The sequence below is a fragment of the Paracoccus sp. L-17 genome (assembly GCF_056857655.1).
Map to the genome: position 1 here is coordinate 1 of NZ_JBSXNM010000031.1, position 57,428 is coordinate 57,428.

46 protein-coding genes, 3 tRNA genes, 2 pseudogenes and 1 riboswitch (1 of these 52 running past the window's edge) are annotated in these 57,428 nt (G+C 65.7%); of the genes and pseudogenes, 16 read left to right on the plus strand and 35 right to left on the minus strand.

The window, feature by feature from the left end; translation table 11 throughout:
- On the plus strand, nt 1–195 hold a 195-nt coding region (locus AC13CR_RS05535), incomplete at its 5' end, for a transposase (RefSeq protein WP_446236472.1).
- 86 nt (nt 196–281) lie between these two features.
- Here AC13CR_RS05535 and AC13CR_RS05540 read toward each other — a convergent pair.
- From AC13CR_RS05540 to AC13CR_RS05580, 9 genes are all read right to left on the minus strand, one after another.
- Complete coding sequence (locus AC13CR_RS05540; RefSeq protein ID WP_293767197.1) at nt 282–1,688, minus strand: NADH-quinone oxidoreductase subunit N; 1,407 nt, start codon at nt 1,686–1,688, stop codon at nt 282–284.
- Nucleotides 1,689–1,692: 4 nt separating this feature from the next.
- Nucleotides 1,693–3,180, minus strand: a complete 1,488-nt coding sequence (locus AC13CR_RS05545; RefSeq protein ID WP_292950922.1) for a complex I subunit 4 family protein — start codon at nt 3,178–3,180, stop codon at nt 1,693–1,695.
- Between the two features lies 1 nt (nt 3,181).
- Nucleotides 3,182–5,005, minus strand: coding sequence for an NADH-quinone oxidoreductase subunit 5 family protein (locus AC13CR_RS05550; protein WP_293767194.1), 1,824 nt, complete (start codon nt 5,003–5,005; stop codon nt 3,182–3,184).
- Nucleotides 5,002–5,307 (minus strand): NADH-quinone oxidoreductase subunit NuoK, encoded by a 306-nt coding sequence (gene nuoK / locus AC13CR_RS05555; RefSeq protein ID WP_292950918.1) that lies wholly within the window; start codon nt 5,305–5,307, stop codon nt 5,002–5,004. The genes AC13CR_RS05550 and nuoK overlap by 4 nt, the downstream gene beginning before the upstream one ends.
- The gene (locus AC13CR_RS05560) at nt 5,304–6,008 is read right to left on the minus strand and encodes an NADH-quinone oxidoreductase subunit J family protein (RefSeq protein ID WP_293013723.1); all 705 of its coding nucleotides are present in this window, start codon (nt 6,006–6,008) and stop codon (nt 5,304–5,306) included. The genes nuoK and AC13CR_RS05560 overlap by 4 nt, the downstream gene beginning before the upstream one ends.
- A gap of 5 nt (nt 6,009–6,013) precedes the next feature.
- A complete protein-coding gene (locus tag AC13CR_RS05565) occupies nt 6,014–6,928 on the minus strand; it encodes an NADH-quinone oxidoreductase subunit H (RefSeq protein ID WP_292950914.1) in 915 nt (304 codons plus the stop codon).
- Nucleotides 6,925–7,983: a hypothetical protein gene (locus AC13CR_RS05570; RefSeq protein ID WP_298856648.1), complete on the minus strand. Its 1,059-nt coding sequence runs from the start codon at nt 7,981–7,983 to the stop codon at nt 6,925–6,927. Before AC13CR_RS05570 ends, AC13CR_RS05565 begins: the two co-directional genes overlap by 4 nt.
- Nucleotides 7,974–8,327: an NADH-quinone oxidoreductase subunit A gene (locus tag AC13CR_RS05575; protein ID WP_293013727.1), complete on the minus strand. Its 354-nt coding sequence runs from the start codon at nt 8,325–8,327 to the stop codon at nt 7,974–7,976. The genes AC13CR_RS05570 and AC13CR_RS05575 overlap by 10 nt, the downstream gene beginning before the upstream one ends.
- A gap of 157 nt (nt 8,328–8,484) precedes the next feature.
- On the minus strand, nt 8,485–9,603 hold the full coding sequence (locus AC13CR_RS05580; RefSeq protein WP_446236471.1) for an ornithine cyclodeaminase: 1,119 nt from the start codon (nt 9,601–9,603) through the stop codon (nt 8,485–8,487).
- Between the two features lie 127 nt (nt 9,604–9,730).
- Between AC13CR_RS05580 and AC13CR_RS05585 the strand changes: the two genes are divergently transcribed.
- Nucleotides 9,731–10,177, plus strand: a complete 447-nt coding sequence (locus tag AC13CR_RS05585) for an Lrp/AsnC family transcriptional regulator (RefSeq protein ID WP_292950906.1) — start codon at nt 9,731–9,733, stop codon at nt 10,175–10,177.
- Nucleotides 10,178–10,206: 29 nt separating this feature from the next.
- On the opposite strand, the gene AC13CR_RS05590 is transcribed toward AC13CR_RS05585, so the two are convergent.
- From AC13CR_RS05590 to AC13CR_RS05635, 10 genes and pseudogenes are all read right to left on the minus strand, one after another.
- The gene (locus tag AC13CR_RS05590; RefSeq protein WP_292950904.1) at nt 10,207–11,289 is read right to left on the minus strand and encodes an FAD-binding oxidoreductase; all 1,083 of its coding nucleotides are present in this window, start codon (nt 11,287–11,289) and stop codon (nt 10,207–10,209) included.
- Nucleotides 11,286–12,518, minus strand: a complete 1,233-nt coding sequence (locus tag AC13CR_RS05595; protein ID WP_292979075.1) for an aromatic ring-hydroxylating oxygenase subunit alpha — start codon at nt 12,516–12,518, stop codon at nt 11,286–11,288. Before AC13CR_RS05595 ends, AC13CR_RS05590 begins: the two co-directional genes overlap by 4 nt.
- Before the next feature lie 115 nt (nt 12,519–12,633).
- Nucleotides 12,634–12,840, minus strand: a riboswitch (cobalamin riboswitch).
- Between the two features lie 256 nt (nt 12,841–13,096).
- Nucleotides 13,097–13,192, minus strand: a tRNA-Sec gene (locus AC13CR_RS05600).
- Between the two features lie 60 nt (nt 13,193–13,252).
- Nucleotides 13,253–15,109: pseudogene (gene selB / locus AC13CR_RS05605) on the minus strand (selenocysteine-specific translation elongation factor); the annotation flags it as partial.
- The gene (selA, locus tag AC13CR_RS05610; RefSeq protein ID WP_292950900.1) at nt 15,106–16,482 is read right to left on the minus strand and encodes an L-seryl-tRNA(Sec) selenium transferase; all 1,377 of its coding nucleotides are present in this window, start codon (nt 16,480–16,482) and stop codon (nt 15,106–15,108) included. The gene selA and the pseudogene selB, both read right to left, overlap by 4 nt.
- The gene (fdhE, locus tag AC13CR_RS05615) at nt 16,482–17,396 is read right to left on the minus strand and encodes a formate dehydrogenase accessory protein FdhE (RefSeq protein WP_292950898.1); all 915 of its coding nucleotides are present in this window, start codon (nt 17,394–17,396) and stop codon (nt 16,482–16,484) included. The genes selA and fdhE overlap by 1 nt, the downstream gene beginning before the upstream one ends.
- A gap of 41 nt (nt 17,397–17,437) precedes the next feature.
- On the minus strand, nt 17,438–18,124 hold the full coding sequence (locus AC13CR_RS05620; RefSeq protein ID WP_292950896.1) for a formate dehydrogenase subunit gamma: 687 nt from the start codon (nt 18,122–18,124) through the stop codon (nt 17,438–17,440).
- Nucleotides 18,124–19,089, minus strand: coding sequence for a formate dehydrogenase subunit beta (gene fdxH, locus AC13CR_RS05625; protein ID WP_292950894.1), 966 nt, complete (start codon nt 19,087–19,089; stop codon nt 18,124–18,126). The genes AC13CR_RS05620 and fdxH overlap by 1 nt, the downstream gene beginning before the upstream one ends.
- Nucleotides 19,086–21,557 (minus strand): annotated as a pseudogene (fdnG, locus tag AC13CR_RS05630) (formate dehydrogenase-N subunit alpha); the annotation flags it as partial. The pseudogene fdnG and the gene fdxH, both read right to left, overlap by 4 nt.
- Nucleotides 21,558–21,569: 12 nt before the next feature.
- Entirely contained in the window at nt 21,570–22,169 is a 600-nt protein-coding gene (locus AC13CR_RS05635) for a twin-arginine translocation signal domain-containing protein (RefSeq protein WP_482900473.1), read from the minus strand.
- A gap of 283 nt (nt 22,170–22,452) precedes the next feature.
- Between AC13CR_RS05635 and AC13CR_RS05640 the strand changes: the two genes are divergently transcribed.
- From AC13CR_RS05640 to AC13CR_RS05650, 3 genes are read left to right on the plus strand one after another with little or no spacing between them, the layout of a single operon-like run.
- Nucleotides 22,453–23,319, plus strand: a complete 867-nt coding sequence (locus tag AC13CR_RS05640; RefSeq protein ID WP_446232144.1) for a putative selenate ABC transporter substrate-binding protein — start codon at nt 22,453–22,455, stop codon at nt 23,317–23,319.
- Nucleotides 23,320–23,322: 3 nt separating this feature from the next.
- Entirely contained in the window at nt 23,323–23,982 is a 660-nt protein-coding gene (locus AC13CR_RS05645; RefSeq protein ID WP_292950888.1) for an ATP-binding cassette domain-containing protein, read from the plus strand.
- Nucleotides 23,972–25,492: a PhnE/PtxC family ABC transporter permease gene (locus AC13CR_RS05650; RefSeq protein ID WP_446236208.1), complete on the plus strand. Its 1,521-nt coding sequence runs from the start codon at nt 23,972–23,974 to the stop codon at nt 25,490–25,492. Before AC13CR_RS05645 ends, AC13CR_RS05650 begins: the two co-directional genes overlap by 11 nt.
- A 4-nt stretch (nt 25,493–25,496) precedes the next feature.
- Here AC13CR_RS05650 and AC13CR_RS05655 read toward each other — a convergent pair.
- From AC13CR_RS05655 to AC13CR_RS05710, 12 genes are all read right to left on the minus strand, one after another.
- A tRNA-Leu gene (locus AC13CR_RS05655) sits at nt 25,497–25,581 on the minus strand.
- A gap of 175 nt (nt 25,582–25,756) precedes the next feature.
- Nucleotides 25,757–27,808, minus strand: coding sequence for a glycosyltransferase (locus tag AC13CR_RS05660; RefSeq protein WP_446236474.1), 2,052 nt, complete (start codon nt 27,806–27,808; stop codon nt 25,757–25,759).
- Between the two features lie 61 nt (nt 27,809–27,869).
- A complete protein-coding gene (locus tag AC13CR_RS05665; RefSeq protein WP_292953739.1) occupies nt 27,870–29,021 on the minus strand; it encodes an NAD-dependent epimerase/dehydratase family protein in 1,152 nt (383 codons plus the stop codon).
- Nucleotides 29,022–29,031: 10 nt separating this feature from the next.
- On the minus strand, nt 29,032–30,144 hold the full coding sequence (locus AC13CR_RS05670; RefSeq protein ID WP_293013737.1) for a polysaccharide biosynthesis protein: 1,113 nt from the start codon (nt 30,142–30,144) through the stop codon (nt 29,032–29,034).
- Nucleotides 30,145–30,461: 317 nt separating this feature from the next.
- Complete coding sequence (opgC, locus tag AC13CR_RS05675) at nt 30,462–31,583, minus strand: OpgC domain-containing protein (RefSeq protein WP_292953743.1); 1,122 nt, start codon at nt 31,581–31,583, stop codon at nt 30,462–30,464.
- Nucleotides 31,580–33,670: a glucans biosynthesis glucosyltransferase MdoH gene (gene mdoH / locus AC13CR_RS05680; protein ID WP_292953746.1), complete on the minus strand. Its 2,091-nt coding sequence runs from the start codon at nt 33,668–33,670 to the stop codon at nt 31,580–31,582. The genes opgC and mdoH overlap by 4 nt, the downstream gene beginning before the upstream one ends.
- On the minus strand, nt 33,667–35,229 hold the full coding sequence (locus tag AC13CR_RS05685) for an OpgD/OpgG family glucan biosynthesis protein (protein WP_292953749.1): 1,563 nt from the start codon (nt 35,227–35,229) through the stop codon (nt 33,667–33,669). Before AC13CR_RS05685 ends, mdoH begins: the two co-directional genes overlap by 4 nt.
- A gap of 143 nt (nt 35,230–35,372) precedes the next feature.
- Nucleotides 35,373–37,619, minus strand: a complete 2,247-nt coding sequence (gene ptsP, locus AC13CR_RS05690) for a phosphoenolpyruvate--protein phosphotransferase (protein WP_293767180.1) — start codon at nt 37,617–37,619, stop codon at nt 35,373–35,375.
- Between the two features lie 66 nt (nt 37,620–37,685).
- Nucleotides 37,686–38,942 (minus strand): aspartate kinase, encoded by a 1,257-nt coding sequence (locus tag AC13CR_RS05695; RefSeq protein WP_292953750.1) that lies wholly within the window; start codon nt 38,940–38,942, stop codon nt 37,686–37,688.
- Nucleotides 38,943–39,104: 162 nt separating this feature from the next.
- On the minus strand, nt 39,105–39,518 hold the full coding sequence (locus AC13CR_RS05700) for a DUF1178 family protein (protein WP_292953752.1): 414 nt from the start codon (nt 39,516–39,518) through the stop codon (nt 39,105–39,107).
- Complete coding sequence (locus AC13CR_RS05705) at nt 39,515–40,747, minus strand: 3-deoxy-D-manno-octulosonic acid transferase (protein WP_292953754.1); 1,233 nt, start codon at nt 40,745–40,747, stop codon at nt 39,515–39,517. The genes AC13CR_RS05700 and AC13CR_RS05705 overlap by 4 nt, the downstream gene beginning before the upstream one ends.
- Before the next feature lie 171 nt (nt 40,748–40,918).
- Nucleotides 40,919–40,992 (minus strand) — tRNA-Cys (locus tag AC13CR_RS05710).
- Nucleotides 40,993–41,116: 124 nt separating this feature from the next.
- On the opposite strand from AC13CR_RS05710, the gene AC13CR_RS05715 reads away from it, so the two are divergent.
- From AC13CR_RS05715 to AC13CR_RS05725, 3 genes are read left to right on the plus strand one after another with little or no spacing between them, the layout of a single operon-like run.
- Nucleotides 41,117–41,770, plus strand: a complete 654-nt coding sequence (locus tag AC13CR_RS05715; protein ID WP_292953756.1) for a protein-L-isoaspartate O-methyltransferase family protein — start codon at nt 41,117–41,119, stop codon at nt 41,768–41,770.
- Entirely contained in the window at nt 41,770–43,161 is a 1,392-nt protein-coding gene (locus AC13CR_RS05720) for a TolC family outer membrane protein (RefSeq protein ID WP_292953768.1), read from the plus strand. The genes AC13CR_RS05715 and AC13CR_RS05720 overlap by 1 nt, the downstream gene beginning before the upstream one ends.
- Before the next feature lie 23 nt (nt 43,162–43,184).
- The gene (locus AC13CR_RS05725; RefSeq protein WP_292953759.1) at nt 43,185–44,435 is read left to right on the plus strand and encodes a hypothetical protein; all 1,251 of its coding nucleotides are present in this window, start codon (nt 43,185–43,187) and stop codon (nt 44,433–44,435) included.
- Between the two features lie 75 nt (nt 44,436–44,510).
- On the opposite strand, the gene AC13CR_RS05730 is transcribed toward AC13CR_RS05725, so the two are convergent.
- On the minus strand, nt 44,511–45,095 hold the full coding sequence (locus tag AC13CR_RS05730; protein WP_292978049.1) for an NADPH-dependent FMN reductase: 585 nt from the start codon (nt 45,093–45,095) through the stop codon (nt 44,511–44,513).
- Between the two features lie 166 nt (nt 45,096–45,261).
- Here AC13CR_RS05730 and cobT point away from each other — a divergent pair, with 166 nt between their 5' ends.
- Entirely contained in the window at nt 45,262–47,130 is a 1,869-nt protein-coding gene (gene cobT / locus AC13CR_RS05735; RefSeq protein ID WP_292957119.1) for a cobaltochelatase subunit CobT, read from the plus strand.
- A gap of 28 nt (nt 47,131–47,158) precedes the next feature.
- On the opposite strand, the gene AC13CR_RS05740 is transcribed toward cobT, so the two are convergent.
- Nucleotides 47,159–48,934, minus strand: a complete 1,776-nt coding sequence (locus AC13CR_RS05740) for a chloride channel protein (protein ID WP_292957122.1) — start codon at nt 48,932–48,934, stop codon at nt 47,159–47,161.
- Nucleotides 48,935–49,090: 156 nt separating this feature from the next.
- On the opposite strand from AC13CR_RS05740, the gene AC13CR_RS05745 reads away from it, so the two are divergent.
- Nucleotides 49,091–49,651, plus strand: coding sequence for a hypothetical protein (locus tag AC13CR_RS05745; RefSeq protein ID WP_292957124.1), 561 nt, complete (start codon nt 49,091–49,093; stop codon nt 49,649–49,651).
- A 3-nt stretch (nt 49,652–49,654) separates the two neighbouring features.
- On the opposite strand, the gene AC13CR_RS05750 is transcribed toward AC13CR_RS05745, so the two are convergent.
- Together AC13CR_RS05750 and AC13CR_RS05755 are read right to left on the minus strand one after the other, a co-directional pair.
- Complete coding sequence (locus AC13CR_RS05750; RefSeq protein ID WP_292978051.1) at nt 49,655–50,476, minus strand: NAD-dependent epimerase/dehydratase family protein; 822 nt, start codon at nt 50,474–50,476, stop codon at nt 49,655–49,657.
- Entirely contained in the window at nt 50,476–51,369 is an 894-nt protein-coding gene (locus tag AC13CR_RS05755) for a glycosyltransferase (protein ID WP_446233821.1), read from the minus strand. The genes AC13CR_RS05750 and AC13CR_RS05755 overlap by 1 nt, the downstream gene beginning before the upstream one ends.
- A 148-nt stretch (nt 51,370–51,517) precedes the next feature.
- Between AC13CR_RS05755 and AC13CR_RS05760 the strand changes: the two genes are divergently transcribed.
- The 6 genes from AC13CR_RS05760 to AC13CR_RS05785 all read left to right on the plus strand — a co-directional run.
- Complete coding sequence (locus AC13CR_RS05760; protein WP_292957131.1) at nt 51,518–52,897, plus strand: FAD-binding oxidoreductase; 1,380 nt, start codon at nt 51,518–51,520, stop codon at nt 52,895–52,897.
- A gap of 39 nt (nt 52,898–52,936) precedes the next feature.
- Nucleotides 52,937–53,206, plus strand: coding sequence for a hypothetical protein (locus tag AC13CR_RS05765; RefSeq protein WP_292957134.1), 270 nt, complete (start codon nt 52,937–52,939; stop codon nt 53,204–53,206).
- Nucleotides 53,207–53,400: 194 nt separating this feature from the next.
- Nucleotides 53,401–54,213, plus strand: coding sequence for a glycoside hydrolase family 25 protein (locus AC13CR_RS05770; RefSeq protein WP_292957137.1), 813 nt, complete (start codon nt 53,401–53,403; stop codon nt 54,211–54,213).
- A complete protein-coding gene (locus AC13CR_RS05775; protein ID WP_292957140.1) occupies nt 54,186–54,845 on the plus strand; it encodes a CPBP family intramembrane glutamic endopeptidase in 660 nt (219 codons plus the stop codon). The genes AC13CR_RS05770 and AC13CR_RS05775 overlap by 28 nt, the downstream gene beginning before the upstream one ends.
- Before the next feature lie 59 nt (nt 54,846–54,904).
- The gene (aspS, locus tag AC13CR_RS05780) at nt 54,905–56,680 is read left to right on the plus strand and encodes an aspartate--tRNA ligase (RefSeq protein WP_446233871.1); all 1,776 of its coding nucleotides are present in this window, start codon (nt 54,905–54,907) and stop codon (nt 56,678–56,680) included.
- A gap of 84 nt (nt 56,681–56,764) precedes the next feature.
- Nucleotides 56,765–57,428 carry the beginning of a DUF1800 domain-containing protein gene (locus tag AC13CR_RS05785; protein ID WP_335662123.1) on the plus strand. The gene runs 692 nt beyond the window's last position, so the window shows 664 of its 1,356 coding nt (coding positions 1–664); its start codon is at nt 56,765–56,767; the stop codon falls past the right edge of the window.

The window sequence follows — 57,428 nt, forward strand, 5'->3', positions numbered from 1 at the left end:
TTCCTGTTCCTGCCGCCCTACAGTCCCGACCTGAACCCCATAGAAATGGCGTTCTCGAAGCTCAAGACGCTGGTCAGGAAGGCAACGGCGCGAACCTACGATCAACTCTGGGCCGCCGTCGGACACGTCTGCGACCTCTTCCCAGACGAAGAATGCTACAACTCCTTCAAGGCCGCCGGGTATGAGGCCAATTGAGTGCGACAGGCTCTAGGGCAGTGGCCGACAGGCTCTGACGCTATCGGGTCGGTCGGTTGCGACCAGGCGCGCGCAGCCACGCGCCATCAGGGCAGCAGCGCGGCAGAGCCGAAGGCAGACAGCAGAGGCCCGGCAAGCAGGGTTGCAAGGATCGTGGCGATGCCCGCCGTCCACATGGCGACCGCGCTGCCACGGCCCAGCGTCTCGACAGGGTTGCCGGGCGGGTCGAAATAGATCGTTGCCATGACCCGGGCATAATAGAAAAGCGATGCGACCGTGTTCGCCGCGGCGACCAGCGCAAGCCACATGAAGTTGCCGTCGATGACCGTCATGAACAATGTGAACTTGCCGACGAAACCGATCAGGGGCGGGATCCCGGTCAACGACAGCAGCGCCAGCACCAGCACCACGGCAGCGGCAGGTTGCTGGCGCGCCAGTCCGGCATAATCGGCAATATCGGTGCGGCCGCGCAGATGGACCACAACGGCGAAGGCGGCAAGATTGCCGACGGTATAGGACAGCAGGAAAGCCAGCAGCGCCATCACGGCGTCGCCGCTTTGACCGATGACCGCGACCGCCATCAGTGCGTAGCCCGCCTGCGCGACCGATGACCATCCAAGAAGCCTTCGCAGATCCTGCTGCCACAGCGCCGCGAGATTGCCAAGCGTCATGGTCGCCGCGGACAGGACCGCCACCAGCGGCCTCACGCCCGGCATATCGACGGGGGCCAGCGCCATCAATCTTGCCAGGGCCAGCGCGGCAGCAAGTTTCGGCACGATTGTCAGAAAGGCTGCGACCGGGCCGGGTGCGCCTTCGGCCACGTCGGGAACCCAGGCATGGCCCGGAACCGCGCCGAGCTTGAAGCACAGACCGACGAGGATCAGGGCGAAGCCCGCGATCAGCAGCGGCGTCGGCGACCCTTCGGCGATACGGGCGGTAAGATCGCCGTAGCCGGTCGTTCCCAACATGCCGATCACCAGCACGATTCCCGTCACCAGCAGCGCGTTGGCCAGCGCGCCAAGCAGGAAATACTTGATCCCGGCCTCGACGGACAAGGCCCAGTCCCGATGCCATGCGGCCAGCGTGTAGCCGGTGACCGATGACAGCAGCACCGATATCATCAGTTGCAACAGATCGCCCGCGCCCGCCATGCCCATCGCGCCAAGCGCCGACAGCAGCAAGATCGGATAGATTTCGCCGTGACGCCGATCCGTGGTGAACCAGGCCGGTGCCATCAGGATCGAAAGCGCGGTCGCGGCGACGATCATCAGCCGCATCCACAGACCGGCGCCGTCCAAAGTCCAGGTTCCGGAAAAGGTGAACTGCACCTGTCCCACCTGCCGCACCAGCAGCGCCGCGGCCAGCGCCAGCCCGGCGATCGCGATCGCGGCGCCACCCGGTTGCAGATGGCGGGACGCGAAACTGGCCCAGAGGATCGCGGCCACCGCCGCGATCAGGACTGCGATTTCCGGGGCGAGATCGCCGATCGGCATGGATTCAGCCCCCGAGGATCGTCTGCGTGGCGCCGTCCACCAGCGTCAGCAGCCAGCGCGGCCAGAGGCCGATCAGCACCACCAAAGCCAGCAGGACCGCAAGCACCGTGGTTTCGCGCGGTGCAAGATCGGCGAACCCGGCCCTTGCCTCGGACAATTTGCCGAAAAACATCTGTTGCAGCATCCGCAGGAACAGGGCGGCGGTGATCAGAATGCCCAGAAGCGCGACAGCGGCGATCCAGGGAAAGACCGCGAAGGCACCGACGAAGATCTGCACCTCGGCCACGAACCCGGCCAGTCCCGGAAGGCCGAGGCTGGCGAAAGCGGCCAGGGTGGCGGCCACCGTCATCTTCGGCGCGACCTGTGCAATCCCGCCGAAGCGGTCCATCTCGTAGGTCTCGGCGCGGGCCCAGACACCGCCGGCGATCAGAAAGAGCGCGCCGGTGATGAGACCGTGGGCCACCATCTCGACCACCGCGCCGGTCAGCGCAAAGCTGCGCGCGCCCTCGGACCCGGTCAGAAGCGCGCCCGCCGCCGCGATCCCCAAGACCGCATATCCCATGTGGTTGACCGACGTATAGGCGATCCGCCGCTTCATGTCGGTTTGCGCGAAGGCCACGATCGATCCCCACAGGATCGAGGCCAGCGCGAGCAGCGCGATCGGCAGCGACCACGCCGCAAAAGCCTCGCGCAGCATCTGGAACGGGATGCGGATCAGCCCGTAGGTGCCCATCTTCAGCAGCACCCCCGCAAGGATCGCCGAGGCAGGGCCGGGGGCGTTGACATGCGCCGGCGGCAGCCAGGTATGCAGCGGAAAGAGTGGCGTCTTGACCGCGAAGCCCAGAACGAAGCCCAGCAGGATCAGCCCGCCGCGCAGGTCCATTCCCGCAAGCGGCTGCATCGCGATCAACGCGCGCATGTCGAAGGTCACCGGATCGGCCGACAATACCAGCGCGATGATCGCCAGCAGGATCGCCAGCGATCCGGCCAGCGTGTAGATGAAGAATTTCAGCGCGGCCCGCTCGGCCTCGCCATGACCCCACCGGCCGATGAGAAAGAACATCCCGACGAGGCTGAGGTCGAAGAACACATAGAACAGCAACAGGTCGAGAACCAGAAACAGCCCAAGCGAGACGCATTCCAGAAACAGGAACCAGGCATAATAGGCCCGGAACCGATCGGGATTTTCCATCGGCCAGGCGACGCAGCCCACGAACAGCAGCGCGCTCATCAGCGCGAGGGCAAGCGAGATGCCATCGACCCCGACCCGCCAGGCAACGCCGAGCGACGGGATCCACGGCACCTCGGCGGTCGCCTGAAAGGCCGGCGCGCCGGGGCCGTTGTCAAAACCCGCCCAGACAATCACCAGCAGCAGCAGCGGAACCGCCGCGAACGCGACCGCGGTCCAGCGCGCCGCGCGCAGGCCAAGCCCGCTTGCCATCATCAGCAGCGCGGCCCCTGCGAGCGGCACGAGAATGGCAAGTGTCAGCATGTCAGGCTCCCAATGCCAGAAAAACGATGATCAGCGCCAGCCCGCCGACGAGATAGGCATAATAATGATGCGACATCCCGGTCTGAAGCCGCCGCAGGTCGCGGCCGGCCAGACTGGTCAGGCGCGCGGTGCCCTCGGGCAGGCCGTCCGTCGCCGCTTCGCCAAAGCGTTGACTGGTGCGCGCCGCCCATTCCATCAGCGTGACAGTGGCGCGAATGCCACCGTCCACGGCGCGGGTGTCCAGCGATGCGGCGGAGGTCGCCAGCCGCTCGAAGGGCTGAACGACGGCACGAAAGACAAGCGTCGGCAGGCCCAGCCAATCGGCGGCAGCCGCGGCGGTGCCGGCGGTGCCGAGATCGGGGCTTTCGCGCGACAGATAGACGCCGCTTGCGACCCCGAGCGCGACCACAAGCAGCGACAGAGCCAGCCAGAAGCGCGATCCCTCGGGCAGGGCGATGCCCAGCAATGCCGCAAGATCGCCCGAAACCGGACCGAGCCAAAGCGCCGACAGGATCAGCGTCACCGCCGACAGCGCGAGAGGACCGACGATTTCCGGCCAGGCGGGGCTTTCGTCATCGGCCTTGCCGATACCGAATGCCAGCAGCAGGAAGCGCGTGGCGTAGGCCGCGCTCATGGCGCCGGCGGCGACCACCCCGAAGGCCACCCAGGGGCCCGCCGCCTCGGCCGCCTTCAGGATTTCTTCCTTGGTCCAGGCACCGCCCAGTGGCGGTATCGCAGCCAGCGCCAGTGCCGCCACAGCCGCGGCGCCCGCGACAAGCGGCATCACCCGACCCAGCCGAAGGCGGTCCAGCGCATAGGTGCCCGCGCGATCCCCCGCGAGGCCGGCGGCCAGAAACAGCGGCGCCTTGTAGAAGGCATGCGCGACCAGGTGCAGCGCGGCCACGCCCGGATAGCCGCTGCCGGTGGCGACGAACATGAGACCGAGTTGCGCCGAGGTGGACCCGGCCAGCAGCCGCTTGGCATGGTTTTGCAGCACGGCCACGATGCCTCCGGCCAGTGCCGTCGCCAACCCGACCGACAGAACCGTGACCGACCAGCCCGTTGCCGCGCTCAGCACCGGGTGCAGCCGTGCCAGGATATAGGCGCCCGCCGCCACCAGTGTCGCCGCATGAAGCAGCGCGGATACCGAACTCGGTCCGGCCATTGCCCGGAACAGCCAGGGCGAGAACGGCACCTGACCGGCCTTCGACGCCGCCGACAGAAGCACGCCGTAGGCCACGATCAGAAGCACCGGTCCCTGCAAGCCGCCAAGCGCGTCATAGGCAAAGGAGCCCGTCGCGCCGAAGGCCGCCATCGCGGCGAGGAAAAGCCCCAGATCGCCAAAGCGCGTCATGACGAAGGCATACAGCCCCGAGGCGGGGTTGTCCCGATCGCGCCAGTCATGGCCGATCAGGGCCCAGGAACAGGCGCCAATCAGTTCCCATCCGATCAGCAGGGTCAGCAGATCGGCGGCGGCAACCACAAGCACCATTCCGCCGGTGAACAGCAGCATCAGCCCCACCAGCCTCGGCAGCCCGCGCTGTGCTTCGTGCAGCGCGGCATGGACCGTGACCGGCAGCGCGACGGCCGGCACCATCACCAGGATCAGCGCCGACAGGGGCACGAGGCGCGCGGTCAGCGCGATACCGCCGCCCCAGTCAAGCGCCCCGGTCCAGCCGCCCGCGACCGCAAGCACGGCGAGGATCAGCGTCGCCGCCAGCACCCCCCCCGAAATTGCGGCCAGCGCCCGGCGCGATTGCGGGCCGAAGGCTGCGATGGCGATTCCGGCAAGCATCGGCAGCAGGGGAACGAGCCAGAGTGTCATCGCGCCAGCGTCTCCAGCGCCTCGGTCACATCGGCCTGCCGCTTGCGATAGACGGCGACGATCAGGGCGAAACCGATGGCAAGCTCTATCGCCATCACCGCCATGATGATGATGGCCAGAAGCTGACCCTTGGGTGCGCCGCCAAGAGCCAGCGACCAGAACCCCATCGTGGCCAGCAGCGACCCGTTGAGCATAAGCTCAAGTCCCATCATCAGCATGACAAAGGATTTCTGTGACAGCGCACCGTAAAGCCCGATGCCGAACAACGCCGCCGAGACAATCAGGATCGCCGAAAGTGTCATCCGCCATGCCCTCCGTGATTGCCATCCCCACCGTTTTTGCCATGTCCGCCGTGGCTGCCCCCGCCACCATGGCCGTCGTGGGCGCCTTTGCCACCCTGGCCGCCGTGCCCACCATGGCCGCCATGGCTGCCGCCGCCTTTCGGCTGCCGACCCGCCGGGGGGCCACCCGCCGAAAGTCCCGGCGGAACCGATCCCGCATCCGTCGGCCCGAAACGCCCCCTTCGGCTGGACAGGACGACCGCGCCCAGCATCGTCGCCAGCAGGGTGACGCCTGCCGTCTCGAAGATCAGCATCGAATCGCCCAGCAATTCGATGCCGAGGTCGCGCAGGACCGGCCGGTCGGCGGCCACCGGATCGGAAGGAAGCGGCGTCAGCAACACGGCGCCCGTCATCGCGGCAAAGATCAGCAGCCCGGCCACGATCGACAGGCGATGCTGGTGCACCATCATCATCGGGTTCAGCCCTGCGGGATTCATCATGAACATCACCATGAAAAGTCCCATGACCATCATTTCCACCGCCATCATGAAGATCGTCGCGGCACCGAGATAACTGGCTGACAGAAGCAGGCCGATCAGGCCGACCGAGGTGAAGGACAAAAGCAGCAGGAAGGTCGCACGGATCATCGAATCGACGCGAAAGACGCGCCAGCCGGTCCAGATCGCAAATCCCGAAAGCAGGTAGAATGCCACGTCGGTCATCGTCATCACAGCGCCCCCAGCCCGGCGATCAGCAAGTCGAGGAACGCAATCGGCAGCAGCACGATCCAGATCAGCGTCAGCATCCGCGCCACCGGCATCCGCGGGACAAGATGCGTCAGCAGGACCACCGCCACCATCACCGCCAGCGTCTTGAGCGAAAGCCAGAGCCAGCCCGGCAGGACCGGCCCAAGATAGCCGCCGAGGAACGCCGTCGCCGCGATCGCGCATGCCGCGACCAGCATCGCCGCGCGCGCCGTCTGCCAGGCAATCCAGCGCGGTCCACCATCCTCGGCCGAGGTGCCGCCGGCCAGATCGGCGCTGTCGGCATAGTCGAACGGCCCCCGCAGCGTCAGTGACATCACCACCGCCAGAAACAACGGCAATCCCAGCGGCTGGCGGATCACGTTCCACAGGCCGCGCTGCGATTCGACCACCGCGCGCAGGTCAAGCGACTGGGCCGGTATCGACGCCGCGATCAGAACGAACATCGACAGCAGCATCACCGGCAGACCGATCGCGACATAGCGATAGGCGCCGATCAGCGGAAACGGCGCGTTGGGCGACCAGCCGTGCAGAAAGACCGCGACGACGACAACGGCCTCGGCCGCGCCCCACAGCACCACACTGGTATCCAGCGCGATGAGGGATTGGTCCGGGGCGAAGGGAACCAGCGCCAGGCCGACCACCGCAAGCAGAAAATAATAACCCGGCGCCAGAAGCCAGTTCAGATGGTCGGGTGCCTCGGTATCGGTGCGCTGGCGAAGATAGTCGGCGACCACGGCCCGCAGCGGGTCCGTCGCGGCCATGCCGACCGGGCGGCCGACGATCAGCCGCCCGATCGCGGTATCCAGCGCCGCCGCGGCCCACAGGCCGATCAACAACAGTGCCAGCAGGGCGGGAAGACCGACAATCAGGCTCATGCGGCCGGTCCGGTCATGTCGTGATGCTGGTGTCCGCCGTGATCCGGCGGCGCGTGAGCAGGGGCGTCCCTGTTCCCGTCCTTGTCGTCTTCGTCACCGCCCTCCGGCCCCGACCGCGCGCAGATCGCACGGATTCGATCCGGCTGGAAGCTGTTGAGCACGATCATCGCCTCGTGCCATTCGAGGCCGGGCAGAAGGTCGGACAGCCGGGTGCCATCGTCGGCTTGCGGCGCGTCCTTGTCGCGCCACCGGTCCAGCCGGTCGCGTACGTCGGTGCCGTCCCTGGCCCGGCCCAGACCGTCCGGGATCGCGCGTCGCAGCATCGCGATGCCCATGGCTGGCGGCAGGCCATCGCGGGTGCGCCGCAGCGCCAGGGCCGGCATGTCCATCACCCGCATCAGTCGGGCGATCGCATCTCCGGGGCGATCGTCCGATCCGGGCTGCGGGCAGGGGGGGCGGGTCGCCGTGGCCGACTGGATGACATCGCCCTGCAAAGTCAGATCGAGGATCAGGCCGGGCGGCAGCATGGGCAGGAAAGGACCGAACGGCGCGGAATAGGCATCCAGGCTCAGCCCGTCGCGCAGATCGTCGTCGGTCATCGCCATCGGGCGGCCATAGGGCGTGCCGCCCATCATGCCCTTGCCGCCCTGACCATGCGGACCGACGCCGCGCCATTCGTTCGGGGGCTTGTCAGGCAGGAAATCGGGCTCGGACGCGCGGTCCCCGGAAAGAATCGATCGCCAGAGATCGGTCAGCGTCCGCTCCAGCCCGTCCGCCGTTGCCTGCACCGGGTCGGTCCAGTCCCCTGGCGGCGTCGCCCGGTGCCAGATTGTCGCGCGGGGGTGCGGCAAATGGTCGTGGAGCCGCTGCAGGAAGGGAAGAAGATCGGGCGCGATTTCGCCAAGCACAAGCAGAATCGCCGCCTGCCGGGGCGAACGCTGCAGCCGCAACGTCCCGTGCAATTCCTCGGCCCGCTGCAACCCGCCCGCACCGATCGCGGCGAAGACCGGTGGCGGCCCCGAGGCCGCGAAGGCGCGGGCCCAGCTCATTCCCATGCAAAGATTCCCTCACGCCAGCCATAGATGATGCCGATGGTCAGAATGGCAAGGAACATCCCCATTTCGACCAGGGCCTTGATGCCCTCCTCGACGAAGACGACGGCCCAGGGATACATGAACATCATCTCCATCTCGAAGGCGACGAAGAGCAGCGTCATGGTATAATAGCGAACGTGGAATCGTTGCCAGGCATGGGTGCCCGGCGCGGCACCGCCGATGAACGGTGCGGCCTGCGGTGCGGTGACCCCGGGTGCGTCGGACAGACCGCCCAATTGCTGCAGCGCCATCACGGCGCCGAGGGACAGAGCCGTCAGAAGAAGAATCTGGATCGTGGTTTCCATGCTTCCCGGCTCATCTCCTTGCAAAGACAGGATTGTCGCAACGCAGGCGATCTTGCAAGTGTTCCGATCCGGATTGCCGCGGATCAACCCGGCCGCAAACCGCCCTCGCGGCCCTGCGATCCGGGCATGGCAGCGCCGGCGCGGCCGTCGATGCCGTTCAGGATCGCGTCGCGGATCCGTCGCCTGCGGGCGGCATCTTCTGCCCGGCGCGATTACGGGCGTCCGGATCCGCGGCGCGCAGCACCATCCCGAACAGATCGCGCGGATCGTCGGGATCGGCCAGAAGGTCGAGCCGCTCGAACAATCCGGTCCGGCCAAGCTGGTCGCGGACATAGCGCAGGGCCGAGAAATCCTCGATCGCAAAGCCCACCCCGTCGAACAGGGTGATCTGGCGCGCATCGCGGCGCCCTTGGGCCTGTCCAACGACGACCTGCCAGAATTCGGTCACGGGAAAGGTCTGCGGCATCTGCTGGATTTCGCCCTCGATGCGGGTCTGCGGCGGGTATTCGACGAAGACATCGGCGCGCGACAGGATGTCGGGATGCAATTCGGTCTTGCCTGGGCAGTCGCCGCCGATGGCGTTGATGTGGACCCCGGCGCCGACCATGTTGTCGGACAGGATCGTCGCATATTGCTTGTCGGCGGTGCAGGTGGTGATGATCTGTGCGCCCTCGACCGCCTCCTGCGGGGTTTTGCAGGCGGACAGGTCGAAACCTTGTCCGGCCAGGTTGCGCATCGTCTTGGCGGTCGCCTTCGGGTCGATGTCGTACAGCCGAAGCCGGGTAATCCCGCACAGGGCCTGCATCGCCAGCGCCTGAAATTCGGATTGGGCGCCATTGCCGATCATCGCCATCGTGTCGGCCCCGGCGGGCGCCAGATATTTCGCCACCAGCGCCGAGGTCGCCGCCGTCCGCAGGGCGGTCAGGATGGTCATTTCCGTCAGCAGGACCGGATAGCCGTTGCCGACATCGGCCAGCAGGCCGAAGGCGGTGACGGTCTGGCGTCCGTCTCGCGTGTTCTTGGGATGGCCATTCACATATTTGAAGCCATAGGTCTGCCCGTCCGAGGTCGGCATCAACTCGATCACGCCATCCTCGGAATGGGCCGCGACGCGCGGGGTCTTGTCGAAATCCTGCCAGCGGCGAAAATCATCCTCGATATAGGTCGCAAGGCCCTCCAGCATCCGGGACAGGCCGATGCAATGGATCAGCCGCATCATGTTCTCGACGCTGACAAAGGGCACATAGGCCAGATCCGATGGTTTCGGGACGGGCATGGTTCATCCTTTCGGTCAGATTTCGCCATTCTCCACGGCGCAGTCTGCATGCAACAGGGCGAACTTGCCGGAATCTTGCGGGTCGGCTATGCATTTTGCGACCTGATATTGCGCAGGATGACATCTTGTGTCCATCCAAGACGATGCCAGACAGAGCCTCGACGACCACGACCGGCGGCTGATCGGTCTGCTGCGCCATGACGGCCGGGCGCCGGTGTCGAAGCTGGCCCAGATCATGGGGCTGTCACGCGGCACGGTGCAGTCGCGGCTGGATCGTTTGCTGGCCTCGGGCACGCTGCTTGGCTTCACCGCGCGGGTTCGCGAGGACGGCGAGGGAAACGCGGTGCGCGCGGTAATGATGATCGAGGTCGAGGGCCGCACGACGACACATGTCATCAGCAGATTGCGCGGCCTGCCGCAATTGCGCCGGATCCATACGACCAGCGGAAAATGGGATCTGGTCGCCGAGATCGCGGTGGAAAACCTGGTCGAATTCGACCGCGTTCTGCGCGAGGTCCGCATGATCCAGGGCGTCCGCAACAGCGAGACAAGCATCCTGCTGACCTCGATCTAAGGCCCTGGGTCACACGGGCGCGGGTCCCCTCAGACCTCGACCTCGACCTTGCCGATCGGGTGCGAGCAGCAGGCCAGCACGTAACCCGCCTCGATATCCTCGTCGGTGATGCCGCCATTGTGGACCATGTGGACCTGGCCGGACAACTTCCGGATCCGGCAGGTGCCGCAGACCCCGAAGGTGCAGCCCGAGGGGATGTTCAGCCCGGCGGACCGCGCGGTCGCAAGGATCGTGTCGGTTTCCGAGCAGGTCCGGCTGACGCCGGCCAAAGCAAAGGCGATCTCGGCCTCGGCGGCCTGATCGGGCACGACATCGCCAAGGACCGGGTCCAGGGCTTCCTCGGCCAGCGAGGGGTGGAAGCTTTCCTGATGATAGCGCGCCATGTCGAAGCCCAGCCCCGCCAGCGCGTCGCGCACCGCCTGCATGAAGGGTTCGGGGCCGCAGCAGAACACCTCTCGTGTCAGGTAATCCGGCGCCATCAGGCCCAGCATCAACTGGTTGAACATGCCCTGATAGCCGGTCCAGGGCTGAAAGCGGTCGGTTTCCTCGACGACGAATCGCAGGCTGATTTCCGGAAAACGGCTGGCCATGTGTTCCAGCCGGCGGCGGAAGATGATGTCGGAGGGGCGCCTGGCGCAATTGACGAAAACCACGTCGGCGGGCCGGCCCAGATCGAACATCCAGGTCGTCATCGACATCATCGGCGTGATCCCCGACCCGGCCGAGATGAACAGGTATTTCTCGGACGGATGGTGGTGGCTGGAAAAGCGCCCGGCCGGTCTGGTGGCCCTGATCCGCATTCCCGGTTTCAGATGGTCCAGCATCCAGCGCGTGCCAAGACTGCCAGGTTGCGCCTTGACCGTGACCGAGATCGACATCGGCCGCGAAGGCGAGGACGAGATGGTGAAGGTCCGGTGAAGCGTCCCCTTTGGCAGCGGCAGTTCCAGCGTCAGGAACTGGCCCGGCACGAAGGAAAAGATCGCACCCGTCGGCGACTGGAAACAGAAGCTGGCCACGTTGGGCGCCTCGGGTGTGACGGTGACGCATTCAAGCATCTCGGCCCCGTCCCAGACCAGCACCGGATGCGAGATTTCGGGCTGCGGCATTCTCATTCGGCGGCCACCCGCACCGGCTGGATACGATTGCCCAGCGTCTCGCAATACCAGTCCACGAACTGGATCACGCCGCCCTCCTGCACCGCGGAATAGGGTCCGGGGCGATAGGCGGGCGAATTGATGCCAAGCTGGTTGTCCTCGACCACGCGGCGATCCTCGTCATTGGTGGCCACCCAGACCTCGGTCAGGGTCTTCAGGTCGTAATCAACGCCCTCGACGGCGTCCTTGTCGACCAGCCAGGTCGTCTGGACCTCGGTCTGCTGCGGACCGAGCGGGGTCACCCGGAATGTGATCGAGTGATCGGGCAGGAAATGGTTCCACGTCGTCGGATAGTGGAATTTCAGCAGCGCGCCCGCGTCGTCGAAGGGCACCCGACCCAGCCGGCGTCTCACGGCCGGATCGCCGGTCATGGTATAGCTTTTTGCCCCGACCTTCAGCGGCATCCGGGCAAAGCGGTATTGTCCGCTCTCCGCGATGCGGAACTGCGCGGGCATTCCGGCCGCCTCGCAACGCCGGAAATGCGCCTGAAGATGGGGCGGGGGGCCGCCTTCCTCGATTCCGCTGATCACCGGATCGTCGGGGAAGGTGCGGCACAGGGCCGGGTGGTTGCCGCCGCAATGATAACATTCGCGGTTGTTTTCCCAGACCAGCTTCCAGTTGCCGTTCTCGATGATGGTCGATTGATGGGCGATCTTGGCCTGATCCAGATCGTGCGACGCCAGATAGGGCTGGGCCATGGCGGCGAAGGCGTCGAAATCCGGGGCCTCCTCGGCCAGGCACAGATAGACCAGCCCCGACACTTCGCGGCAATGGATCGCCTTCAACCCGTGTTTCGTGGCATCGAAATCCGGCCCCATGTCCCGCGCCCAGATCAGGCGGCCGTCCAGTTCGTAGGTCCATTGATGATAGGGGCAGACCAGTTTCGGCACGTGGCCCGAAGCGCCCTTGCAGATGATCGAGCCGCGATGCCGGCAGGTATTGTGGAACGCCCGGATCACCCTGTCCGCGCCGCGCACGATCATCAGCCGGTAGGCGCCGACCTGATGGGTGACATAGCTTCCCGCCTTGGGTAGCGCGCAGGACGGTGCGGCATACAACCAGTCGCGATAGAAAATCTGTTCCAGATCGATCGCATGAAGATCGGCATCCGTATAGAACGCCCGTTCCAGCGAATGATTCGGTTCGCGCCGGTTCAGCAGGTCGCGTGCTTTGGCCTCTGCGGTCATGGCCTCTTTCTCCGTTGCCGGACATCTCCGGCGATGTGCTGAGGGGCGCGGCAGACGGGATCGGCCCCGCGCCGATGAGATGGCGCGACGCAGGATCGCCTCTGCCGCCGCCCGCGGTTTGACGTCATGTCTGGCTGGTTTCCGGACTTGGGGCTTCGGCCATGCCGCCGACCCGACGCCTTCCCGGAGGCTTGACTCCAGTGGCTCTTGTCGTGGCCGTTCGCTCCTTACCGTTGCGGGGGCAGTTCCGGATTTTCACCGGCTTCCCAATTATCGGCCTTGGCTCGAGTTCCGCGGCCGCACCTGACATCTGGGCGCAGAATAGCTGCGCAAGATCCGCCCGATACGCCGGTTGCGACATTAGGCCGCCCGAAACAGACTTTCGCCGGGGGGGGGCGATGGCCGGGGGGCGGCCTGCGCAACCCGATTCCGCGGCCGGTTGCATCACGGATCGCGGCCCATACCGCCATGCGGGCGGCCTGCCGGGGCGCAAGGACAACGCGCCTTCGGTTCCGGGCCTGCGGGACCGATCCGTTCGAGCCGGAATCCAGAGCCGCGCGTCAGCCCCGCCGCTTTTCTGGCGGAAGGGAATGGGAGTCGAACCCACCCGGGACAGGCTCGCTGCCCCAACCGGATTTGAAGTCCGGCCGCCCCACCGGGGACGATTCCCTTCCATCGCGCTGTTCCGCCGTGCCGAACAGATCCACCCTGTGGGGATTGATGCGACGCAAATCGCCGCGGCGCAAGGTGACCCCAAGGCGATCCAGAAAATCCAGGATCTCGATGGCGACCTTGCGTCCGTTACCCATCCTGTCGCGGAAGGCAGGGGCGCCGAACCAGCCGTCTTCGGTCTTCGCCGCGACATCGACCGCGATAGCCACCATTTCGGCAGTGACGGTGCGGGCGAAGAAATGGTCATGCGCGATCTGGTCGGTGCGCCCCAGCTTCTGCGTCAGCTTCAGCACCCGCCGCACCTCGCGTTCCTCCACACCCGTCTCGGTCGCGAAATCGCGGACGCGCGGCGGGCGGAAACGGCCATCGCCTGTCAGGGCCGGGACGATGCGCAGCCACAGCGCCTCATCCTCGGGCGACAGGCGAACCTCGTGACCGGGCAGGCGCAGAAAGGCACCGTCCATGACCGCGCGCCCGGCCCCGGCCTCGTCGCGCAGAAAGGACAGGAATTCGGGCTTGGGCAGGCGCGGCGTCAGCGCCAGGCGCAGTTTTTCGCGGCCCAGGCCCGCCATGTCGGGGTTCTGTTCGTGAAATCGGGCCAACGCCTGTTGCAACTGCGTCCGCAGCCCGTCCAGGTGATCGTGCGACAGGGCCAGATCGCCCAGGATGACCGCGCCCGCGGTTCGGATCGCGTTCTGCGCGTCCGGAATCGAGAGGGCCCGATCCCGCGTGAAGACCGGCAGATCGACCGGCGCGACGGCCAGCATCGCGGCAAGGGCGGCGCCGTCATTCCGGTCGCGCGCAGCCTCGATCAGCGCCAGCCTTGCCGCTGCGCGCCTTTTGCGGGCCGGCGGACGCAGGTCCAGGAAGACACCGCCGCCAAGCGACCGGCTGGCCGAAACGTCGCGCAGGATGAAGCGGTCCCCGATCGCGGCGGCGACCGGGCGATCCAGCACGATCTGGACCGGGCCGCTGGCGCCGGGCGGAATCGGTTCCGACAATGGCACGATCCGCGCGCCGGCCTCGGCCGCGTGGGTGTGCAGGCGGGCGGGAAACCAGTTTCCGATGGATTTCGGTTCGTTCGCCATCACATCCAGCCAGGCGTCGATGCGGTCGGTTGGGGCGTGAAGCGGTGGTGACAGGATCATGTCTCCGCGAGCGACGGCATCTTTCCCGATCCCCTCGCCCGACAGGTTCAGTGCGCAGCGTTGTCCGGCCGATCCTGTCTCGGCGGGCCGGTTCTGGCTGTGGATGCCACGCACCCGCGCCGCCAGGCCCCGCGGGCTGATCGTGACCGGATCGCCGATATCGACGCGCCCGCTGATGACCGTGCCGGTGACGACGGTGCCGACACCCGCAAGGGTGAAGCTTCGATCCACGGCCAGCCGGAACGGGGCGTCGTCCCGCCGTGGCGCGGTGGCGGCCTCGGCCTCGATCAGCAGACGGCGCAGCGGCGCAATCCCCTCGCCGGTCAGGGACGAGACCGGGACTATGGCGGCGTTGGCCAGTCCGGTCGGCGCCAGCGTCGCGCGGATCTGGGCGCGGAGTTCCACGCGGCGTGCGTCATCGGCCAGATCGGCCTTGGTCAGGGCGACGATCCCGCGCGTGATGCCCAGAAGATCGAGGATCGCCAGATGTTCGCGCGTCTGCGGCATGACGCCATCATCGGCGGCGACGACCAGCAGCGCGAGGTCGATCCCGCCGGCCCCGGCCAGCATGGTGTGGATCAGCTTTTCGTGCCCCGGCACATCGACAAAGCCGGTGATCGCGCCGCCGCTCAGGTCGGTATAGGCGAAACCCAGGTCGATGGTGATGCCGCGCGCCTTTTCCTCGGCCAGCCGGTCGGCATCGGTGCCGGTCAGCGCCTTCACCAGCGCCGTCTTGCCGTGGTCGATGTGGCCAGCGGTCCCGACGATCATAGCGCGGCCAGCGCCGTCAGCAGCGTGTCGTCATCCTCGAGACAGCGCAGGTCCAGCACCATCGCGCCATCGTGGATATGGCCGATGACGGGTCGGGGCAGGGCGCGCAGCCGGGCCGAAAGCCGGTCCGGCGCATCGCCGCCCGCGCCGGTCAGCCGCAGCCCGGCCGAAGCGATCGTATCGACCGGCAGTGCGCCCGACCCGATCTGGCTGCTGCACGCGCAAACCTCCGCCTCGTATCCCAGCGGAGCCAGCAGGACCGCCACTTGCGGGGCCAGCCTTTGCGCCTGTGCTGCGATCTCGGATTGCGGGCGGGCCAGAAACCGCAGCACCGGCAATCGCTCCATCAGCCGGTCTGGGTCGCGATAAAGCCGCAAGGTGGCCTGCATCGCCGCGATGCGGATCTTGTCCAGTCGCAGGGCGCGCTTCAGCGGATTCCGGTTGATCCGTGCGATCAGGTCGCGCCGGCCGACGATGAAGCCTGCCTGCGGCCCGCCCAGCAGCTTGTCCCCCGAGAAGGTGACAAGATCCGCCCCATCGGCCACCGCCTCGGCCACGGTCGGCTCGCGCCGCAGGCCCCAGCGGGACAGGTCGACCAGCGAGCCGGCGCCCAGATCGTTCAGCAGCGGCACCGCCGAACGGGTGGCGATCCGCGCAAGCTGCGGGCCCGGAACCTCGGCGGTGAAGCCCTCGATCCGGTAGTTCGAGGTATGGACCTTCATGATGACGCCGGTTCGTGGCGTGATCGCATCCTCGTAGTCGCGGGTATGGGTGCGGTTGGTGGTGCCGACCTCGACCAGACAGGCGCCCGCGCGGCCCATGATGTCAGGCATCCGGAAGGCGCCGCCGATCTCGATCAGTTCGCCGCGCGAGACGATGGCCTCGCGGTCCCGGGCCAGCGTGTTCAGCGCGATCAGGACGGCGGCGGCGTTGTTGTTGACGATGGTGGCATCATCGGCCCCGGTCAGCTCGCACAGAAGATCGCGCAGGTGATCGTCGCGCTGGCCGCGACCGCCGCTGCGCAGATCGAATTCCAGCGCCACCGGCGCGGCCATGGCCGTCGCGCCGGCCTCGATCGCCTCGGGGGCAAGGATGGCGCGGCCCAGATTGGTATGCAGGATCGTGCCGGTCAGGTTCAGGATCGGGCGCAGGCCGGATTGCGCCGCCGCGGCCAGATCGGCGGCCAGCAGATGCGGCAGGCGGGCCGCCTCGACCGCGCCATCGGCGCCCTGCCGGATCGCGGCACGGGCCAGATCAAGCCGCGCGCGGGCGGTCCGCGTCACCATGGCGCGGCCATGTTCCGCGATCAGCCCCAGTCCGGTTTCCGATTGCAGAAGCTGATCGACCGAGGGCAGGGCGCGAAAGCCCTGCATCAATATCCGGCCAGATAGGGGTTGATGCCGCCCCGGCTGAAATCGGTTTCCTTCATCAGCAAATCCAGCCCCAGCGAGCCGACATCATCGGCGATGGCATCGAGGCTGTGATTCCTGGCAAGGTAGAAAATCTTGACCCAGGACCGGCATTCCGAACAGACCTCGGCCCGCACTGCGGCCTCGTCGCTTTCCGCGGCGCGATAGCTGATCGCCTTGTTCGATCCGCAGCACAGGCACTTGATGCGCACCTCGTTCCAGCGGGTCGCGCAGCAGGCGCAGGTGGCATAGCGCAAATTCTCGATGCCCTGCGCCGCCATCACGGTCGAGGTCGCCGGCCGGCCGCCGCAGGCCGGACAGATGCCGGTGCGGATCGGAACCAGCGCCTTCGCGTCCAGCGTCGCGGCCAGGCGCGCCATGTGAACCTGCACGGCGGCGGCGGCGAACAGATGCGGGGCGGCGGCATCCTCGGGGATGCGATCGGCGAGAATGTTTTCCAGCAGCCAGTGCCGGTCGGCCAGATCCGACGCCAGGACCGCCTGCAAGGCCAGCTTCGCGGGTTCGGGCATGGGAATGGGCTGGGCCTGATCGCAAAGCGTCATCAGGGTTTCGTGCAGCATTTCGTCGGTCGCCAGATCGCCACGGTCGATCGGCGGCATCCGGTGGGTGCGCGCCTGCTGGATCGCGGCCGACCGGATCGGTTCGGGCGCGGGCAGTTCGTCGATCAGACGGGCCTGCAACCCGGTCAGTTCGGCCAGAAAGGACAGGTAGGGTCCAAGACGCGGATCATGTTCTGCCAGAAAGGCAAAGCGCCGCGCGCGGGTGGCGAACAGCCTGTCCGGATCGGGCAGAAATGCCAGCGGCGGCGTCGGAACGCCGCCGATGACGGATGGGTCGGGCTGAGTTGTCGCAGTCATGGTATCTCCGGGCCGGACCGGCCACTGGTTTGAGGGTCGCGCTACTCTGCCGCGTCGCGGCCTTCGCGTCCAGCGACCTCTCGCAGCCATTTGCGGTGATGTCGCCAGGCCCAGCCGCCGGTCACGTCGCCCTGCGTCATCGCGCGTAGCGTTCCGCGCACCCAGAAGGCCGCGAAGACGTGCAGGATGAAGACAAGGATGATCGCCACCGCCGACAGGGAATGGATCAGCGTGGCGACGCGGCGCACGGGGATCGGAACGAACTCGGCGAAATATTGTTCCCACATCATGATGCCGGACACGATCAGGACCACGATCAGGATGGTCATGGCCCAGAAGATGAACTTCTGCCCGGCATTGTATTTGCCCAGTTCGGGCAACCGCTCTTCATGGCCGGTGACCACATCGCCGATATTGGCGACCCAGGTCGTGTCTTCGGGCTTGGGCAGGTTCAGCCGCCACATCTGCACGAACAGCAGCAGGAAGCTGAAGAACAGCAGAACGCCGACGAAGGGATGCAGCCAGCGGGCGATCTGCCCGCCGCCGAAAAGCCAGGTCAGGAAATAGAGATAGGGCGAAAAGAAGGCGAGGCCCGACAGCGCCAGCACGATGAGCGAGATCGCCGTCACCCAGTGGTTCAACCGGGTGAGGCCGCGATATCGGCTGACGCGGACCGGATCGGCGCTTTCGATGTGATCGCCGCGTTCGGAATAGAGGGGCCGACGCATCACAATTCCTCCCGATCCCTGACCAGCCGCTCGGCGGCGATTTCTTCCTCGGGTTCGACCTTGTTGCGGGAGAACAGGCCCATCAATACCGCGCCCGCCGCCGCGACCCCCATCACCGCCATGCCCGCGGTCTTGGTGACGCCCTTCCAGCCCTCGACGATGGGCGAGATGCGCGGATTGTCGGGCAGGTCGCTGTACAGCGAGGGCTTGTCGGCATGGTGCAGCACGTAGAAGACATGCGTGCCGCCGACGCCCTGGGGATCATAGATGCCGGCATTTTCGTAGCCGCGCGATTTCAGATCCTCGACCCGGTCGTTGGCATGGGCGACCATGTCTTCTTTGGTGCCGAAGACGATCGCCTTGGTCGGGCATGCCTTGGCGCAGGCCGGGCCCTGTCCCACCGCCACCCGGTCCGAACACAAGGTGCATTTGTAGCTTGTGTTGTCGACCTTGCTGATACGCGGAATGTCGAAGGGACAGCCGGTCACGCAATAGCCGCAGCCGATGCAGTTCTCGTGGATGAAATCGACGATGCCGTTGGAATACTGCACGATGGCGCCGGGCGCCGGGCAGGCCTTCAGGCAGCCCGGATCCTCGCAATGCATGCAGCCATCCTTGCGGATCAGCCATTCCAGTTCGTTCGTGGCGGGGTTGTCCCATTCGCTGAAGCGCATCAGCGTGAACATGTCGGGCGTCAGATCATGCGGGTTCTCGTAAACGCCGGTGTTCTCGCCGATCGCGGGATTGGTGTCGTTCCATTCCACGCAGGCGGCCTGGCAGGCCTTGCAGCCGATACACTTGCTGACATCGATCAACTTGGCGATCTTGGTCAATTGCCGCGTCGGCTGAGGCAGGTCCGGCGTCGCCGAGGCGCGGACGACATCCGACGGCAGCAGGTTCGATTCCATCGGTTGAACCGGTGGGTTTGCTGCCGCCGTGGTCGGTTGAGGTGCGGTCTCGGTCATGCCACCGGCTCCTCTGCTGCGGGTTCGATATTGACAAGGAACGCCTTGAATTCAGGCGTTTCCACGTTGGCGTCGCCAACAAAGGGCGTCAGGCTGTTCGGCCCCCAGCCCTTCTTGGCCACACCCATGAAGCCCCAGTGAAGCGGAATCCCGACGACATGGATGGTCTTGCCGTCGCATTGCATCGGCTTGATCCGCCTGGTCACGACGGCCTTGGCCCAGACCTGGCCGCGCTTGCCCCAGACACGGACGCGGCCGCCTTTGGCGATGCCCTTCTCGGCTGCCAGTTCCTCGCTGATCTCGACGAAGAATTCCGGCTGAAGCGAGGCGTTCACCTTGTTGTGCTTGGTCCAGTAGTGGAAATGCTCGGTCAGGCGATACGAGGTCGCGACAAAGGGAAACTCGTCGCTGGTGCCCAGTGCCTCGGCATCGTTCACGAAGATCCGGCTGACCGGATTTCCGCGCATCTTCGGGTTCAGCACGTTGGCCAGCGGGCTTTCGAAGGGCTCCATGTGGCTGGGGAAGGGACCGTCCCGCATCATTCCCCGCGTGAACAGCCGCCCCGTTCCCTCGGGGTTCATGATGAAGGGCATGACTTCGCCGGGCTTCGAGGTCAGTCCGATATCGGGAACGTCGTAGCCTTCCCATTTCTCGCCGGTCCATTCGATCAGCTTGCGGTCCGGATCCCAGGGCTTGCCCTGAAGATCGGCCGAGGCCCGGTTATACAGGATGCGCCGGTTCAGCGGCCAGGAGAAGGACCAGTTCAGGAACAGGCCGGTATCGCCCGGATCGGAATTGTCCCGCCGCGCCATGTTGTTGCCGTCCTCGTTCCAGCAGCCCGAGAAGATCCAGCAACCGCACATGGTCGAGCCATCGTCCTGCAATTGCGAAAAGTTCTTCAGCTGCTTGCCCGCCGCGACCAGGGTGGCGCCGGGATTGGCCGGGTCGGGAACGTCGCGCAGGGCGCGGCCGTTCATTTCCCTGGCCAGTTCCTCGGGCGAGGGGCTGAGCGGATCCTGATAGTTCCAGGTCAGATTGAGGATCGGTTCCGGGAATATCCCGCCCTCGTCCTCATAGAGCTTGCGCACCCGCTGGAAGATGTTGGCCATGATCCAGGTGTCGTTCCTGGCCTCGCCCGGCGGCGTCGCCCCCGGCCAGTGCCATTGCAGCCAGCGGCCCGAATTGACCAGCGCGCCTTCGTCCTCGGCAAAGCAGGTGGTCGGCAGTTCCAGAACCTCGGTCTGGATCGAGGCGCTGTCCACCTCGTTATGGACGCCGTGATTTTGCCAGAAATGCGCGGTTTCCGTCTCCAGCGGGTCCATGACGACCAGCAGTTTCAGATTCGACAGCGCCTCGGTCAGCTTGGTGCGGTCGGGGAACGCCATCAGCGGGTTGAAGCCCTGGCAGAAGTAGTTGTTGATCCGCCCCTGCTTCATCAGTTCGAACATGCGCAGCACGTCATAGGTCGGCACGTCCAGCTTGGGCAGGTAGTGATAGGCCCAGTCGGTGTCCTGGGTCGCGGCATCGCCCCACATGGCCTTCATGAAGCTGACCATGAATTTCGAATAGTTCTGCCAGTAGCTGGTCTGCCCCGGTCGCAGCGGCGTGAAGTTCCGGCTGGACATGTAGGTCTGCCAGTCGGGTTCCTTTTCCGTCGGGATGTTGAGATAGCCGGGGATCAGGTTCGACATCAGGCCCAGATCGGTCAGGCCCTGGATGTTGGAATGGCCGCGCAGCGCGTTCATCCCGCCCCCGCGCATCCCGATATTGCCCAGGATCAGCTGCAACATGGCCATCCCGCGGATGTTCTGCGCACCCTTGGAATGCTGCGTCCAGCCAAGCGCATACATCGAGGTCATCACCTTGTCGCGCGCGCTGCATTCGCCGATCATCTCGCAGATGGTCAGGAACCTGTCCTTCGGCGTGCCGCAGACATTCTCGACGAATTCGGGCGTGTAGACATCGACATGGGCCTTCAGAAGGTTCCAGACACAGCGCGGGTCTTTCAGGGTCATGTCGACCTGCGCGTAGCCGTCGGCGTCCTTCTTGTAGTCCCAGCTTTCCTTGTCGTAGTCGCGCTTTTCCTCGTCATAGCCGGTGAACAGGCCATCCGACCAGCCAAACTCGTCCTTTACCAGAAGGGCGGCGTTCGTGAAGTTCGTGACGTATTCCCACTGCACCTTGTCATTGGCGATACACCAGCGGATCACGCCCATCAGGAAGGCGATGTCGCTGCCCGGACGGATCGGGGCGTAGAAGTCGGACACGCTGGCCGTGCGGGTATAGCGCGGATCGACCACGATCAGCTTGGCGCCGCGATTGTCCTTGGCTTCGGTGACCCATTTGAACCCGCAGGGATGGGCTTCGGCGGCATTGCCGCCCATCACGATCACCAGATCGGTGTTCTTGATGTCGGTCCAGGCGTTGGTCATCGCGCCACGGCCAAAAGTTGGAGCCAAACTGGCTACCGTAGGGCCGTGTCAGACGCGTGCCTGGTTGTCGAAGCCGACGATTCCCATCGACCGGACGGCCTTGTAGGTCAGCCATGCGGTCTCGTTCGTGGTGGCCGAGGCGGCCAGGAAGCCGGTGGTCGTCCAGCGGTTGACCGGCACGCCCGCCTCGTTGACCTGCACCAGATTGGCGTCGCGGTCGTCCTTCAGCGCGCGCGCGATCTTGTTCAGTGCGTCGTCCCAGCTGATGTCCTGGAACTCGGTCGCACCCGCGGCGCGATAGCGGGGACGGGTCAGCCGGGTTTCGGCCTGCACGAAATCCCTCAGCGCCGCGCCCTTGGGGCACAGGGTTCCGCGATTGGTCGGATGGTCGGCATCGCCCTCGATATGCAGAAGATCGGCCTTTTCGCCGGCCTTCACGTCGCCCTTGGAATACATGATGATGCCGCAGGCGACCGAACAATAGGTGCAGGTGTTGCGCGTTTCCGTGGTCGTGGTCAGCTTGAAGGCGCGCACATGCGCCGCCTCGGCCGCCTCTGCTTCGCCGAAGCCCATTGCCCCCAGCGAGGTCGCCGCAACCCCAGCACCCGCCAGCCTCAGAAAGCCGCGGCGCGAGAGTTCGATATTCATGTGACCCTCCTGTTGCCTGTCAGTATGATAGGTACGATTTCCATGCTGCTGATGGCGGCACGCCAAGTCAAGCGAAACGGATCGGCCGATCTTCACTCTTCGCGGAACATCTGCTAGCGTCGGAGGTGATCATCCGATGCGCAGGCTGCGCTTGGGCCGGACAGGATTCCGGCTTGCCCGTCGGGCCGGATCATCGACACGGCGCGTGGCAAACGGGGTCTGGCATCCCGGCGGCCCGCCGGCTATCAGCCCCCTCCCGAATTCGATGCCGGAGCCGTTTCCGATGCGCCTTTTCCTTCGCCCGATCCTGTTCGCCCTTGCCCTGACCCTTGGCATCGGCGCCGCCCATGCACAGCAGACGCTGTATTTCAGCGCCATCCCGGACGAGGACGAAACCCGCCTGACAGAGCGGTTCGGCAAGGTCGCGGCCTACCTGTCCGACCGGCTGGGCGTCCCGGTGAAATTCGTCCCGGTGAAGTCCTATCCCGCCGCCGTCACCGCATTTCGCAACGATCAGGTGCAACTGGCGTGGTTCGGCGGGCTGTCCGGGGTTCAGGCGCGGCTGCTGGTTCCGGGGGCCCGCGCCATCGCGCAAGGCGCCGAGGACCGGCGATTCGTCACCTATTTCATCGCCAATACCGAAACCGGCCTGACCCGATCCGACGACTTTCCCCTGGCCGCCAGGGGCATGACCTTCACCTTCGGCGCCAAGACCTCGACCTCGGGTCGACTGATGCCGGAATATTACATCCGCGAGAAAACCGGGCAGGCGCCCGACGATTTTTTCAGCCGCGTCGGCTTTTCCGGCGATCACAGCCAGACGCTGCGGTTGGTCGCATCCGGGGCATGGCAGATCGGCGCGCTGAATTTTGCCGTCTACGATCAGGCCGTGGCCGAAAACGCGCCGGAAATCGAGACGGCGAAGGTGATCTGGAAGACGCCTTCCTATCCCGATTACAACTGGACGATCCGTGGTGATGTCGATGCCCGCTGGGGCGAGGGCTTCACCGACAAGGTGCAGGCCGCGCTGCTGGGCATGGCCGATGCGGAGCTGCTTGCGGCCTTCCCGCGCAGTGCCTTCATCGCCGCCGGCAATGACGATTACGTCCCGATCGAGACAATAGGCCGCGAACTGGATCTGCTGGAGTAGGTCTTGCAACTGCTGATTGCCGCCGATCTGGGCTATGGCGCCGCGCCTGTCCTGCGCGACGTCACGCTGGATGTCGAATCCGGTCAGCGGGTCGCGCTGCTGGGACGAAGCGGGGCGGGCAAGTCCACGCTTCTGGCGGCGATCCGGCAGGCCCTGCTGGATCGCGGGCTGCGGGTGGCGCTGGTTCCGCAGGACCATGCGCTGGTGCCGCAGCTTTCGGCGCTGCACAACGTGCTGATGGGACGGCTGGACGATCACGGCGCGCTCTACAATCTTGCGACGCTGATCCGCCCGCGCCGGACCGATCGCGCGGCGGCGCTGAAGGTTCTGGCCCGCGTCGGCCTGACGCCCGAGGCCGAGCGCCCGGTCGAGGCGCTGTCGGGCGGTCAGAAACAGCGCGTTGCACTGGCGCGGGCGCTGTATCGGGGCGGCGACGTGCTGGTCGCGGACGAGCCGCTTTCCGCCGTCGATCCGGTTCAGGCCCAGGCGCTGGCCGGCCTGATCGGAACGACCTTTCCGACCTCGATCCTTGCGCTGCACGATGTGTCGGTCGCCCTGACCTTTGCCACGCGGCTGATCGGACTGGATGGCGGCCGGATCGCGCTGGACATGCCGGCCCAGGATGCAAAGACCGCCGCGATCGAGGCGCTATATGCGCGCTAGGCCGATCACGCGCCGCGGCATTGTCGCGGGCTTTCTGATCGCGGGGCTTGTCTGCCTGCCCTTCGCCGATCTCACCCTGGCGGGAAACGATCCCTGGGCCGCGCTGTCGCGCATGGGGATGGGGTTTCTGTCGCCGGATTTCGGCGCCGTCGAACGGATCATGCGCGCCATCGCCCTGACCCTGGCCTTCGCCATCGCCGGCGTGGCGGGGGGGGCCGTGGCCGGCCTGATGATGGCGCCGTTTTATCGTCTTCGTCCGGTGCGCTGGCTGGCCATCGCCCTGCGTTCGGTCCACGAATTGTTCTGGGCGCTGATCCTGATGCAGATCGCCGGGATCGGCGTCACCACCGGAATCCTCGCCATCGCGCTGCCCTATGCCGGGATCTTCGCGAAGGTTCTATCCGAAATCCTCGACGAATCCGACCGGCGGCCCTCGGACTGGCTTGGCGCCCGGGTGGATCCGCTGAGCCGGTTCCTGTGGGCCCGAATGCCGCTGGCGCGGCGCGAGATGGCAACCTACACCCTTTACCGGCTGGAATGCGGTCTGCGGTCCTCGGCCGTGCTGGGTTTTGTCGGCCTGCCGACGCTGGGCTTTCAACTGGACAGCTTCTTTCGTCAGGGCAATTATGCAGCGGCGGGCGCGATCATGGCGGTCTATATCGCGCTGATCGCGACGATCCGTCTGTGGATGCGCCCGCATGCGGTCTGGGCATGGCTGATCGCGGCCGGAATCGTGCTGGTCCGTGTCGATGCGCCACCGATGGGGCAGGGCGCGCTGTGGCGGTTCCTGACCAGCGACATCGTGCCCGCGCCGCTGCGGCAGGGCGATCCGGCGGGGCTGGGACCGTGGTTGTGGGATCTGGTCGCGGGGTCGATCCTGCCGGGCCTCGCCGCAACGCTGGTGGTGGCGCAACTGGCCCTGATCCTTGCCGGGCTCGTTGCCTTTTGCGGGCAGGCGCTGATCGTGCCGCGCGTCACCGGCCGGCTCGTCGCCATTCCGGGCCATCTGTTTCTGGTCGTCCTGCGCAGCTTTCCCGAATACATGCTGGCCTATCTCTTTCTGCAGGTCTTCGGCCCTTCGATGCTGCCCGCGATCCTGGCGCTTGGCCTGCATAATGGCGCGATCATCGCCCATCTGCTGGGCCGGCAGGCCGGCGGGCTGGCCCTGCGCGCCGATGCGCCGCGCGGTCTGACCCTGTGGGGCTGGGAGATCGTGCCGCGACTTTTCGGGCAATTTGTCGCGCTCTGTCTCTACCGGTGGGAGATCATCATCCGGGAAAGTGCAATCGTCGGGATTCTGGGCGTCGCCACGCTGGGCTTTTATCTGGATGACGCGATTTCGCAATTGCGCCTTGACCGCGCCGTGCTGATCCTGCTGGCGACGGGCATGGTGACCGTCGCCATCGACGCGCTGTCGCGGTTCCTGCGCAGCGGACTGGGCGCGGGACGGCTGCGGGCGCGCGCAGCGTCCGAACGGGGCATTGCCCTGGCGGCAGAGGCGCCGGGATGATGCTTGGTGCGGGTGAAGGGACTCGAACCCCCACGCCTTGCGGCGCCAGAACCTAAATCTGGTGCGTCTACCAGTTCCGCCACACCCGCGCAAAGATTTCAGACGTGCGGGCGCCGGGCCCGGCTGTCCACCGATCCTGTTACGGCAAGATCCGCAACACGTCCGGGAAGACAGACGGAACGGTCGCGGGGTGGATATTACGCTTTTTCGGGCGCGTCAACGCGCATCGCCCGGGCGACGGCCGCGGTTTGCATCCGCCGGCCGTCATTCCGGGCCAAGCCGCGCACGAATTGCGGTTTGAAGATTCCGCATGACGCTTTCGGCTTCGACGGCGGTTCCGGCAAACATCGGCGCGCGGGGCTGTGCCTCCAGCAGCAGCCTTGCCTCGCTTTGCTGCCATGTGTGCCGTTCGCCGGATTTCCGGATGACGAGATGACCGAAAGGCGGCGCGAACAGGACCCGAAAGCCGTGGAACAGGGCGCGCCTGTAGAAATCGCGATCCTCGCCCTCTGCAAGTTCCTCGGCGAACGACAGTCTTTCGGCCGCGGCCCGGGTCACGATCAGGCTTGATCCGCTGCCGACGACATCGCGCGAACCCGCCCAGGGCTGGTAGTCCTGGGGGCAGAAATCGTACAGGATCGTGCCGCCGATCTTCTCGAAATGGACGAAGATTTCGGGCTTGCCACAGAGATCAGCCGACATTGCCTGCATGAATCGGATGGATCGCGACAGATAGTCGTCCAGATAAATGTCGTCGGCATCGAACCGGGCGATCAGATCGCCCCGCGAGGCCGCGACCCCCATATTGAGGGCCGCGGACAGCGAAGTTCCGCCCCGCAAGGACAGGATCCTGGTCCTCGAGAGGCCGGAACAGCCGGCAAGCCGATGCGACAGGCGTTTGGGATCGACGTCATCTCCGCTGCAGACGATCACCGCCTCCAGCGCGGGATAATCCTGTCTTTCAATCTGTTTCGCCAGATTTTCCTCGTCCTGGCGTCGATGGATCGGCGCAAGGATGCTGACCAGAGGTGACGGACCCTCTGAGGGCAATCCGAAATAGGCAGCGGCGGAGGCATATCGTCTGGCCAGCCGGTCCGCCTCGCGGTCGAGATCAATCGCGTCATTCAGACGACCACGCAGGGGGGGCGGCGCGGCAAGGATGTCCAGGGCGCGCGAATGCAAGTCGGGCAGCAGGTTTCGGTCCGCGCACGAGACCAGCGCGTTGTCGGCCGAAAGACTACCTTCGAGGGCCTGAAACAGCAGCAATGTGTTTCCCAGTCCCCCATCGGGGTCGATGAGGTCGAGACACGTCGCGGCTCTTGCCTGCGCGTCGCACTGATGCAGGATCGACGCCAGCAGAAACAACTGCCGGTCGGAACAGTTTCGCGGCTCGATCGCCTCGGCAACTTGCCTGGCCTCGTCGCGCCGACGGGCGGTGATCAGGGTCTGGGCGGTGTTCATGCGGATGCGAAAGCTGTGGCGGGCCGGTTCGGCGCAGCCTTGCAGAACCCGGACCCGGCCAGCCACGCCGTCCTTCAGATGCGCGATGCGGGCCAGCATCAGCACCGGGTCCGGCTGATCGGGTGCAAGACGTGCCGCCGTTCGGGCTTGGCTTTCGGCTGCCGCCAGATCCGCCTTTGCCAGCGCGATGCGCGCCTGCAACAAATGGTCTCTCGATGTCGTGAGACCCTGCGCCGCGATCCGCGACAGGTGTTCCCGTGCCGCCTCGGCGGCGCCCAGGTCGCACAGCGTCTCGGCCAGATCGCGCCTGATGACGGGGGAATCGCCGATTTCGTCAAGATAGTGCGACAGGATGCGCGCCCGCGCCTCGGCGCCGTCGCGCAGCAGCGCGATGCGCGCCAGTTGCAGCCATGGCCGCGGTCGTTCGGGCGCCAGCATCCGCGCCGCGTCCGCCGCGCGCTGCGCCCCCTCCAGATCGCCCTGACGGATCCTGCCTCGACCGATCAGCAGATGATCCTGAACATCGCCGCGTCCGCCGTCGATGATGTCCTGGGCCACCGAAACGGCGCCCGCGACATCGCCGCCTTGCCACAGCGCATCGGCCAGGTGACGGCGCAGTGGCAGATCGTCCCTGACCGCCGGCAGATGGCGATGAAGCAGGTCGGCCTTGGCCTTCGGCCCCTGACGCAACTCTGCCGCCCGCGCAAGCAGCAAGACCGCCTCGACCGACGAGGGATCGCGCCGCAATGCCAGCTGCGCCAGCGTTTCGGCGGAATCCAGACCGCCCGCCGTCAACTGCCTGCGGACACGCCGAAGCCGTTCGGCGGCGATGGCGGGGGGCGGTTCGGCATCCATCGTCACCCTGCATCCGGCTGCTGGGTTTCCGCCGGGCCGATCGTGTCGCCATCGTCGGGCATCAGCGGCGCCACTTCACCCCGCGGAAGATCCGTTCGGGCACGATCTGATCGCGATACTTCATCGTCAGGCCGATCATCCGGTCCATGATCTCGGGGGTCAGCCTGTTGGGCTGAAGACCCAGATCCAGAAGCCCGGTATGGGCGGGATTGTAGTAATGCTCCTCGGCCTCCTTGCGCGGATTGGGAAGCGATTCAATCTGCACGTTCAGCCCCAGCCTTTGCCCCGACTGCCGGACATGTTCGGCCAGATCGTTGACGCTGAACGTTTCGACGAACTGGTTGAAGATGCGCAACTCGCCCGGCTCGGCCGGGGTTTCGACGGCCAGCTTCACGCATTGCAGCGCATCCTTGAGATGCAGATATCCGCGTGTCTGCCCGCCCTTGCCATAGACGGTCAGAGGATAGCCCGCCACCGCCTGAACCATGAAACGGTTCAGGACGGTGCCGAAAACCTCGTCGTAGTTCAGGAACGAATACAGCCGGTCGTCATCGGCGCTTTCGTCGGTCGCCAGCCCATAGACCGGGCCCTGCATCAGATCCGTTACACGCAGCCCCCAGACGCGGACATAGAACCACAGCATGTCCGTATCGAGCACTTTCGTCGTGTGATAGAACGATCCGGCCGCGCGCGGGAACAGGAACCGATCCTTGCGTCCCTTGTGCTCGATATCGATCCAGCCTTCCTCGATATCGATGTTCGGCGTGCCATATTCGCCCATCGTTCCCAGCTTGATCAGATGAGCATCGGGGGTGAACTGGTTCATCGCGTGGATGATGTTGAAGGTCACGCCCAGGTTGTTGTCCAGCGTCAGCCGGGCCGCAGCCCGATCCATCATCGAATAGGGCGCCGAGGGTTGTTCGGCATAGTGGATGATCGCGTCGGGAACGAATTCCTCGAAGATCGCGGCTATGAAGGTCCAGTCGTCCAGATCGCCGATCCGGACCGCCAGCTCCTTGCCCGAGCGGTCCGCCCACAGGCGCGCCCTTTCGTGAAGGTTTGGCACATCGAACAACGCGTCGCAATCGATCTCTCGCATCAGCCGGCGTCGCAGATAATTGTCGACGGCCATCACCTGATGCCCGGCCGCGGCAAGTTTCATCGCGGTCGGCCAACCGATATAGCCGTCCCCGCCCAGGATCAAAATCCGCATCACGCTTCCTTCAGAGTGTCTCGAGTTGTGGAACCGTGCCGGCGGTGACCAGCCTTGCGACAACGCTTTCGGGAAGTACGCCATCGCGCATCAGCAGCGCCCAGATCTGATCGTCGCCGATCGCCGCCTCGCGGTCCGAGTGATAGACGATGCCGCTTGGCCGTGCCCCGATTTCGTCAAAGGCATATTTCTGCCGCCGCTGTTCAGCCGTATGACCGGCCGGCATGACGATCAGGAAATCGTCGCTTTCCAGAAGCCGGTTCGCCTCTTCGTCCGTTGAAAGCTCTTCCCACAGTTTTTCACCGGGGCGCGAACCGGTGATCTCGATACCGATCGATCGGGGATCATGCCCGTAGGCCGGTGCCAGGTGCTGTATCATGACCCGTGCCAGATCGACGATCCGCAGGACAGGCATCTTGGTGATGAATACTTCGCCGCCCCGGGCCAGGACCATGCTGCCGATCACCAGATCGGCCGATTGTTGCATGGTCATGACGAAACGCGTCATGCGCCTGTCGGTGACGCGCACGGGCCCGCCCGCGGCAATCTGCTGCGCGAACAGCGGCACCACCGAACCGCGCGATCCCAGCACGTTGCCGAAACGGGTCGAGGAAAACAGCGTCGGCGAATCCGAATGGGTGAGAAAGTTCATCGACGTGAACAGCCGCTCTCCCATCAGCTTCGATGTGCCCATGACATTGGTCGGGTTCACCGCCTTGTCGGAAGAGGTGAAGATGACCTTTTCAAGTCCCTGCATCTGCGCGACGCGGCCGACGACCTCGACACCCTCGATGTTGACCTTCACGGCCGAAAACGGGCTGCGTTCGCAAGACGGCACGTGTTTCAGCGCGGCACAGTGAAAACACAGATCCATGCCGTCGAAGGTGCGCCTCATCTCGCGTTCGTCGGTGATGTCGGCGTGGAAGAAGTCGAGCCCCGCCTTGCCCTTGGGGCCGGCAAAGTCCATTTCCATGTCGAACAGGCCGCTTTCGTTGTTGTCGATCACGCGAACATGTCCGACCGGGCTTGCGGCAAGTTTCTCCACGATCGCCCGGCCGACCGATCCGACTCCTCCGGTGACGACGATGCGCTTTCCGGCGAGTTGCGACAGATATTGCGACATTTCAGGTCGTCCTCCTCTTCGGGCGAGAAGACGCCCACCTCGTTCACCCGATGGCCTCGGAAGCTGCGTCCTCCGACCTCTTCCGGGACGGGAATTCGAAAGTCAATCTCCCGAGGTGCAACCATTGAGCGAATTTCAGCGCAAAAGTTATCGAGAAGGGGGGATGGATTTACGCCCCGTGTTGCAGCGGGCCGATGTCAGTGATCGTTTGCAGCCGGCAAGCAGGAAAGGCTGCCTGATGAAGTGGCTGGCAGCCGGGCAGTCCGGACGCATGGCTGTTCCCGCACCCGAGGGTCATTTCTGCCTGTCCCGACAGGTCAGGTTCGGCGCGGCGTCTTTCTTTTCAGCCGCGGCGCCCCAAAGCGCAGCCAGGCCACGGATACCCACCAAAGCGCCGTGATCGACCAGAGATCGACCGTCAGGCGTCGCAGGACGCCCTGACCTTCCGGGTTCAACTGGAAGGCGTCGCCGATCACCGACAGCAGAACACTGGCGACGAATGCCCAAAGCCCGCCGCGACCGATCTGCTGCATGGCGACACCCGGCACGGTCGCGGCCAGCCACGCCATGGGCCGGGCCAGGGGCACCGCGACCAGCCAGGTCGCGGCGAGAATCGCCAGATAGCGTGTGCCGTCCAGGTCCCATTTGTTGATTTCGCCATAGATCAGCTTCAGCGCGTCGCGGAATTCTTTCGCGGGCTCGCCGATCTTGGCCCCGATCACGATCGCGGTGCCGAACAGGAACATGCCCGCTGCAAGGATCGTCAGAAGCCGCCGATGCGGCATCAGCGTCCGCATGATCCGATCGCGGAACAGCGCCATCGCGATGCCCGAATAGAACAGCATCTGCCAGCCGAACGGGTTGAAAAGCAGGCCCGCGCGGCTGTGGTTCGGGATGATCTGGTTGAGCAGCGGCGCGAACCACCACAGGACCAGCGATCCGATCGCGAAGCTGATGGGCCAGCGCCGCAGCAGCGGCACCAGCAGCGGCGCCGAAACGATCAGGATGACGTACAGCGCCAGCACGTCCAGAAGGTTTGGCTGCAACCACATCGTCGCCAGCACGCCGGAATAGCCCAGCGGGTTCTCGACCACCCATTCGGCATACTGGTTCCAGACCGCGGTATGGGACATGTCCAGCGCCAGCAGCCCGGCCGAAACCAGCGCCATGATCACCCCGCCCAGAACCAGCGCCCGCCAGACCTCGAACGAGCGCCGTGCAAAGCGCCATTGGGCGCTGCGCAATCCGTCCCGCTCCTCGACCGAATGCCAGACCAGGCCGACCAGAAAGCCCGACAGCAGGACGAACAGTTCTGCTGCGTCGAAGACCGAGAAATTGGCAAGCGTGAACCGCCGCAGGATCGAGATTGGCATATGGTCGATCATGATGCAGATCAGCGCGTAACCGCGCAGCATGTCGAGAACGATCAGGCGGTTCATTCAGGCAGCGCGCTCCATCGCCGCAACAGCGCGGCATCGGATATCAACGCTTCGGTTTCTTCCGGGTTCAGAAGATCAAGCGCCTGTTCGCGGCCCGCGGCATTGGCGATCTTTGCCCCGGCGGTGATCTGCGGCAGCCGCTCGGCCACAGGGCGGTCGGGCAGCGAAGTCAGCATGGCCAGGTGATGCGCCATACGGTCGGGATGCTGTGCCAGTTGCATGATCGCCGCACGGCCGGGCAGGGGGCGCGGCAGGGCGCGGATCGCCGCGCTGGCCTCGGTCAGGATCGGGGGATAATCGCGTTCCTCGGGTGTGACCAGCAGGCCGTTCATCCGTGCCCAGCGGCCGAAGACCGGGCTTGCCGACAGCCGGGATGTCAGCGGCGACAGGATCAGGCCGGCAAGAATCGGCGACAGCCAGATCAGTTGCGTCGGCGAGAACTGCGCCAGCACCAGCAGCGTGGCGACGCCCAGCAGCACGTGAATCCAGTGCCGCGCGATCACAACCTCCCAGCCGGGCATCGAGCCGGCCCGTTCTTGTGCGTTCCAGCCGCTGTCGCGGCCGCGCAGGATTTCGAAGATCTGGCGGGTCTGGATCAGCATCTGGACCGGCGCGATCAGGGCCGATAGCAGGATCTCGAACAGCGCGCTGGCAAAGATGCGGACCGGTCCGCCGGAATTGCGCGCCAGCGGCCGCGACCAGGCGCGCAAGGTCGCGATCAGTCTGGGCAGCAGCAGCAGCGCCATCGCCGCGATGAACAGATACAGCATCCGGCGGGCATCGAAGACCGGCCAGTCCGGAAAAAGCTGATAGGCGTTCGGGAAATATTCGGGCGTGGACAGCAGCACCGTGGCCGACAGGACCAGACCGACCAGCAGCAGCGCCAGCCAGATCGGGCTCATCAGAAAACCCAGGATGCCTATGGCGAAATGCACCAGGCTGATGGCCCGGGCGCCCTTGATCCCGAAGAGGCGCGCATGTTGCAGATTGCCCTGCGCCCAGCGGCGTTCGCGCGCGGCCATGTCCAGCAGCGTCGGCGGGCAACCCTCGTAGCTGCCGCGCAGGTCATGGTCCAGCCGCACCTTCCAGCCGGCGCGGCACAGAGCGGCAGCCTCGACGAAATCGTGGCTGAGAATGGTGCCGCCAAAGGGCGGTTTGCCCGACAGGCGCGGCAAGCCGCAGGCTTGGGCAAAGGCCGCCACCCGGATGATCGCGTTGTGGCCCCAGTAATTGCCCGTATCGCCCGACCAGGCCGAAACGCCGCGCGCGATCATCGGGCCATAGACCCGGCCGGCGAACTGGGTCAGCCGGGCAAAGATGGTCTCGCCGCCGACCAGGATCGGCATGGTCTGGATCAGGCCCAGATCGGGATCGGCATTCATGCGCGCGGACAGATCGCGAATGGTTTCTGCGGACAGCACGCTGTCTGCATCCAGCACCACCATCTGATCGTAGCGCCCGCCCCAGCGGCGGATGAATTCGGCCAGGTTGCCGGATTTGCGATCCTCGTTCGTTTCGCGCCGGCGATACCAGATCGGCACCGGCGAGGCGTCGCGGGCAGCCGCGACGATCAGGCTTTCGTTGACCGCAACGGCAGGATCGCGGCTGTCGGACAGAACGAAGATTTCGGCTCGGTTCGCGATGCCGGTCTGCTCCAGCCCCTTGGCCAGGGCTGTCAGCAGGCCCAGGCTTTGGGCGGCATTCTCGTGATAGACGGGCATCACCACGACGATGCGGGCATCATTGGGGCCGTCTGGCGTCGTCAGCCGGGGCGCGAACAGCCCCGCCAGCAGACCGCAGAAGGAAAATCCGACCCAGGCGAAGGTGGGCACGAACAATGCCAAAAGCGCAAGCTGCATCGGCGTCGGCTTGTCGCCGAAGGCCTCCAGCATCTGCATGAAGCCGATGACGGCGATCGCGGCGGTTCCGCCGAAGGTGATCAGCCGGGCCAGCCAGACCCGCGCGGATTCGGTTCGGCGCAGCCGCCGAGTTGCGGGCAGGGTCCGAAAGTCCTGCACCGGCATGGCGATCGGCGATTCGGGTGGAACCGGGCCGCCAGCCTCGGCAGAGGACGGCGCCGCAATCATGCCGACCAGCGCGCCAGCCAGGATTCGCTGAGGGCGACCCCCTGCTTGTCGGTCAGAAGCGCCTGCAGGTCGGCCACGGTGGCGTCGCCCGGCTCGAATTCGAAGGCCAGCCGCAGGACGCCCTGATCGGCAAGCGTCTTCAGGTAGGCATGGACGATCGTCCCGGCCGATGTCGTGACCTTCGATTCCGGCATCTCGCCGCCGAACAGGGACAGGTCGAAATCGACCACGAAGCTGCGCAGATCCTTGTTGTTGATGGATTGTCCGGAACGGACCTGGCGCACCTTGGCCAGCGGCATGTCGTTCGGCGGCAGCGGCGCGAAACTGAGACGATAGCGGAAATCGTGCCGCTTGCCGCGCGCCAGCGGATCCTTGGGCAGCCAGTAGGTGACGATATTGTCGTTGAACTCGTTTTCGACCGGGATTTCGATCAGGCGGACCTCGCCCTCGCCCCAGTCGCTTTCGGGCTGGATCCAGGCCGAGGGGCGCTGGTTATACATCGCCTCGGCGTCCTGATAATCGCCGAAGTCGCGGTTGCGCTGGATCAGGCCGAAGCCGCGCGGAGACTTGTCCACGAAGGACGAAATCTGCAGGTTCTTGTGCGAGGCAAGGCTGCGCCACAATGCCTGGCCGGCGCCGGTATGCATCTGCAAGCCGTCGCTGTCATGCACGGCGGGGCGGTAATCGTCCACCGCGCGCCGGCTGGCCGGGCTGAACCAGAACATCGAAGTCAACGGCGCGATGCCGGTATTTTGCAGATCGACGCGCGGAAACAGCGCAAGCCGCGTCCGAACCATCGTCACCGCGCCGGGATTGATGTCGAACTGATAGGCGCCCGTCACCGACTTGCTGTCCAGAAGCGCGTGAATGCGCACCCATTCGGATCCCTCCGAGGGGCGGTGGATCCAGAAATCGGTGAACAGCGGAAATTCTTCGCCATCCGGGCTGCCGGTCTTGATCGCCAGACCCCGCGCCGACAGGCCATAGAGGGTGCCGCGCGCGACGGCGCGAAAATAGCTTGCGCCCTGGAAAACCGCGAATTCGTCCATCACGTCGGGCCGGTTCAGCCGCGTGCGAAGCCGGAAACCCGACCATCCCATGTCGCCGATATCGTCCAGGTTCGCGCCGTCGGGAAACTGGGCCGGATCGAAATCCAGCAGGCGCGGATCGAATTCGAACTTCTGCGGAACTCCGTCGCGCACGATGTTGATGCCGATCGGCTCATAAAAGATCGCGCCTGGCGGCAGCAGGTCCATGCCGAACTGGTTCTGATCGCTCAGCGGATCGGCGTCGCGCCGGAACCTTATACCGCGATACTGGTCATAATTCAGGTCCGCGAAGCTGCCCACCAGTTTCGCCACCGGCTGCTCATGAACGGCTTCGGCCCGTTTGGCGGCGATCGCGGCCACGTCTTCGAAACCGAAATCCGTCCTTGCGCCTTCGGGCGGCGTGTCGATCGTCGATTCGTCAGAACTCGATTGTGCCTGGGCCGGCGTCGCGGCAAAGACGCTGCCGGCTGCCAGCGCCGTGGCGGCATTGAGGAAATTTCGTCGCTTCATCTTTGGAGGCAGTTCGCAAGAGCCGGTTCAGTATAGGGACTGCGCCGCAGCGCAACAAGTCGCGTCGGTCGCCGGAAAAGCGACCCTGAGTTGTGTGTGGCGTCGCCCGATCGCGCCCAGGGGCGATTCGGGCGATTTTCCGCCTATTGTCGGGCCAGCCATTCGGTCACCGGCCGGCGCAGGTTGTGCATTCCCGATGCCTCGGCCTCGTCGATGACCTGCCGAAGATCGGCGATCGAGACGCGACGGATCAGATGCTTGACCGGGCCGATCGAGGCCGGACGCATCGACAGGCGTCGGATGCCCAGGGCCGCAAAGGTCAATGCCTCGATCGGGCGGCCGGCATCCTCGCCGCAGAAGGACAGCGGCACGCGCGCCTCTTCGCAGCGCAGCACGATCTGGCGCAGCAATGCGAGAAAGGGCACGTTCAGCGTGTCATATCGGCGTCGGACGCGTTCGTTTTCGCGGTCGGCCGCGTAGAAGAACTGCTTCAGGTCGTTGCCGCCGATCGAGACGAAGTCGCACATCTCGAAGAACTTTTTCGGAGCGAAGGCCAGCGAGGGCGTCTCGAGCATCGCGCCCACGCGAATGTCGGTCGGCAGGTCACGGCCCACCCGCTGTTCTCGCGACATTTCCTGCATGAGGATGCGATAGGCGTCCTCGTATTCGCTGATATCGGCGATGAAGGGGAACATGACGTGCAAGGGGCGTCCGGCGGCCGCCCGGATCAGCGCCTGAAGCTGCATCCGCAGAATGCCACGCTTGTCCAGGCCGACACGGATCGCGCGCCAGCCCATCGCCGGGTTGGGCTCGTCCTGGGGCTTCATGTAGGGCAGCACCTTGTCCGACCCGATGTCCAGCGTCCGGAACATCACCTGCTTGCCCTTGGCGTTGTCCATGACCCGGCGATACAATTCGGCCAGTTCTCCCCGTCGCGGGACGTGGTTGCGGATCAGGAACTGCAATTCGGTCCGGAACAGGCCCACGCCCTCGGCCCCCGACCCTTCCAGCGAGGGCAGGTCGGCCATCAGGCCCGCATTCATGTAAAGCTGGATCGTGGTGCCGCAACTGCCGGTCGCGGGAAGCCGGCGCAGGCTGGCATAGCGGTTCTGAGCCTCGGCCTGCATCGCCATCTTGTCGCGAAAGGCCAGCGCCACCGTGTCCTCGGGGCGCAGATGGACAATGCCCTGATCGCCATCGACGAGGATCGGATCGCCATTCAGCGCCTCGGTCGTGATGCGGGCGGCGTGGATGACCAGTGGAATCGCCAGCGCCCGCGCCACGATCGCCGCGTGAGAGCCGACCGATCCTTCCTCCAGCACCACGCCCTTCAGCCGCCGTCCGTATTCCAGCAATTCGGCGGGGCCGATATTGCGGGCGATCAGGATCGGATCCGCGGGCATCTCGGCGCCTGTATCGACGCCCTGTCCGGTCAGGATCCGCAACAGCCGGTTGGACAGGTCGTCCAGATCATGCAGGCGGTCGCGAAGATAGGGATCGGCCGACATTTCCAGCCGTGCACGGGCAGCGGATTGTTCCTTCTCGACCGCCGCTTCGGCGGAAAGGCCCAGTTGGATGTCTTCTTCCATCCGCTTCAGCCAGGACCGCGAATGGGCGAACATGCGATAGGTTTCCAAAACGGCCGTGTGATCGCCATCGGCCCCCATGTCGGCGGCGGCGACCATCGAATCGACCCGTTCCCGCAGCCGTTCCACGCCCTCGTGCAGCCGCGCCCTTTCGGTTTCGGGATCGTCGCCGACGGGGTTGGCGATGACCACGCGCGGCTCGTGCAGCCAGACATGACCCTCGGCCGCGCCTTCCTGTCCGGTGGTGCCGCGCAGCATCAGCGGAAAGCGGTGGGCCTGCGGCAGGCTGTCGGCCTGGGTGCCCTGGAAGGCGCCCAGTTCGGTCATTTCCGCCAGCACCATTGCCACCACTTCCAGGCCGTAGACCTCGTCATCGCTGAACAGGCGGGCATCGCGCGACTGCACGACCAGAACGCCCAGTTTCTCGCCCACGCGCTGGATCGGCACGCCGAGAAAGCTGGGAAAGACCTCTTCGCCGGTTTCGGGCATGAAGCGGAATCCGGGCATCGCGGGCGCGTCGGCGGTGTTCATGTAGCGGCCGGTCCGTGCGACGCGCCCGACCAGGCCTTCGCCCAGCCTCAGCCTGGTCTGGTGAACGGCCTCGGCGCGCAGACCTTCGGTGGCGCAAAGCTCCAGCGTCTCGGGGTCGCGAAACAGATAGATCGAGCACACATCGGTGCCCATCGAATCGGCAATGTTGTGGGTGATCTGGTCAAGCCTGTCCTGACCGTCGCCGGCGGCGGCCAGAATTTCCTTCAGCCGCCGCAGCAGCTTGCGCGAATCACTGTCCTTGCGGTCCTGCAATGCCTTCCCGCCTTCCGTCGTCGCGTCCGGCCCGAGGGCCTGTCGGTTCGGGATCACCCGAGGGGATCAGGCCGCTTCGAGGCCGAAGGCATCATGCAGCGCCTGAACGGCCAGTTCCATATATTTGCGGTCGATCAGAACGGAAATCTTGATTTCGCTGGTGGCGATGACCTTGATGTTGATGTTTTCCTCGGCAAGGGCCTTGAACATCCGGGCTGCGACGCCGGCATGGCTGCGCATCCCGATGCCCACCACGCTGACCTTGGCGACCTCGGTATCGACGATCAATTCGTCATACGAAACCGTGCCCGCGGCGCGGGCCTGTTCCATGGCGCGCTTGGCGCGATCCACCTGATTGATCGGCACCGAGAAGGTCATGTCCGTGACCGAGCCCTGGTGATGTTCGAAATTCTTCTCGGAGATGTTCTGCACGATCATGTCCACGTTCACGCCCGCATCCGCCAGGGGCGCGAAGATGCCGGCGGAAATGCCGGGACGGTCCTCGACCGTGACAAGGGTGATCTTGGCTTCCTCGCGGGAATAGGCGACGCCATTGACGACTTTCGATTCCATGATTTCTCCCTCATCGCAGACCAGCGTGCCCGAATCTTCGGTCGTGTCCTCGAACGAGGATAACACGCGCAGCCGCACCTTGTAGCGCATCGCCAGCTCGACCGAGCGGGTCTGCAGCACCTTCGCGCCAAGACTGGCCAGTTCCAGCATCTCCTCGAACGCGATCCTGTCCAGCTTGCGCGCTTTCGAGGTGATGCGCGGGTCGGTCGTGTAGATGCCATCGACATCGGTATAGATGTCGCAGCGTTCGGCGTCGAAGGCGGCCGCGAAGGCCACGGCGGTCGTGTCCGATCCGCCCCGGCCCAGCGTGGTGATCCGGCCATCGGGCGCCAGACCCTGGAAACCCGCGACCACCGCGACCCGGAAGCCTTCGGCGAACTTCTGATCCAGATTGCCGCGCGGGATATCGACGAAACGCGCCGCGGAATGTTGCGCGGTGGTGTTGATCGGCACCTGCCAGCCCTGCCAGCTGCGCGCCGGAACGCCCATTTCCTGAAGCGTCAGCGCCATCAATCCGGCGGTGACGTTCTCGCCCGAACTGACCACGGCATCATATTCGCGCGCATCAAACAGCGGCGAGGTCTTCTCGACCCAGCCGACCAGCTCGTTGGTCTTGCCGGACATGGCGCTGACGATGACGATGACGTCATGGCCGCGCTCGACCTCGCGCTGCACCTTCGCGGCGGCATTCCTGATCCGGTCCAGATCGGCGACCGAGGTGCCGCCGAATTTCATCACCAGAAGCGGCATCGCGGGCCTCCAGCCAAGGGTTTCTTTCGGCGCGGCTTGTATGGGCGGGGGGATGAAACCGCAAGAGGCAAGGCGGGTGACGGGGGCGGCAGGGGGCGCTGCCCCCTCGTCGCGTTCCGCGACGACCCCCGAGGTATTTTCCAAGAGTGCGAAGGTGCCGGTTCAGTTGGATTTCTGGCGCGGAAGGAAAGGCAGCGGCGCGATCGGAACTCCGTCCTCGATCAGCTTTTTCGCCTCGTCCGGGCGCGCCTCGCCGTGGATGGCGCGGCCCGGACTGCGGCCTTCATGCATGGCGCGCGCCTCGTCGGCGAATTTCAGTCCGACATAATCGGAATTCTTCTCGACATGGCGGCGCAGTCGGTCCAATGCGGCCTGGGCCGGATTGACGGGCGCGGACAGGGGTCTGGCCGTCTTTGCCGCCACCGAGGGGCTCATCAGGGTCTTTTCAACGCTGGTCGATCCGCATTGCGCGCAGGACAGCCGCGCCGAGTCGCGCATCGTCTCGAACGCATCGGACGAACGAAACCAGCCATCGAAATCATGGCCCTGGTCGCAGCGCAGGCTGTAGCGGATCATCGCGGCTCCGTCTTGCTCATGCGGGCTATATCGTGATCCGCGCGGTCCTGCGCAAGATTGGCGAGCCTGTCGATCAGCGCCGACGGGTCGCGCGCCTCCGCCTCCAGCACTCCGCGTGCGGCCCGGCCCAGAGCGCGGGCACGGGCGCCATCGCCCGCCAGGCCGATGATCTGCGCCGGAAGTGACGTGCTGGTCACCGCCAGTGCCGCGTCCTGAGCATGAAGCGCGCCATAGCTTTCGGTGAAATTCGCGACATGCGGGCCATGCAGAATGGCGCAGCGATGGGCCGCCGGTTCCCAGGGCGTGTGGCCGCCACGATCGGCCAGCGACCCGCCGACGATGCAGATTCCCGCCTGGTCATACCAGCGCGGCATCTCGCCCAACGTGTCGGCCAGCAGCAGCGGCGCTGTCGCGGCGCCCCGCGAAACGCGGGCGACGGGCAGGCCGCGGGCGGCGATCAGCGCCGCGACCTCGTCGCCGCGCCGGGGGTGACGGATGGCCAGGATCAGGCGAAGGTCGGGATGCGCGCGGCGGGCTGCAATCCAGGCGTCGAGGATCGTGGCCTCCTCGCCCTCGTGGGTCGAGGCGGCAAGGATGGTCCGGTCGCGCCGCCGGTTGTCGGGGGGCGGGGTGATCCGCGCCGGTGCCAGCAATTTCAGGTCGAGGCGCGGCAACAGGCACGCGGGGTCGAGCCCCAGGTCGCACAGCCGCGTCTCGCTGGCCGCGTCCTGCGCCGAAAGCGCGGCAAGGCGGGTCAGCATCGGACCAATGATGCCGGGCAGCCGCCGCCATGTCGCCGCCGAACGGGCCGACATCCGTGCGCCGATCATGGCCTGCGCGATCCCCCGTTGCGCCAGCATCCGCGACCGAAGCGGCCAGAATTCGTTTTCCAGCGTCACCAGCAGACCCGGCCGCGCCGCGTCTAGGAAACGCGACAGCGCCGCGGGCGAATCCAGCGGAGCCAGCCGGGCGGAAAGGCCCCAGCCTGCCGCAAGATCCCGGCCGGTTTCGGTATTGGCGGTGACAAGCACCGGCAGGCGCCGGGCCAGTTCCAGGATGATCTCCTGTCCGGACTGCAACTCGCCCACCGAGGCGCCGTGGAACCAGATCCGGCAGCGGGCGGGCGGGGCGCCGATCGCCAGCCGCTGCCGCAAGTCGGCCTGGCCGCCCAACGCGACCCGCAGCCGCAAGGCGGCTTCGACAAGGCGGGTCGTGGCGGCATAGATCATCGGCTTCGTCTCGCGGCGGTTCTCGCGGCCGGTCGCAGTCGGAATGCCGCCATTCCCTCCTAGGCGGCAGGCGGGCGCAAGTAAATGTGCCCCACCCCGGACCGGAAGGTGCAGAAAGGGCCCGGCCACCCTTGCCGGGCGGGAATGCTGCGCGTCGATCAGGGGACTTTCTGGAGGTGGGTACCGGAATCGAACCGGTCTTCACGGATTTGCAATCCGGTGCGTAACCACTCCGCCAACCCACCGATCTTCAGAGTGCGAATGATTTAGTGGATCGGCGCTGACGGCGCAAGACGGGAATGAGCGGCGTTGCCCGCATCCCGGAATCGTGGCAGTAAGCAGACAAAGCAGGTCGCATAAGGGCCCGACATGACCGATTTCGCCGCGCGCCGCACCATGATGGTGGATACCCAGGTTCGTCCCAACGATGTCACGAAATTCCCGGTGATCGAAGCGATGCTGGCTGTTCCCCGCGAGGAATTCGTTCCCGCCGGCCGCCGCGCCGTGGCCTATTCCGGCGAGAATCTGGATATCGGACGCGGCCGTGTCCTGCTGGAGCCGCGGACACTGGCCAAGATGGTGGACGCGCTGGACATCCAGCCGGATGACCTGATTCTGGATCTGGGGTGTGGATATGGGTATTCCGCGGCCGTGATGGCGCGCATGGCCGAGGCGGTCGTCGCCATCGAGGACGACGCCGACATGGCCGCCGAGGCCGAACGCCGGCTGGCCGAGGCCGATGTCTTCAACGTCGCCGTGCTCGAGGGACCGCTATCCGAAGGCGCAGCGCGTCAAGGGCCCTATGACGCCATCCTGATCGAGGGCGCGGTCCAGCAGGTTCCGGCCGCCATTGAAGACCAGTTGAAGGAAGGCGGCCGCATCGCGGCTCTGTTCGACGAGGGACGGCTGGGCGTTGTCCGCATCGGCCATCGCCTGAACGACCGCGTGAACTGGCGCTATGCCTTCAACGCCCATGCCCCGCTCTTGCCGGGCTTTACCCGCGAACGGAGGTTCAGCCTGTGATCTTTCGCACCTGTTTTCGCGCGCTTGTCCTGTCATCGATCCTGGGCGGCGCGATCGCCCTTCCCGCGCGCGCCCAGTCCCTGGCCGACACGATGGTTGCGGCCTATCGCGATTCGGCGCTGATGGATCAGAACCGGGCCGTGCTGCGGGCGGCGGACGAGGATGTCGCCAGCGCGATCGCCCAGCTTCGCCCCGTGGTCCAGTGGATCGCCAGCCATGACGTGCAGCAAAGCGAGGGCGGGCTGACGACGCGATCGACCTCGTTGCAGATCGGGGCTGAAATGACGCTCTACGACTGGGGCAGATCGCAGCTTGCCATCGATTCCGCCAAGGAACAGGTAATGGCCACGCGGCAGGCGCTGGTGAATGTCGAACAGAACGTTCTGCTTGATGCCACAGCCTCCTTTTTCGAGGTTCGCCGCGCCACCGAGCAGGTGGCCTTGCAGCAGAATTCGGTCGGGGTTCTGTCGCGCGAAAGGCAGGCCGCGCAGGATCGCTTTGACGTGGGCGAGATCACCGTGACCGATGTGGCCCTGGCCGATGCGCAACTGGCCGCGACCCAGGCGGCGCTGGCCTCCGCGCAGGGTCAACTTGAAATCGCGCGCGAAGGCTATCTGGCGGCGACCGGGCGGAAACCCACCGGCCTGAGCGCGCCGCCGCCGCTGCCCAAACTGCCGGCATCGGTCAATGCCGCGCGGGCCATTGCGCAGAAGAACCATCCGGCGATCCTTCAGGCCCAGCGTCAGGCCGCCGCCGCCGAACTGGGCGTGGCGGCCGCCGCGGCCGAACGCAATCCCACCTTGTCGGGCAATCTCGGCGTGGGCGTGACCCGCAGTCCCAGCACGTTTTCCGGCGTCTACGACAATCGTGCCACTGCCTCTGTTGGGGTGCAATTGAACCAGACGATCTATTCCGGCGGCCGCCTGCCATCGGCACAGCGCAAGGCGATGGCCGCGCGCGACCAGGCGCGGGCGGCGCTGCTGAACACATCGCGGCAGATCAGCCAGCAGGTCGGCGAAGCCTGGGCCAATATCCAGGTGGCGCGGGCGCAGATCGGTGCCATCGACCAGCAGATCACCGCCGCGCAGCAAGCCTATGAAGGTGTGCGCGAAGAGGCGCTGCTGGGTGCGCGGACGACGCTGGACGTGCTGGATTCGGAACAATCCCTGCTGCAGGCGCGGGCCGACAAGATCACCGCCGAATCCAATCTGCAATTAGCACATTATCAACTTTTGGCTGCTATGGGTCTGTTGACGGTAGAAAACCTGAAACTTGGGATTCCGACCTATGACCCATCACAATACTACAATGCCGTGCGTGATGCGCCCTATACCAGCAAGCAGGGCGAAAGCCTTGATCGCGTCCTGCGCGCCATCGGCCGCAAGCAATGACGCCCGCGCCATGGGGGTGACCCATGGCTGAGCGACAGATCCAGTCCGCAGCGCGGCTGTCCGAGGATATCGGCGATGTGCTGACCGCCATCCGCCGCCTGATCGCGGAGGATGAAGCTTTGTCCGCCGCACGGGATCGCCTGATCGACGATCGAGAAACCGCGTCTCGTGTCATCGACGAGGATTCGGCCGAATTTCTGGCACGACGTCACGGTGGAAACGCCGCTCTTGCCCGACAACTGGCGCGGTCGCGTTTCGGCGACGCGGCGGTCGAGCCCGAGGCGGAGGGTTGGCCGCTGGGTCAGGCCGCGAATGGCGCCGATGCCGCCCGGCCCAGGCCGATCATGCCGGAAACGCCCCCCGAGCCGCCGCAAAGGCCCGATGAAGCAGGTCGCGTTGTTCGCCACGCCGATACCGAGGCTGTGGCGGAATTGCCGGGCAGCGAACTTGCGTGCCACATGTCCGCAACAACCCCGCAGCCCGAGGGCTCGTTCTCGGGACGAATCGGAGCGTCGTTTTCCGCGCCCTCGCCACATCAGCCGGTTCCGCCCGCGCCTCGGCCGCTTCGTCTGGACGTGGCCCGCCGGGTCAATTCGGGTCCGCTGCGTGACTTGCCTAGAGACCGGAACGCCGGGATTGATGCGAAATCGGCTTCGGATGAGGATCCTTTGCCGGACCTGCGCCGGGGCAGTGATGCGGCCGGGCCGACCCCTCTGCACGATTTCGAGGCCATGATGGAGGAAGACGCCTTCGCCGAAGCCTTTGACTGGAAGGCCCGGATGCGCCCCGAACCGGCGGATGGGGGCGCGATGAACGACTCGGCGCCGATCGCGGTAAAATCCCTGCCAGAACGGAAGTCCGCGGCAGAGACTGCCGAAAGCAGCCAGCCACGATCTGCGTCCGATCCGGTCCCGGAACTGGCAGCCAGCGAACCCGTTCCGGAGGCGAGAATCGCGCCGCTTGCCGCCGCCGCGGGGGCCTGCGAGGTCTGGCATCGCCCGACCGCTGAAATCGCATCGATCCCGACCGGGTCGGCGGCGCAGGAAACAGCCGTTTCTCCGGTTCCTGCCGAGGCGCCGGTCGCGGCAGCCAATGAACCCGCCAGCCCGCAACATCAGCCTGAAGTGGAAGAGCAGGGCATCCGCGATCTGCTGCGCGAGATGATCCAGGAGGAATTGCAGGGCGAGATGGGTCAGCGCTTTTCACGCAACCTGCGCGCCGTGATCCGCCGCGAGATCGCGGCCGCCATGGACGATCAGCTGGACCGGATCTGATCGGAGCCGAGGATTCATCGAAAAGGCCGCGCATTCACCGAATCGCGCGGCCTTCTTGTTTTCGTCACTCCGGATTCACCCCGCTCGCGCGGCTTTCAACGCCTTGGTCCACCAGACAAGATCTTCAAGCGTCGCTTTCAGGGACGCCGCCAGATGATCCTCGATCTCGCTCATCGGTGCATCCTCGCCCATGGGAGAAACCTTGAGGAAATCGCCGCCGCCGATATGGACCGCATTGCGCAGCGGCGCCATCTGCAATTCCACGGCGATCATCCGCAGATGCTCCAGCGCCCTCGCGCCCCCCGCGCCGCCATAGGCCAGCGCGGTCATCGGCTTGCGGTTCCATTCCTTGTAGGCCTGATCCATGGCGTTCTTCAGCGCCCCGGGGACCGAGTGGTTGTATTCGGCCAGCACGAACATGAAGCCGTCGAAACCGTCCAGCTTCCTCTGCCAGGCCAGCGCGTTCGGATCCTTGGATTCGACCCACAGATTCGACGCGGCCTCGTTGAAGAATGGAAGGTTCTGTTCGCGCAGGTCGACCTTCTCGAAGTCCAGATCAGGGTGATCCGCGACCTGCGCCATAAGCCACTCCGCGGGCTTGTCGGCGAAACGGGCGTCGCGCGTGGAACTGACGATGACGGCAATCCGGGGTCTGGCCATGACCTGTCCTTTCTTCGTTGGGCAATATCCCCACCAACGCGATCGCGACCTGACCGGTTGCAAGGGCTTTTGCGCATCCGCGCACAGCGGCGGTGCGGCCCTGCACAGCCTCCTGGCGCCGCGTCTGCCCCTTGCCCCGCGCCTCGGGCGGTGCTCTATGGATGACATGAAGACATCCGACAATCCCGCCGATCCCTTCAAGAAGGCCCTGACCGAGGCCACGCGCGCGCTTGCCGACGAGCATGAGTTGAACGTGACCTTCAGCGCCGATCCGTCCGGTGTCGCCGGCGACACGATGCGCCTGCCGCAGATCAGCCGTCGCATGGGCCGGCAAGAGGTGCTGCTGGCGCGCGGAACCGCCGATGCCCTTGCGATGCGGATGCGCCATCACGACGCGGCGACCCATGCGAAATTTGCGCCAGCAGGTCCGATGGCGCGCGAGATTTACGAAGCCATGGAAACCGCCCGCTGCGAGGCTCTGGGCGCGCGCGACATGCCCGGCGCCCTGTCCAACATCGATGCCAGGATCGGCGCCGAGGCCGACAAGAAGGGTTATGCCCAGATCAAGGCTCCGGCCGATGCGCCACTGTCGGTGGCCGCGGGCTATATCCTTCGGCAGGCCGCGACCGGCCGGGCCCTGCCCGTGGGTGCGCAGCATGTCGCCGATCTGTGGCGGCCCTTCATCGAACAGCAGGCGGGCGAAACGCTGGGCGATCTTCGTGAAACCCTGGCCGATCAGGCGGCCTTCGCGCGACTTGCGCGGCGCGCCATCAGCGATCTGGGTTATGGTGATCAACTGGGCGAGGATCCCGACGAACCCGAGGATGATGCCGCCGAGGAAGACGCCGAACAGGACGAGGAGGCCGGCGACAACCAGGCGCGCGACCAGGATGACAGCGAGGATGGCGAAGGCTCGCCCGAGCGCAGTCAGGAACAGCAGCAGGACGAACGTCAGGCCCAGGTCAGCATGGACGATCAGGCCGATGACGAGTTGACCGACGAGGCCGAGATGCCGGATGCGGAAGCGCCGCCCGACCTTCCGCCGCCGGTCAGCGAGGCCAGCCCCGATTACCGTGTGTTCTCGCAGAACTGGGACGAGGAAATCCGCGCCGACGATCTGGCCGACCCGGCCGAACTGGAGCGTCTGCGCGCCTATCTGGACAAGCAGCTTGAACCGCTGCGCGGTGCGGTCAGCCGGCTGGCCAACAAACTGCAACGCCGCCTTCAGGCGCAGCAGAACCGCAGCTGGGAATTCGACAAGGAGGAAGGCGTTCTGGATGCCGGCCGCCTGGCCCGCGTTGTGGCCAACCCGACCACGCCGCTGAGCTTCAAGGTCGAAAAGGACATGGAGTTCCGCGATACCGTGGTGACGCTGCTGATCGACAATTCCGGCTCCATGCGCGGCCGACCCATCTCGATCGCGGCGATCTGCGCCGACGTGCTGGCCCGGACGCTGGAACGGTGCAGCGTCAAGGTCGAGATCCTGGGCTTTACCACCCGCGCGTGGAAGGGGGGGCAGGCCCGCGAGGAATGGTTGAAACAGGGTCGTCCGTCCCAGCCGGGCCGCCTGAACGATCTGCGCCACATCATCTACAAGCCCGCGGATGCGCCCTGGCGTCGTGTCAGGCCGAATCTGGGCCTGATGATGAAGGAAGGGCTGCTGAAGGAAAACATCGACGGCGAGGCGCTGGAATGGGCGCATCGGCGGCTGGCAAAGCGGGCCGAAGCGCGCAAGATCCTGATGGTCATCTCGGACGGCGCGCCGGTCGATGATTCGACCCTGTCGGTCAATCCGGCCAATTATCTGGAAAAGCACCTGCGCGACGTGATCGCCATGGTCGAGAAGAAACGCGCCGTCGAATTGCTGGCCATCGGCATCGGTCACGATGTGACCCGCTATTACGACCGGGCTGTCACCATCACGGATGCCGAACAGCTGGCCGGTGCGATCACGGAACAACTGGCTGCGCTGTTCGACAGCGACCCGCGCAAGCGCGCGCGCGTTCTGGGCATGGCGGCAATGCGCCGCGCCTGAGGCGCGGGATCCGCCGGCCGATTCCGTCTCAGCTGCGATAATCGCGCAGAACCGCCGCCGCGATGGTGTCGCGGGTCAGCACGCCGATCACGTTTTCCGGCCGTGGCATGGTCTTGTCGGGCAGAATCAGAAGCGCCGCGTGATCGCGGTCGGCCATGTTCGTCATCGCGTTCTGGAGAAAACTGGTTTCCTTGGCATAGCCCACCGGACCGATCAGGGGGCCGTGTCGCCTGGTCGGATCTTCGGGATGGACGCGGACGATGCCGACGACGCTGCGGTTCTCGACCACGACCGCATAGATCCGTTCCGATCCCAGCAATGTGTCCACGCTGCCGCGATCGCCGAGTTCGGCCTTCTCGATCACGCCGACGGCAGGGGACATGATTTCCTTGATCTGACGGATGCCGAACATGTGGGCGCGCGATTCGCGCGGGATGCGATGGCCGCGGCGCGTCAGTTTCAGCGTGTAGATGTCGTCGGGCGACAATTGCTTGCGGACGCCAAGCGCGACCACGACCGCGATGATCGCCGCGACCGTGATGGTGTAGTCGCCGGTCATCTCGAACAGCATGACGATGGCGGTCAGCGCCCCGCCGGTCGAGGCGCCTACGATGCAGGCCATGCCGATCAGCGCGAAAGTGACCGAATGGAAACCCAGATTCGGGAACATGATGTCCAGCACGCCGCCGAACGCCCCGCCAAGTGCTGCGCCCAGAAACAGCGAGGGCGAGAAGATTCCGCCCGAGGCGCCGGCGCCAAGGCTGACCGAGGTGGCAAGGAACTTCAGCACGAAAAGCAGCATCAGGAAGGCCGGCGCGGTCAACTGACCGGTCAGGATCGCCTCGATCGTGGCATAGCCGACGCCCGCCGTGTGATACATGCCGGTGGTCAGCAAAAGCACATACATCAGGATGCCCAGCGACAGCATTCCGGCGGCGTTTTTCAGATAGGCATTGGCCTTCCAGCCGTCGAAAGCGTCCTCGATCATGTAGAGACCGCGCACGAAACCGGCCGCGGCGACCCCCGTGACAAGGCCGAAGATCACGTAGAGAGGCAGCATGTCGACCGAAAGGGGCACGACAAGATCCGGCCTCTCATGCGCGGCGACAAGAAAGGCCGGAGCAATGCCGAAGGCCAGTCGGCCGATATAGGTTGCGGTGCCGGTGGCGATGACGACCGGGATCAGGGTGCGTGCGCTGAATTCCGGCAGCATCAGTTCGACCGCGAACAGCACCGCGCCAAGCGGCGTGTTGAAGGTCGCCGCGATCCCCGCCCCGGCCCCCGCCGCGACCAGTGTGATCACCTGCCAGCTGCGCAATCGCGCCAGCCCGCCCAGGACCGATCCGATCCCCGATCCGATCTGGATGATCGGACCTTCGCGCCCGACCGAGGCGCCCGATCCGATCGACAGCGCCGAGGCCAGCGACTTGATCACGACCACCTGCGGGCGGATCTTGCCGTTGCGGTAATAGATCGCATCCATCACCTCGGGCACGCCGTGCCCCTTGGCCTCGGGCGCGTAGCGGCGCACCAGCCACAGCACGATCGCCCCGCCGATCACCGGGGCCAGGATCACCAGCGGCCCGAAAGGGGCCGGCGGCGTGGCGATGTTGGCATCATATGCGAAAGAGAATTCGCCCAGAAAGAACAGGTTGTGAATGAACGAGATCAGGTAGCGCAGCAGGATCGCGCCCAGGCCCGTGACGATGCCGATGCCGATGGCCAGAAAGGAAAGCGAAATCAACGAGACATTGCGGGTGTCGTTGTTCAGTCCGGGCAGGTCGGTCGTGGCGGTATCGGTCATGGCTCTCGGTGGCGGTTGTGGTCGCGGCCGGCGACCTGTAGGAATGCCGCGGGCCGGGTCCGGGCCATTCGCAGCGCCTTCTCTGCTATGCCTTTGCCTGCCCGGATGCAAACCGTAAGCAGCATCCGGCCCGCGAAGCAGTGGAAGGGACAGGACATGGCCGCGATCAGATTCAGCCGGATGCGCGGACTTGGCCGTGTCCAGTGGATCGCCGCCGCAGCCGCCCTGTCGGCCGTCGCGATCTATCTGCTGGTGCTGCGGCAACTGGATCACCGCGCCGCGGCCTATCTGGAGGGGCTGCGCGAGACCGATCCGACAACCTATCTGACCGATCTTCGCGAGGTTCGGGGATATGACGCCTTTCTGACCGAATATGCGCGTCTGGAAGGGTTCGACGAATTTCGCCCGCAGCCGCCCGGCTTCCTGATCGGTCGCTGGACCATGCGCGACGACATGCTGAGACTGACCCGCGGGCAGGCGCCGAAATCCTGCACCGACCCGGCCACCTTCGAATACGGGCTTTTCATCAGCGCGCGCGCCGAAATCGTATCCCTGCCCGTCGCATATCGCCTGTCGGGAAGCACGGTCGAGATGCGGATGGCCGGGGATCGGACGCTGCCGATCCGGCTGATCGCCTATGGCGCGCGGCTGGACCATCTGGAGTTCACGCCGCCGGGCGAGACCCGGCCGGTTCATGCCTATCTCTGCGGACGCTGACCCTCACGGATCCGCAAGCATGCGCGGCAGGCTCTGGCGCAGCAGCGTCATGCCGCCGGGCCGCCAGCCCATCGCCGCCAGGGCCGCGCAATCCGGCACGTTCAGCAACGACGCATCCGCGCGATGGGGCAGGGGATGGCGGCTGGACGTCAGATCCCGCACCTCGGCCAGCAGATCGCGGCGGTCAAGGACCAGATCGGACGCATTGACGCTGGCGGGTGGGGTCTCTTGTGTCAGAAGCAGCAGCATCGCGCAGGCCAGATCCCGGCCGTGCAATTCGGTCGCGACGCGCGGCGTGATTGCGCGACCTGCCAGATAGTCGCGGATCAGTCCGCGCCATTTCTGCGCCGGGCCGGGCCCATAGATGCCTGTCGCCCGGATCGAGGTCGCCCGAAGCTGCGGTCTCAGCCGGCGCAGATGCGCCTCGGCCAGCGCCTTTACCTCGCCGTAGAGATTGGCCGGACGTGGCGGCAGGTCATCGAACAGCGCAATGCCGGGCGGATGGCCATCATGGACGGCGCGCGACGACAAAAACAGGATCCGGCCCACGCCCGCGGCCGCCGCCGCATCGAACAGCCGGATCGAACCGTCCAGATTGTCGCGCCGAAATCCCTGTGCATCCGCACCCTCGCCGCCGCGATAGCGGCCCGGGACATGGGCGAAGGCGCAGTGGACCAGGGCGTGGTGGCCGGCAAGGTCGGGCGCGTCGCCCAGGACATAGCCGCTGGCGCGGTCCAGCACCGTCACCTCATGCCCCTGGGCCAACGCGGCCCGCAGCGCGAAGCCGCCGACGATGCCGCTGGCGCCGGTCAGCGCGATGCGCATCAGGCGGCGGGGCGGGCCTGGGCGGCCAGGTCGGGAACCGGCTGGCCCGCGGCGATGGCGCGCCAAAGCTGGATCAAGGGCCGCAGCAGATCGGCCTTGTCGTGTTCCTGCCAGGGCTTCTCGTACTGGAAATGCAGGATGCGGATGTCGTCCCAGCTCCACAATTGCGGCATGTTGAACCAGACATATTGCAGCATGTTGTGGTGGATCGAAAGGCCGTGCCAGTCGGGGAAGTAATCCTGCAGGAAGGTCTGGTCGGTTCGTCGCCAGAATGCGCCGGGCCGGTCCAGCCGCGCCAGCATCTCGCGATGGGTGCGCTGATCGGGACGGGCCGTGAAAACGCCCGAATTCATCCGCAGAAACCCGTCCAGCCCGTCATAGACATTGGGCGCGGCACAGAATTCCGGCATCTCGAACAGCTTGTCGACGTTGCGCAGCACGATGGCATCGGCATCCACGAAGACGCAGCGGTCGTAATCCAATTGCCACAGCCGCAGCTTGACGAAATTGTCCAGGGGCGTGTGGAAATCCGGCTTGGCCCCACGGGTGAAGGCCGCGCGACGATGCAGCGCGTCGCGGGCATGGGCCTGGTCGAACGCCTCCGAGGTCGGCAGCAGGTCCGCCGCCACCAGTCGCGCATCCAGCGCCCGCAGCCGCGCCAGTTGTCCGGCACTCAGCCCGCGATGCATCACCACCAGATCGGCCCTCGAGCCCGTCAGGCGCAGCGAACGCAGCAGGGCCTCGGCCCCCGGCAGATAATCCGGATTGCTGACCAGCGTCACATAGGCATGATCGGCGCGCCGCGGCGTTTCATCGCGCAGGCCATCGGGCAGGCGGTGGCCGGCATGGCGCGACGCGTCGGGCCGCAGCGGTGAAATTCGCGAATTGTTCATCAGAGAGGCGTCCTTCCGGGATATCATGGTCTGACTGGTCTCTGCCGCGACATTATGGCAGGTCTTTGGCCTGTTGATGGCAGAACGCGGTGGGCTTTGCCAAGGTTCATCGCCGGAACAATCACTTGGCACGGGCGAGGGTTTGCCGATGGCGCTGCGGGACGAACTGATCGAAAGATTGCGAAGGATCCTCGGCGCGCGCCTGTCGGTGTCGGATGCGGATCGCGATCACCACGCGCAATCCGAAACCTTCCACAGAAGCCCGCCGCCCGACGCCGTGGCCTGGCCCGAGACCGCCGATGAGGTCTCGGCCATCCTCGCGATCTGTGCCGAGGCCGGGATCTCGGTGATTCCCTGGGGAACGGGCACGTCGCTGGAAGGTCACGCCCTGCCGGTGCGCGGCGGCCTGACGCTGGATCTGTCGCGGATGAACCGGGTGGTCCAGATCCGCGCCGAGGACATGCAGGTCAGCGTCGAACCGGGCGTGACGCGCGAGGCGCTGAACATGGAATTGCGGGCGACGGGCCTGTTCTTTCCGGTCGATCCAGGCGCCAATGCCAGCCTGGGCGGCATGGCCGCGACGCGTGCCAGCGGCACGACCGCAGTGCGCTATGGCACCATGCGCGACAACGTTCTGGGCTTGCAGGTGGTGCTGGCCGACGGGCGCATCATCCGCACCGGCACGCGGGCGGCCAAGACCAGCGCAGGCTATGATCTGACCGGCCTTTTCGTGGGGTCCGAAGGCACGCTGGGCGTGATCACGGAACTGACCCTGCGCCTGCACGGCCAGCCCGAAGAGGTCGCCGCCGCAGTCTGCGCCTTCGACAGCCTCGATCACGCCGTCGAATGCGTCAGCGCCACCATCCAGTCCGGCATTCCGATGGCCCGGATCGAATTCGTCGATGCAGCGACCGCGCGCGCCTTCAATGCCCATTCCGGCAGCACCCTGCCCGAAAAGCCGCATCTGATGGTGGAATTTCACGGCTCGCCCGGCGCGGTGCGCGAGGATGCGGAGCGATTCGGCGATCTGGCGGGCGATTTCGGCGCACAGGGTTTCGACTGGGCCGTGACGGCCGAGGATCGCGCCCGCCTGTGGCGAATGCGGCATGGTGCCTATCACGCCTGCCGCGCGCTTCGCCCCGGCGCAACCGGGGTGGTCACCGATGTTTGCGTGCCGATGTCGCATCTGCCCGCGGCCGTGGCCGCCGCCGCCGCCGATATCGCCGGGGCGGGGCTGATCGGGCCGATCGTGGGCCACGTGGGCGACGGCAATTTTCACGCTCAGATCCTTGTCGAACCGGGCAATGCGACCGAACTCGCCGAGGCCAAGCGTATCGCCACCCGCATGGCCGAACGCGCGCTGCGCGTCGGTGGCACGATTACCGGTGAACATGGCGTGGGCATCGGCAAGCGGGGATTGATGGCGGCCGAACATGGCGAAGGCTGGCAGGTGATGGGCGCGATCAAGACGGCGCTTGATCCGCGCGACATCCTGAACCCTGGAAAGCTGGTGCCGGACCGGAACTGACCTTCCCGTTTGCATGTTGATCCAGAAAGGAGCCTTGCCATGTCCCACAACGACAACGATCCCGGCCGCTCGGCCAGAAATCACCGGCCGGCGGTCATCGCCATCGGGCTGGCGCTGATCGTCGCGGCGCTTGCCTGGTGGTTGTTCCTTCCCGGTGTGAACGAAGGCGATGACGGCATCGCGACCACCGAACCGCCCCAGGGAACGCCCGTGACGCAGGCCGAGGGGGTGAGCAATCCGGATGCAGCCGCCGCGCCCGCCGCCGGGACCGAGGGTGCGGCCACGGATAGCCCGCCGGCCAGCAACTGAAGGCGATACGCCGCTGCAAAAGGGATCCTGCCCCGCCTGATCGGGCGAAGCCTTGGCCTCTGCGCCTGCCGGTCCGCTTTCTGACGCAGACGTGACCGTCACGCCCCGGTGACTTTGCCTCACGGCTTTGCGATAACGGCACCAAGCGCCGCCGACAGGCGCAGAGCAGCAGCAAATCCCGTGGGGCAGGCGATATGAGGCATCTGACTAAAATCCTGATCGGGCTGTTGCTCGTGCTGGCGGTATCGTGTTCGCGCACGCCCCCGCGCGGCGGAGGCGGAGGCGGAGGCGGCCCCGGCGGTTCGACCTACACCGCGGGCAAGACACCGCAACTGGGCGACAGCCGCCCCCATGCCTGGCGCAATGGCCATCCCTACAATCAGGATGTGCACGGTATCGACATCTCGCGCTGGCAGGGCGACATCGACTGGGGCCGTGTCCGAAGCGCGGGAATCAACTTCGCCTTCATCAAGGCGACCGAAGGCGCCGATCACGTCGATCCGGCCTTTCAACGGTACTGGCGCGAAACTGCTGCCGTGCGCCTGCCGCGCAGCGCCTATCATTATTACTATTTCTGCCGGTCCGGCGAAGAACAGGCAGAGTGGTTCATCAAGAACGTCCCGCGCGAACGCGGCGCCATGCCGCCGGTCCTGGATCTCGAATGGACCAATTCGAACACCTGTCCACGCCGCCCGCCGCCCGCCGAGGTGAAACGAGAGGCATCGGTCTTCATGGATATCGTCGGCCGCTACTATGGCCAGCGCCCGATCATCTACACGACGGTCGATTTCTACCGCGAGAACCAGCTGGGCGATCTGCGTGCCGAGTTCTGGCTGCGCTCGGTCGCCGACCATCCGCGCATGACCTATCCCGGTCAGAACTGGACCTTCTGGCAATATACCGGAACCGGCATCGTGCCGGGCATCGAGGGCAATGTCGATCTGAATGCCTTCGCGGGCTCGTCGGCCGACTGGACACGATGGCTGTCGGCACGCCTGACGCGGTAGCGCCGCGCCCCCGGCTGCTGGCCGAATTCGCGGCGCTCTATGTCGGGACGCCGCTGGCCATCGCGCTGTTTCTGCCGAAAGGCTGGCTGTTTCCGGCGCTGTTCCTGTTCACGCTGGCGGGCCTGTTGCTGTTGTGGCGGACCGGCGGATTTCGCTGGTCCAGCCTGATCCGCGGCATCCGGATTCCCTGGTGGGAGGTGGCGGGCATCGCCATCGCGACGCTGGCCGCCGGCACCGCGATCCTGTGGCTGGTCCGCCCCGAGGCGCTGTTCGTCCTGGCCCGCACCCGGCCGGAATTCCTGTTGCTGATCTGGGCTCTCTATCCGCTTCTTTCCGCGCTGCCGCAGGAACTGATCTTTCGCGCGCTTTTCTTTCACCGCTACGGACCGGTGCTGCCCCAGGGGCGCGCCGGCATTGCCATCAATGCCGCGGTCTTCGCCTTCGCGCATCTGATGTATTGGTCGGCGGTCGTCCTGGCGCTGACCTTCATCGGCGGCTGGATCTTTGCGCGGGCCTATCGGCGTCACGGCTTTCCAGCGGCGTGGCTGCTGCATGCGGTCGCGGGCAACATCCTGTTCGCGGTCGGGATGGGTTATTATTTCTACAGCGGCAACGTGGTGCGGCCTTTCTGAGCGGTTGACTTCCCCGCTGTCGCACGGTTCATGCGGGGGCTGAACGAACGAGGTCCGCAATGCACCCCTATCGCAGCCATACCTGCGCCGATCTGAACGCCGCCCATGCCGCAGAGGCGGTCCGCCTGTCCGGCTGGGTTCACCGTGTCCGCGATCACGGCGGCGTCCTGTTTGTCGATCTGCGCGACCATTACGGCATGACCCAGGTCCTGGCCGACAGCGACAGCCCCGCCTTCGCCGCGATGGAAAAGCTGCGCGCCGAGACGGTGATCCGCATCGACGGCCGGGTGAAGCTGCGCGATCCATCACTGGTCAATTCCAAGCTGCCCACCGGCGAGATCGAAGTCTATGCCACCGATCTGGAGGTGCTGGGCCCGGCCGAGGAACTGCCGCTGCCGGTCTTTGGCGATCTGGACTACCCCGAGGAAACCCGGCTGGCCTATCGGTTTCTCGACCTGCGCCGCGACAGCCTGCACAACAACATCATGCTGCGCTCGCAGGTGATCCGCAGCTTGCGCAACCGCATGTGGGACGCCGGCTTCACCGAATTCCAGACGCCGATCATTACCGCCTCCAGCCCCGAAGGCGCGCGCGACTTCCTGGTGCCGTCGCGCCTGCATCCGGGCAAGTTCTACGCGCTGCCGCAGGCGCCGCAGCAATTCAAGCAGCTGATCATGGTGGCGGGCTTTGACCGCTATTTCCAGATCGCGCCCTGCTTTCGCGACGAAGACCCGCGCGCCGACCGCAGTCCGACCGATTTCTACCAACTCGACGTCGAGATGTCCTTTGTCGAACAAGAGGATGTTTTCAAGGCGATTCAGCCGGTTATCCAGGGCTTGTTCGAGGAATTCGGCAAGGGCCGCCCGGTCGAGGCCGACTGGCCGCGCATCCCCTATGCCGAATCGATGCTGAAATACGGCAGCGACAAGCCCGACCTGCGCAACCCGATCGAGATGCAGGTTGTCAGCGACCATTTCCGCGGCTCGGGCTTTGCGATCTTTGCGAAACTGCTGGAACAGGACGGCACCGAAATCCGCGCCATTCCCGCGCCCACCGGCGGCAGCCGCAAATTCGCCGACCGCATGAACGCCTTCGCGCAGAAGGAAGGGCTGCCGGGCATGGGCTATATCTTCTGGCGCCAGGGTGAGGATGGCCAGACCGAGGCCGCAGGCCCCATCGCCAAGAATATCGGTCCTGAACGGACCGAGGCGATCCGCCGGCAGCTGGGCCTGGACGAGGGTGACGCGGCCTTCTTCCTGGGCGGCAAGCCCGAGGCGTTCGAGGCCGTGGCCGGCCGCGCCCGCAACGAGATCGGGCGGGAACTGGGCCTGACTGTCGAGGACCAGTTCAAATTCGCCTGGATCGTCGATTTTCCGATGTATGAGAAGACCGACGAGGGCAAGATCGACTTCAGCCACAACCCGTTCAGCATGCCGCAGGGGGGGCTGGAGGCATTGAATGGCGATCCGCTGGCGGTGAAGGGCTTTCAATACGACCTGGCCTGCAACGGCTATGAACTGGTCAGCGGTGCGATCCGCAACCACAAGCCCGAGATCATGTTCAAGGCTTTCGAACTGGCGGGTTATCCCGCATCCGAGGTCGAAAAGCGGTTTGGCGGCATGGTCAAGGCGTTCCGCTTTGGCGCGCCGCCGCATGGCGGCTGCGCGGCCGGGATCGACCGGATCGTGATGCTGCTGGCGGATGAGCAGAATATCCGCGAGGTCATCATGTTCCCGATGAACCAGCGCGCGGAAGACCTGATGATGGGTGCGCCCTCCGAACCCGCGAACGACCAGCTTCGCGACCTGCGTCTGCGGGTCTTGCCAAAAGAGTGATCTGACACCCCGCGCCTGCTGTGCCACGATCCGCGCCAGGGGCAGTCCTGCCTGCGGCGGGCCGTGCTTTTGCAGGGGATGTGAATGATCGCCTATCCCGAACTTGCCGCGATCCGGCTGGGCTATGGTCTGTCGCCGCTGATGGCGGCGCCGGTGGATCCGGCGCAGGTTCTGGCCTCGGTCGCCGGGGCGGGACCGGACGCCGACGCGATCAGCGTGGCGTCGATTTCCGCGATGCAGCGCGATCTGGTGCGCTTGCGTCGGCGTGCCAAGGCCGGTGACCGCAAGGCCCGCGCACAAGCCGACGACATCGGCGCGCTCTCGGACCGGATGATCGCGCTGGCGCAGCGCCGCGAAATGGCGCGCGCACTGGACGCCCCGGCGGGGTTCGGCGAACGGCTGGTCCGGTTCTGGTCGGATCACTTCACCGTTCGCGGCGGCAACAGTGAACGGCGGCTTCTGGGCGTTTCCCTGGTGGATGAGGCGATCCGCCCCCATCTGGGCGGAAGCTTTGCCGATATGATGTTCGCCGCCGAGACGCATCCCGCGATGCTGCTGTATCTCAGCCAGCAGGGTTCTGTCGGGCCGAATTCCCGTTTCGCCCGAAAGCGGGGCGGCGGTCTGAACGAGAACCTCGCCCGCGAGATGATCGAACTGCACAGCCTCGGCGTCGGTGCGGACTACACGCAGGCCGATGTCCGGCAACTGGCCGAGTTGCTGACCGGGCTGCGCTATCATCGTGACCGCG

Bases quoted from the DNA above. Each gene is read 5' to 3' on its own strand.
- AC13CR_RS05540 (WP_293767197.1), bottom strand. From the start codon at position 1,688: ATGCCGATCGGCGATCTCGCCCCGGAAATCGCAGTCCTGATCGCGGCG.
- AC13CR_RS05545 (WP_292950922.1), bottom strand. From the start codon at position 3,180: ATGCTGACACTTGCCATTCTCGTGCCGCTCGCAGGGGCCGCGCTGCTG.
- AC13CR_RS05550 (WP_293767194.1), bottom strand. From the start codon at position 5,005: ATGACACTCTGGCTCGTTCCCCTGCTGCCGATGCTTGCCGGAATCGCC.
- nuoK (WP_292950918.1), bottom strand. From the start codon at position 5,307: ATGACACTTTCGGCGATCCTGATTGTCTCGGCGGCGTTGTTCGGCATC.
- AC13CR_RS05560 (WP_293013723.1), bottom strand. From the start codon at position 6,008: ATGACCGACGTGGCATTCTACCTGCTTTCGGGATTTGCGATCTGGACC.
- AC13CR_RS05565 (WP_292950914.1), bottom strand. From the start codon at position 6,928: ATGAGCCTGATTGTCGGTCTTCCCGCCCTGCTGGCACTGTTGTTGATC.
- AC13CR_RS05570 (WP_298856648.1), bottom strand. From the start codon at position 7,983: ATGGGAATGAGCTGGGCCCGCGCCTTCGCGGCCTCGGGGCCGCCACCG.
- AC13CR_RS05575 (WP_293013727.1), bottom strand. From the start codon at position 8,327: ATGGAAACCACGATCCAGATTCTTCTTCTGACGGCTCTGTCCCTCGGC.
- AC13CR_RS05580 (WP_446236471.1), bottom strand. From the start codon at position 9,603: ATGCCCGTCCCGAAACCATCGGATCTGGCCTATGTGCCCTTTGTCAGC.
- AC13CR_RS05590 (WP_292950904.1), bottom strand. From the start codon at position 11,289: ATGAGAATGCCGCAGCCCGAAATCTCGCATCCGGTGCTGGTCTGGGAC.
- AC13CR_RS05595 (WP_292979075.1), bottom strand. From the start codon at position 12,518: ATGACCGCAGAGGCCAAAGCACGCGACCTGCTGAACCGGCGCGAACCG.
- selA (WP_292950900.1), bottom strand. From the start codon at position 16,482: ATGCAGGGCTTTCGCGCCCTGCCCTCGGTCGATCAGCTTCTGCAATCG.
- fdhE (WP_292950898.1), bottom strand. From the start codon at position 17,396: ATGACTGCGACAACTCAGCCCGACCCATCCGTCATCGGCGGCGTTCCG.
- AC13CR_RS05620 (WP_292950896.1), bottom strand. From the start codon at position 18,124: ATGCGTCGGCCCCTCTATTCCGAACGCGGCGATCACATCGAAAGCGCC.
- fdxH (WP_292950894.1), bottom strand. From the start codon at position 19,089: ATGACCGAGACCGCACCTCAACCGACCACGGCGGCAGCAAACCCACCG.
- AC13CR_RS05635 (WP_482900473.1), bottom strand. From the start codon at position 22,169: ATGAATATCGAACTCTCGCGCCGCGGCTTTCTGAGGCTGGCGGGTGCT.
- AC13CR_RS05640 (WP_446232144.1), top strand. From the start codon at position 22,453: ATGCGCCTTTTCCTTCGCCCGATCCTGTTCGCCCTTGCCCTGACCCTT.
- AC13CR_RS05650 (WP_446236208.1), top strand. From the start codon at position 23,972: ATGCGCGCTAGGCCGATCACGCGCCGCGGCATTGTCGCGGGCTTTCTG.
- AC13CR_RS05660 (WP_446236474.1), bottom strand. From the start codon at position 27,808: ATGGATGCCGAACCGCCCCCCGCCATCGCCGCCGAACGGCTTCGGCGT.
- AC13CR_RS05665 (WP_292953739.1), bottom strand. From the start codon at position 29,021: ATGCGGATTTTGATCCTGGGCGGGGACGGCTATATCGGTTGGCCGACC.
- AC13CR_RS05670 (WP_293013737.1), bottom strand. From the start codon at position 30,144: ATGTCGCAATATCTGTCGCAACTCGCCGGAAAGCGCATCGTCGTCACC.
- opgC (WP_292953743.1), bottom strand. From the start codon at position 31,583: ATGAACCGCCTGATCGTTCTCGACATGCTGCGCGGTTACGCGCTGATC.
- mdoH (WP_292953746.1), bottom strand. From the start codon at position 33,670: ATGATTGCGGCGCCGTCCTCTGCCGAGGCTGGCGGCCCGGTTCCACCC.
- AC13CR_RS05685 (WP_292953749.1), bottom strand. From the start codon at position 35,229: ATGAAGCGACGAAATTTCCTCAATGCCGCCACGGCGCTGGCAGCCGGC.
- AC13CR_RS05695 (WP_292953750.1), bottom strand. From the start codon at position 38,942: ATGCCGCTTCTGGTGATGAAATTCGGCGGCACCTCGGTCGCCGATCTG.
- AC13CR_RS05700 (WP_292953752.1), bottom strand. From the start codon at position 39,518: ATGATCCGCTACAGCCTGCGCTGCGACCAGGGCCATGATTTCGATGGC.
- AC13CR_RS05705 (WP_292953754.1), bottom strand. From the start codon at position 40,747: ATGATCTATGCCGCCACGACCCGCCTTGTCGAAGCCGCCTTGCGGCTG.
- AC13CR_RS05715 (WP_292953756.1), top strand. From the start codon at position 41,117: ATGACCGATTTCGCCGCGCGCCGCACCATGATGGTGGATACCCAGGTT.
- AC13CR_RS05725 (WP_292953759.1), top strand. From the start codon at position 43,185: ATGGCTGAGCGACAGATCCAGTCCGCAGCGCGGCTGTCCGAGGATATC.
- AC13CR_RS05730 (WP_292978049.1), bottom strand. From the start codon at position 45,095: ATGGCCAGACCCCGGATTGCCGTCATCGTCAGTTCCACGCGCGACGCC.
- cobT (WP_292957119.1), top strand. From the start codon at position 45,262: ATGAAGACATCCGACAATCCCGCCGATCCCTTCAAGAAGGCCCTGACC.
- AC13CR_RS05740 (WP_292957122.1), bottom strand. From the start codon at position 48,934: ATGACCGATACCGCCACGACCGACCTGCCCGGACTGAACAACGACACC.
- AC13CR_RS05745 (WP_292957124.1), top strand. From the start codon at position 49,091: ATGGCCGCGATCAGATTCAGCCGGATGCGCGGACTTGGCCGTGTCCAG.
- AC13CR_RS05750 (WP_292978051.1), bottom strand. From the start codon at position 50,476: ATGCGCATCGCGCTGACCGGCGCCAGCGGCATCGTCGGCGGCTTCGCG.
- AC13CR_RS05755 (WP_446233821.1), bottom strand. From the start codon at position 51,369: ATGAACAATTCGCGAATTTCACCGCTGCGGCCCGACGCGTCGCGCCAT.
- AC13CR_RS05760 (WP_292957131.1), top strand. From the start codon at position 51,518: ATGGCGCTGCGGGACGAACTGATCGAAAGATTGCGAAGGATCCTCGGC.
- AC13CR_RS05765 (WP_292957134.1), top strand. From the start codon at position 52,937: ATGTCCCACAACGACAACGATCCCGGCCGCTCGGCCAGAAATCACCGG.
- AC13CR_RS05770 (WP_292957137.1), top strand. From the start codon at position 53,401: ATGAGGCATCTGACTAAAATCCTGATCGGGCTGTTGCTCGTGCTGGCG.
- AC13CR_RS05775 (WP_292957140.1), top strand. From the start codon at position 54,186: ATGGCTGTCGGCACGCCTGACGCGGTAGCGCCGCGCCCCCGGCTGCTG.
- aspS (WP_446233871.1), top strand. From the start codon at position 54,905: ATGCACCCCTATCGCAGCCATACCTGCGCCGATCTGAACGCCGCCCAT.